The sequence below is a fragment of the Cypionkella sp. PAMC25878 genome, assembly GCF_058135695.1.
The window spans coordinates 2,880,102-2,934,993 of record NZ_CM176871.1; the positions used below are offsets into that span (position 1 = coordinate 2,880,102).

A 54,892-nucleotide genomic window follows, 5' to 3' on the forward strand; every position below is an offset into this window, starting at 1 on the left:
ACATGGATTCCGGCACACCCAGCAGGCGAGCGATGATGATAACCGGCAGTTTTTGGCCGAAATGTGCCAGCAGATCGAATGGGCCTTTCGGGAAGGCATCGATCAGCTGATGGGTGAGGGTTTCAATCTCGGGCTGCAAAGCTGCGATACGGCGCGAGGTGAAGGCGCGCAACACGAGGCCCCGCAGGCGGGTGTGGCGGGGCGGTTCCAGTTCCAGCATCGAATGGGCTTCGACCGCGTAGAACGGCTTCAGGTGATCGGGGATTTTCGGGGCAAGTTCAACTGGTGCCTCACGGCCAAAGCGACGGTCGCGGAAGATCGCACTGCAGGCTGCGGCATTGCCGGTGCAGGCCATGTCGTATTCGGCCCAGTGGAAGAACGGGCCTGCCGCGCGGGCTCGTTCGTAGAACGGATAGGGGTTTTGCACGAAAGCGGGGTCAAGCGGCGATTGGTGTAGGGTTTTTATGCCAGCCATTTTCAAACCCTCCGTCCCAGCGGAATGATGCCTTGGGCGATCAGCACGCCGATGGCGACAAGGCAAGCGGCGGCGGCTTGGCCCCAATCCCAGCGCCCGCCCAAGAGGAACAGGATGATCATGACGTAGAACGGGGCCGCGTTGATATGCAGACCGGACAGGCCGATGCCGAGTTTCTCCACTGACATAATCCACATCAGCTGGCTGATCCCAAGTGATCCGACCGAAAAGGCCAGCAGCGCAAGTGTTTCTTTCCAGCCCCAAGCGCTGAAATCGGGCGGCGGGGTGCCAAAGGCGACGCCCAAAGCCGCGACAGTGGACACCGCGATGGCTGCACCGGAAATCGTCAGCGCGGTGCGGCCGATCGGCGAGAGGCCGGGGAAGGCGGTGACGGTCAGGCGGGAGCCCAAGGTGAAAGACAGCACCGAGCAGAAGCACAAAAGCGCGCCCAAACCCATGGACATGCCACCCGCTTTGAAATCCAGCGCCATCATTCCCCCAGCCAGCGACAGCAACAGACCCAGCACCAGCGCGAAGCTCAGTTTGCGGCCATCCAGCACAACCTCCAGCGCGATGCCGACCATCGGCAGGGTAGCCGAGATCACGGCCGCTGTGACAGCGCCACCACGGGCTTGGCCCTGGATCAATAACCATGCGCCAAGCCCGATCAGGCTGCCGACGGCGATGCCTTTCAGCCAGTTGGCGCGCCGGAATGCCCCCGGCCCCTCCATCAGCGCCCAGACCGGTAAAAGGGCCAGGGCAGCGAGCGCCATCCGCAATGCGCTCAACTGATCAGCAGGCAGCAGCGGGATGATGAAATCGGCTGCAGGCAGGCCTGCGGCCCAGATCAGCATCGAAGCCATGCAGATCAGGTTTGCGCCCAGCAGGCTGGGGACAGGGGTGGCGGGGATGTTGGCTTGTGCGCTCATAGCATGGGTCTAACAGGGCGCGCCCGTCCGGGCTGATCCGTCCGCGACGCGCGCAGGTCAAGCTGCGGCGAGGGCGGCGACAATCGCGCCGAAATCAGCGGCTTTCAGACTGGCCCCGCCAACCAAAGCGCCATCGACATCCGGCACCGCGAAGATTTCGGCTGCATTGGAGGGCTTGACCGAGCCGCCGTAAAGCAAGCGAGTTTTCGCGGCCTCTGCACCGATATGCGCGGTCAGACGGGCGCGCAGGAAAGCGTGAACCTCGGCGATTTGTGCTAAAGTGGGGGTGCGGCCGGTGCCGATGGCCCAAACGGGCTCGTAAGCCAGCACGAGGTTTGCGGAGGTGGCGGTTGCTGGCACCGAACCATCCAGTTGCGCGCCGATCACCGCAAGGGTGTCGCCCGCATCCCGCTGCGCTTCGGTCTCGCCCAGACACACCACAGCGATCAGACCTGCTGCGATGGCGGCCTCAGTTTTCGCCAACACCAAAGCATCGCTTTCGCCATGATCTGCGCGGCGCTCGGAATGGCCCAGAATCACATGACTTGCGCCCGCATCGGCCAGCATCACGGCAGAAATATCGCCGGTATGGGCTCCCGAGGCTTTCGGATGGCAATCCTGACCACCGACCTGCAGCGCCGATCCAGCAGCCAAAGCCGCCATCTGAGAAAGCAGCGTCGTGGGCGGGCAAAGCAGCATCTCACAGGCGGGCGCGGGATGTGCGGCCAGAAGGGCAGCGACCTCGGCCAAAGCCGCCCGGTAGCCATTCATTTTCCAATTGCCTGCGGCCAGCTTTTTCATCGCATCCCCCCAATGTTCGCCAAAGGGTTAGCGAAGCGCAGCGCCAAGGGAAAGCCCTTGCATTTGCTCTTTTGAAAATACTCATTCTGATCGCAACCAAGCGGACAAAGCCAGGCATCAAATCCAGCCCGAACCCTGTATCCCGCGCCCACCGCGCGTCAGCGCTCAAGGGCCTTGCGGCGTCAGCCGCGCGATCAGATCGCCGCGATCAGGCGGAGTGCCGCCAGCAAAACAACCACGACGGATCAGGCGTCTTTGAACTTGATGCTTTCGCCGCAGCCGCAAGCTTCAGCCACGTTGGGGTTGTTGAACTTGAAGCCTGCGTGCAGCAGATCGACCTCATAATCAATCTGGGTGCCGAACAGAAACATCTGCGCCATCGGCGCGATCAGCACCCTAGCTCCGTCTTGCTCGACCACTTCGTCCATTGGATTGGCTTCAGCCACATAATCCATAGTGTATTCCATGCCCGCGCAGCCACCCTTCTTGATGCCGATGCGCAGGCCTTGCGAGCCTTGCTTTGCCATCAGCCGCGCGATTTGCTTGGCAGCGATCGGGGTCAGGGTAACTGCGGCTTTGCCGGGGATGCCGAACATGGATTTGGTCCTTTAAGCTATACAGCAAAGATAGGATTACAGCAGGTGTCCCGCAAGGGTGTTAGATTACGCCGCCCCGCGCAGGGGCTTACATGAAGCCCAATTCCAGCCGCGCCTCGTCTGACATCATCTCCATCCCCCAAGGCGGATCAAAGGTCATGCCGACCTTGACCTCTTTCACCCCTGCGACGGGTTCCACCGCATCTTGCACCCAACCGGGCATCTCGCCCGCCACCGGGCAGCCGGGCGCGGTCAGGGTCATCAGAATCTCGACCGCATTTTCCGGAGAAATATCAATGGTATAGACCAGGCCCAGATCATAGATATTCACCGGGATTTCCGGGTCATAGACCGTGCGGCAAGCTTCTACGATCTGCTCATAAAGCGGATGTTCGGTGGATGACGGGCGGATCAGGGGGGCACCCTCGATCTGGTCCAGCGGCTGGTTCATGACATTCTCACGCGGTTAGTTGAGTAATTATATAGGGAATGAGCAGCAAAGGTCCAGTGCGGCGAAGCGGTTTTCGAACTTGCGGGTTTGCATGTCAAATCTTGCGCCAGATCTTGCGTCAAATCCTAGGCTCAACCGAGACCTAAAGCAGCCGGCGCGCCAACCCGGCGCGCCGGATCGCCCATGTCAGCAGGATCGAGCCCGCAACCGCCAGCAGATAGATCGCAGGCCGGGGCAGCGCGCTGTAGCGAAACAGAACCGCGCAAAACGCGACATGGATGAAGTAAATCCCCGAGGCATAATCCCCCAAGCGGCGGTCAGCCACTATGGTGGAACCTTTCAGAGCCAGCAACATCAGCGCCGGGGCCGCAAGGCCAAGTGCGAGCAGCGTGTCATGCCCAACGCCCTTCGGGGCAAACCGCGCCAGAGCCAGCGATTCGAGCAGCACCAGCGCCACACCGATGCCCGCAGCCAGTTGCAGCCAACCGACGCGCAGGCGGGCCGCGATGCCCTCGCGCCGGATCAAGAACCCCACCAGCATGAAGGGCAAACACAGCAGCAAAGGATTGCGATTGGCCAGCAGCGGATCAGAAAAGATCAGCTTGTTGGGCGCGATCAGATTCCAAGCGATGCCATAGGTGACGGCAATGCCGGCAAAGAAAGTCAGGGCGGCCAACCAAGCCAGCACCCGACTTGACCATGCCGCAACCCCCACGATCAGCGCCGCCGCCATCACCATTCCAGCCAGATACCACAGATGCCAATAGCCAAACAACGCGCTGCGCAGGTTTTGCAATGCCGAATGGGCCAGCAGCATCGGCCAATAGATCGGCAGATACAGCAGCATCCACAACGCATAAAGCTGGCCCGCGCGCTGGACATAGGCCCAGCCGCGCGCCCGCTCGACCGCAGCTTGCAGGAAATAGCCGTTGAACAGCAGAAAGATCGGCACGCCCAGCCGGAACAACCCGTCTCCGGTCAAAAGAATCGCCGTTCGTCCCAGCGGGGCGAACGGGTTGGCGTGAATGCCGACGACCATGAAAGCCAGAGCAAGCTTCAACGCATCAATGGCGCGACTGCGGTCCGCGCTGGACATCAGGGGATATGGCCTTACTGAGAGTTAAACTGAGAACGTGGCGTTATGTTTAGAACGGGATTTCGTCGTCAATATCCGAGCGCCCACCACCCGAACCACTGCCAGAACCCCCGCCCGAGGACGAACCGCCGCCATAGCCGCCGCCGCTCGACCCACCCCGGCTGTAGCCGCCGCCAGACGCACCGCCACCCGAGCCACCGCCCTGATCTTCATAGCGGCCGCGATCATCGTCGCCGCCACCGCCCGAACCGCCGCCATCACGACCGCCAAGCAGGGTCAACTCGCCCCGGAACTGCCGCAGAACGACTTCGGTTGTGTAGCGATCCGCACCGGATTGGTCCTGCCATTTGCGGGTTTCCAACTGGCCTTCGATGTAAACCGTCGAGCCTTTTTTGAGATATTGTTCGGCAATTTTGCCGAGATTCTCATTGAAAATCGCGACCGAATGCCATTCGGTGCGCTCTTTACGCTCGCCGCTTTGCTTGTCGCGCCAAGTCTCCGAGGTGGCGATGCGCAGGTTCACCACTTTGCCGCCGTTCGGGAAGTTGCGCACTTCCGGGTCGCGGCCCAGATTTCCGACGATGATCACCTTGTTGACCGAGCCTGCCATCTTAGTCTCCCTGATTCCGTACATCCCCGCCAGCATCGCGACAGGTGGTTAATAATTTCTATAGACTGCCCCATCTGGCCCCGCAACCGGGCAGCGGCGGCGCGGATGGCAAGGTTTTGCCGAAGTGGTCCGGCTGGGTCCGATCACGGCGCTGGAACTTGGTGCAAACTTTGGTATAGTGCCGCCAGTTTTGGTCTGGGTTGAAGACAGGGTCTCCATGCGATTTTCGCCGATGGTGCTGACGATCATGATGGCCGCAGGGCTGGCACTGACTGCCCCTATGATGGCGCAGGCGGAGGCGTTGAAGCTGGGCGGCAAGAAAAACCGCGCTTCGATGCTGAAATCGCAGATGGCGCTGCTGGATGGGCGGTTGGCTGTCGAATATGAGGGCTCGTACCGGCTGAAGCCGAATTATAACAAGGCGGATGCGGGCGGCTCGGATGCGCCGGTGCGACGCTTTGCTGGCAAGTATAAGGGTGAGTATCTGGAGGTCGCCAAGGCCGCCGCCCGCAAGCATGGCGTGCCGGAGGATGTGTTCTTGCGGCTGGTGCAGCAGGAAAGCGGCTGGAACACCGGGGCAGTTTCGATCAAGGGCGCCACTGGCCTCGCGCAGCTGATGCCGGGGACGGCGGATCGGTTGGGGGTGGATATCAACGATCCGGGTGAGAACCTTGAGGGCGGCGCACGGTATCTGCGGATGATGTATGATCGCTTCGGGACCTGGAAGCTGGCTTTGGCCGCCTATAATGCCGGGCCGATGGCGGTAGAAAAGCACGGCGGGGTGCCGCCGTATGATGAGACCCAGAATTACGTTTTGGCGATTTTGGGCTAAGAGTTTTACAGGTCGTCCACGCGTGGACAGGGCTTTGATTTATATAAAATCAATGGGTTATACCAGCCCCGTTCATGTTTCATTAACATTTTAGCGCGGCTTTACATCGGCTGCCCGCATCGTTACACCGCGCGTTTTGCTGAAACGCGGGGGCTGCTATGACGCTGTTTTGTGGGATCGACTTTGGCACCTCGAACTCGACGGTATCGCTGGCGGATACTGACCGGGCTTGGCTGATCGCTTTGGAAGATCAGGCGGTGACTTTGCCCTCGGCGGTGTTTTGGGAGCAGGATGGCGGTGCGCCCGAATTTGGCCGCGCGGCGATTGCGGCTTACCTTCGCGGTGATGAGGGGCGGCTGATGCGGGGGCTGAAAAGCACGCTCGGCTCGGGGATGATTGACGAGCGCACGGCAGTTGGGTCGCGCGCGGTGTCGTTCCGTGAAGTTCTGACGCGGTTTATGCGGCATATGGTTGAGGTTCTTCGGGTCCATGCGCCGGGCGCGGACCGGGTGGTGCTGGGGCGTCCGGTGCATTTTGTCGATGGTGATACCGCGGGCGATGCCAAGGCGCAGACTGCGCTGGAGGAAATCGCGCGGGGCTTGGGCTTTCGGGAAGTGTCGTTTCAATATGAGCCGATTGCGGCGGCGTTGCAGTATGAGCAGGGCATCGCGCGCGAAGAACTGGTGCTGATTGTCGATATTGGCGGCGGTACGTCGGACTTTTCCATCGTGCGGGTATCGCCGGAGCGGGCGCGGGCGGCGGATCGGGCTGGGGACATTCTGGCCAATGACGGTATTCGCGTCGGCGGGACCGATTTTGACCGCTTTCTGAGTTTGGCCGAGGTGATGCCGCACTTGGGCTATAAGGCCACGACCAAGCACGGCAAGGGGTTGATGCCGAACCATTATTTCCTCGATCTGGCGACGTGGCACCGGATCAACATGCTGTATACGCAGCGCTGTCTGGCAGATTTGAAGGCGTTTCGGCGCGAGATTGATCGGCCCGAATTGCTGGATCGGTTGATGAAGGTGATCTCTGAGCGCCAAGGTCATGCGGTGGCAATGGCGGTGGAGGCAGCGAAAATCGCGTTGTCGGATCAAGAGGTTGTGCGGTTGCAGATTTCCGCTTTGACCGGGGGACCGAACCCTATGCTGCGGCGTGAGGGCTTTGAGGCGGCGGTTTTGCCGCTGGTGGAGCGGATTTCCGAGCGGTTGGGGGCGGTTTTGGCGCAGGCCGGTGTTGGCGTCGGCGATATTGGCACGGTGTTTATGACCGGGGGATCGTCTGGTTTGCCGATTTTGCGGGCTTGCGTGCAGGCGGCGCTGCCGGGGGTTGCGATTGCTACCGGGGATATGCTTGGCTCGGTCGGGACGGGGCTGGCGCTGGATGCGCGGCGGAAGTTTTCCTAAATGGGGTGAAGCATGATCGCGGCGATTGAAGCGTTTTTACCGGAAGCGGTGGCGTGGCGGCGCGATTTTCATGCGCATCCTGAGTTGAGTTTTGCCGAACATCGCACGGCGGCGCGGGTGGCGGCGTTACTGCGCGGCTTTGGTTGCGATGTGGTTGAGGCGGGCGTTGGCGGCACTGGGGTGGTGGCGGTGATCAACGGGCGGGCTCCGGGGCGGCGGATTGGGCTGCGGGCGGATATGGATGCTTTGCCGATTTTGGAAGCCTCGGGGGTGGCATTTGCCAGCACTGTGCCGGGGGTGATGCACGCGTGTGGCCACGATGGGCATACGGCGATGCTGCTGGCGGCGGCGAAATATCTGGCAGCGTCGCGGGATTTCTCGGGGCAAGCGGTGTTGATTTTTCAACCGGGTGAGGAAGCAGGCGGCGGGGCTAAAGCGATGATCGCCGATGGCTTGCTGGAGCGTTATCCCATTGATGAGATTTACGCTTTGCACAATATGCCCGGGCTGGCGGTGGGGGCATATGCGACAAGGCCGGGGCCGATTATGGCAGCGGCGGATATGTTTGAGATTGCGATTTCGGGGCGGGGTGGCCATGCGGCGCAACCTCATTTGGCTTTGGATCCGGTGATGATTGCGGGGCATGTACTGGTGGCGTTGCAGACGGTGGTGTCGCGCAATGTCGATCCGTTGAAGCCTGCGGTGTTGTCGGTGTCCACGGTGGTGAGTGAGGGGGCGGGGGCTTGTGTTGTGCCGGGGCGGGTGGTGCTGACCGGGACGGTGCGCAGCTTTGAAGTGGCGGTGCAGGATCTGCTGGAGGATCGGTTGCGCGCGGTGGTGACGGGGATTGCGCTCGCGCATGGCGGGGTGGCCTCGGTCGAGTATCTGCGCGATGCGCCTGCGACGGTGAATGATGCGGCTTGTGCGAAATATGCTTTGGCGGTGGCGCGGGGGATTTCGGATACGGTGGAGGCGGATGTTGCGCCGATGATGGTGTCGGAGGATTTCTCGGAGTTTCTCAACCTTGTGCCGGGGGCGTTCATGTTTGTCGGCAATGGCGCGGGGCCTTTGCTGCATCATCCGGGTTACGCGTTCAACGATGCGGGCCTGCCTTATGGGACGGCGTGGCTTGCGGGGATGGTCGAAGCGCGCGGCTGAGGGGTTGCGGCGCGGGCGGGATTGGCTCAGGCTGCACGCAAAAGGAGAGCCATTATGCCCGTGAAGAACCGATTTGCCGAGATGCTGCCCGAGATCGCCGGATGGCGGCAGGATTTCCATGAGAACCCCGAGTTGCTTTTTGAGGTGCATCGGACGGCGGGCCGCGTGGCGGAGTTGTGCCGCGAATTTGGCTGCGATGAGGTGACCGAGGGCATTGGGCGCACGGGCGTTGTGGTTGTTATCAAAGGCAAAACCGATACTGCGGGGCGGGTGATTGGCTTGCGGGCGGATATGGACGCTTTGCCGATCATTGAGCAGACCGGGGTGGCTTATGCCTCAAAAGTGCCGGGGAAGATGCATGCTTGTGGGCATGACGGCCATACCTCGATGCTGCTGGGGGCGGCGAAATATCTGGCGGAGACGCGGAATTTTGACGGCACGGCGGTGTTGATTTTTCAGCCGGCGGAAGAAGGCGGCGGCGGTGGGCGTGAGATGTGTGCCGAGGGCATGATGGACCGTTGGGGCATCCAAGAGGTTTACGGCATGCACAATATGCCGGGGATTCCGGTCGGGCATTTTGCGATCCGGCCGGGGGCGATGATGGCGGCGGCGGATCAGTTTGAAATCACGGTGACGGGCAAGGGCGGCCATGCGGCGAAGCCCCACGATTGCATTGATACCACGGTGGTGGCCGCGCATATTATCGTGGCTTTGCAGACGATTGCCTCGCGCGGGGTGGACCCGTTGAAGCAGGTGGTGGTGTCGGTTTGCACGGTGGCGACGGATTCGACGGCGCATAATGTGATCCCTCAGGTGGTGAAGATGAAGGGCACGGTGCGGACGATGGATTTCGGCGTGCAGGATTATGTCGAGGGCCGGGTGAAGGCGATTGCGGAGGGCACAGCGCAGGCCTTGGGGGCGGTGGCTGTTGTCGAGTATACGCGTGGCTATCCCGTGACGGTGAATGCGGTCGAGAATACGGGGTTTGCAGCGGAGGTGGCGCGGGCGGTGTCGGGGCAGGTCGATACCGACACGGCACCCTTGATGGGGGCCGAGGATTTCAGCTTCATGCTGCTGGAGCGGCCGGGGGCGTATATTTTCTTGGGCAATGGTGACACCGCGATGGTGCATCATCCGGCGTATAATTTTGACGATAATGCGATCCCGTTTGGGTCAAGCTGGTACGCCGGGATGGTGGAAGCACGGATGCCTGCGGCGTAAGGGACTGCCCCCCTCAGGCTGCACCCTCCCGCCATCGGGGGGCAGTTTGGGGCGGCGGGTGGGCTGGCGGCGGTTCTGACATCTGGGCGAAGGTTGCGTCGGGGGAGCCTCCGGCGGGGATATTTATCGCCAATGTGAAAGGGTTTGCAGATGATTGCGACGGGTCTGATCGCGCTGATTGCGGCGCTGCATGTCTATATCTTGGTGCTGGAGATGTTCCTGTGGCAGGCGCCACGGACGCGGGCGGTGTTTGGGACTTCGGCGGAGTTTGCGGCACAGACGAAGGTTCTGGCCGCCAATCAGGGGCTTTATAACGGGTTTCTGGCGGCGGGGCTGGTTTGGGCTTTGTGGCTGGGGGCGGAGGGGCGCGGGGTGGCGTTGTTTTTCCTTTGCTGTGTGCTGGTGGCGGGGATTTACGGCGCGGCGACGGCTTCGCAGCGGATTTTATTCGTGCAGGCTGTGCCTGCGGGTTTGGGGATTGTGGCGATTTTGCTGGGGATTTGAGGGTTGCGGACGTAGGAGCGCTCCGCGCGGGAGTATTTTGAAAAGAGCAATTTGGAGTGGAGTGCGTTTTATTAGATCGAGAATGGGGGGGGGGCGTATGTACGATTCCACGCAATCTTTTTTAGGCAAGCATGTCAGGTCTTGCGTGATGGTTTTGTTCTGGTTGATTGTGGGTTTTCTCGGTTTTCAGGTTCTGAAGGGCAATGGCCGATCAAAGAACGGGCTGGATGCATACGAGAGTTTCAGCACAAAAAGCCATTTTGCGATTGTCGAGGATTTGCCCAAGGGCGCGAGCCTGTTCTTTGGCACTGTGGATGGACAGGCATTGGTAGAGGTCAGAAGTTCAAAGCAGCTATCCTCACCCTTCATTGTTGATGGATCGAGGTTGTTGTTTGTAGAGGAAACTGCAACGCCGTCGCCAAGATTTGACCTTTTGGAACTTCATATATTTGGGCCTTCGATCTGGTGTAGCGTAACCGCCCGATAAGGACCGCCATTCAGGCTGCGGCGGCCTGATTTGCGAAGGGTTTCCAGTTCCATGGCAGCAACTCGCCGATGCGGTTGATCTTGTGATCATGGATACGGGCGAAGATGTCGGCGAGGTAGGCTTGGGGATCGAGGCCGTTGAACTTGGCGGTCTCAATAATGGTCATCGCACTGGCGAGGGTTTCGCCCCCGGCGTCTGAGCCTGCGAAGAGGAAGTTCTGGCGGCCGATCACGACCGGTTTGATGGCCCGTTCGGCGGCGTTATTGTCGATGGCGACGCGACCATCGTCGAGGAAGAGGGCGAAGCCTTCCCATCGGTTCAGGGCGTAGCGGAAAGCTTTGGCAAGGTCGCTTTTGCCGGGGATGCGGGTAAGTTGGGCTTCCGCCCATGCCTTGAAGGCGCAGACTTTCGGGCGGGTTTCTTCTTGACGGACAGCCCGCCGGGCATCGCGGGATTGGCCTCTGATCTGACGCTCGATGTCATATAGATCACCGATCCGGTCCAGCGCCTCGCGGGCGATCTCGGATTTGGTGGCGGTGTGGACGTCGAAGAAGTCGCGCCGCAGATGGGCCCAGCAGGCCGCCTCGCGGATGCGGGGTTTGCCTGAGGTATCCGGGGTGTAAAGTGCTTTGAAGCCGGAATAGGCGTCTGCTTGCAGGATTCCGGAGAACCTAGCCAGATGACGCTGCGGATGCTCGCCCTTGCGGTCAACCGAGAAGAAGTAGGCCGCCCCCGGCGGCGCTGTGCTGCCCCACGGTCTGTCATCGCGCACATAGGCCCAGATGCGGCCTTCCTTGACGCCTTTGCCGATCCCATCGATGCGTTTTGACGGGTCGAGCACCCGGACCGGGGTATCATCCGCGTGCAGGCGATCCGAGGCCAGGATCTTGGCGCGGATGCGTTCGACTAGCGGTTCCAGCACCCGAACGCCCTGGCCGCACCAATCGACCAGGGTCGAGGCCGGGATGTTTGCGCCCATCCGGGCAAGTATCTCGTTTTGGCGATAGAGCGGAAGGTGATCGTCGAACTTCGACACCAGAACATGTGCCAGCAGACCCGGGCCGACCATGCTGCGCGGAATGGGGCGCGAGGGTGCGGGCAGTTGGGTGATCTTCTCGCAGCGGCGGCAGGACTTCTTCAGCCGGGCTGTTTCGATCACTTTCAGCTTGGCCGAGATCAACTCGAGGATCTCGCTGACGTCCTCGCCGATCAGGCGCAGGGTGCCGCCGCATTCCGGGCAATCATCACCGGGGTCCAGCACGATGCGTTCGCGCGGCGTGCCCTCTGCCACCAAGGGCTTGCGGCGACGCGGAGTGCTGGGCATCGCAGCTTGTTCGTCTGCGCTGAGTTCGGCGTCGTCATCGGGTGCAATCGCGCTGATCGCCGCCGCCCCGGCAATCTCCAGATGCTCCAGCGCCAGTTCCAGCTGTTCCGCTGCCCGGCAGGGCATTGCGCCGCAATGGCCCGAGAGGGGAGCTCCCGCTCGATGCGTTCTGAGCTGGTGCCAAACTTCTGCTTCTTCAGCCGTGCGATCTGGATTTGAAGCGCCTGAACCAGCGCCTCATGGGCGCGCAGGGTGGCGGATATCTTCTCGATATCGGCTTGAACGCGCATGTTCTCGGCTGCAATTCGGGCGTTCTCGGCCCGCAAGCCCGCGATCATCGCCTTCAAGGCGGCGGGATCATCCGTTGCCCGGTAGGGCATTGCGCAGCAATGGCCCGAGAGGGAGGTAGGATTGCGGGCGTATCGGACATGGCAGTCCATACCATGAGCCTTGCAGAGGCACCATAAAAACAAGTAAAAACAGCGATTTATCTATCCAACTCGGGCGGGCGGCGCGCCCCAATCCGGACGCCGCCAATCGATCCCCTCCCATAGCATTGCAAGCTGCGCTGAGGTCAATCTCGCCGCCCCGTCCTTTGCGGCAGGTCACGGAAACCGCCCCCGCTCCAACACCTTGTAATAGAGGCAGAACCCCTGGCCGTCCCAGTGCAGCAGCTTCAGCCTGTCGCCTCGTTTGCCGCGGAACGCAAACACAGCCCCACCCGCCGCCTTCTGCCGCAACACGTCCTGAGCCAGGGCCGCCAACCCTTCGATGCCCTTGCGCATGTCGGTCGTCCCGCAGGCCAGATAAACCCGAACACCGGTGCCCGGCCCAATCATGCCGCCTCGACCAACCGGATCAGCCGCGCCAGATCATCGTCGCCAATGCCTCCCCGGCACCGGATCTGACGGCCATTCCGCAACACGATCTCCACCATCGGCGCGGCGGACTCCGCAGCCACCTCCGCCTCAGGAACCGGTGGCGGCGCAAAATCGACCGGCAAGAACAGTGCCGCGCCCTCTGGCTCGCAAAGCCCCTTCTTGCGCAGATCATGCCGCCAAGCATAAATCTGCTGCCGCCTGAGATCGTGGCGCTGAGCAACCTGCGTCACCGAAGCGCCGTGACGACCCACCTCGCACACCACAGCAAACTTCTCGGCATCCGTCCAACGACGCCGACGTTCAACCGCACCCAGAAGATCACCTCGCATGCCGCCCTCACATAAGTGACGTCCATAATGACGTCATTATGGACGTCTCTAAGACAAGGCAGACACCATCATAAGGCGACCAATGTCGGGCGGTTACGGTGTAGCAGATTGGTATCAAGTGACCAATATATTGGCGGGCCTGCGGTTATGGCCGGCAAACATGCATCCGAGGTTTTGTTCTTTTCGGGACGTTATAACTCTGAATCCTCTGGCAACACTGTCCCCCGTAGGCATTTGGCATCGTATCGAGATGGACAGGTTTCAGTTTTTTCTGGCCCAACATTCTCAACCATACACCGTTTGGCGCAAATGGATGAGGATCGGTTTCTGGGTGCATCCTATTCGTTTGATGTATGGAATAAGGATGGGACAAGGGAATTATCAGATACCGACTTGATGAACAATTCGTGGCTGGCCGAAGGACGCATTGTAGGCCAATCTTTGGAAGTTGAGGCAGCGGCGATAGGTCAGTTGAAAATAGAGAGTGTTTTGGATGTTGCTTCAAATCCCAAAGCTGACGCAGTTGTGGTGATGTCGACAGATTTTTCTGAGCCCGGGAGTCGGACAAAGTTTACGATTATTCAGAATTCGCAAATTGAATCGGCCAAGAGCTTTCTGCTTCCGAGGGAATTGGATGCCAGTACGGTATTCTTGGATCGAGATGCAGATGGAAAAATTCGAACTAGTATCATCACAGTGAATGGTGACACGGCTGATAGAAACAATAGCGCGTTCATTGTGGATTATGTGGACGGCATCCCCGAAAATTCGCGGTTGATCAAATTCGATGCGGCATCGGTTTTTGACACCAAGAACTGCCGTGCAAAGTGACGGTTTGTTTCTGCGGATTGAGCGGGCTCGACGCGTAACGGTGCGCGCCTACCCCCCCGTATGGCTCATATGCCGGGTCATCTGGCCTTTGACACCTTGCCGCGTGTAGTCGAAATCATGACCTTTCGGCTTGTGGCTGATCGCGCTGCGGATGGCTGCGCGCAGGGAGGCATCCTCGGGGCTGGCGCGCAGGGGGGCGCGGAGGTCGGCCATGTCTTCTTGACCGAGGCACATGTAAAGCTCGCCGGTGCAGGTCAGGCGGACGCGGTTGCAGCTTTCGCAGAAGTTATGGGTGAGTGGGGTGATGAAGCCTATGCGCTGGCCCGTCTCGGTCAGGCGGACGTAGCGGGCGGGGCCGCCGGTGCGATCGGGGAGGTCTTGCAGGGTGTAGCGGGTGGCGAGTTCTGCGCGCAGATCTTTCAGCGGCCAGTATTGGTCGATGCGTTGGGCCTCGCCCATGTCGCCCATTGGCATGACTTCGATGAAGGTGAGATCGTGATTTTCAGCGGCGCACCAAGCGGTTAGGCGGAACAGTTCATCCTCGTTGAAGCCCTTCAGGGCGACGGCGTTGATCTTGACTTGCAGGCCTGCGTCTTTCGCGGCCTCAATGCCGTCCAGCACTTGGGCGAGGCGGCCCCAGCGGGTGATTTCGGCAAATTTTTTCTCATCAAGGGTGTCGAGCGAGACGTTGATGCGTTTGACACCGCAGGCGGCGAGGTCTTGGGCATATTTGCGCAGTTGCGAGCCGTTGGTGGTGAGGGTGAGTTCTTTCAGCGCGCCAGTTTGCAGGTGGCGCGACATCGCCTCAAAAAACGTCATGATGCCTTTGCGCACCAAGGGTTCGCCGCCGGTGATGCGGAGTTTTTCGACGCCAAGGGCGATGAAGTTGGAGCAGAGACGGTCGAGTTCTTCCAGCGTCAGCAGCTCGGCTTTCGGCAGGAAGGTCATATGCTCGGTCATGCAATAGGCGCAGCGGAAATCGCAGCGGTCGGTGACCGAAACGCGCAGGTAGGAGATTGCGCGGGCGAAGGGGTCGATGAGGGGCATCTCTGACATGTTGCTAAAATAGGCGCGCGGGCGGCGGGCGGCAAGGTGGAATGCGACAGTTGCGCGCCGGGAGCCGCCACGGTATCCTGAAGCTATGATGTATAAAAGCTTGATCCTGATGAGCGTGGCGCTGGGGCTTTCCGGCTGCGCGATGATGAAACCATCCAAGCCGGATGCGGCGGTGGCACCGATGCAGCGCCCGGTCATTGGCGCGGGTGTTGCGGCGGCGGCGCTGGATCAGACCACGGCGGCCGAGCGGGCGGCGGCGGTTGCGGCGAAGCCTGCGGGCGGCGCGCGGGCTTTGGGGTCCGCCGTGGTGGCTTTGGGCAGCCCGGCTGAGCAGGGGCTTTGGGTGAAATCACCGCTGGTGGTGGCCAAGGGCAAGGGGCGGGTGGTGACGGAAAGCGGCGGTTCGGTGGCGGTGGATTTGTTGCCGGGAAGCGGGGCTGCATCGTTGTCGCTGGCGGCGTTCCGGGCTTTGGGGCTGGGGTTGACCGATCTGCCTGAGGTTACGATCTACGCGGAGTGAGGCGAAGGTGCGCAGAGTGAGGCGAAGGCAGGGGCACTCTGCCCCTCGGCGCGGCGCGGCTCACCCCTGAGGATATTTGCGCAGAGAGGGCGACCTGAAGCGGTCAGCCCAGATATTGCGCGGCTTCTTTGCGGGCGAAGCTTTTCATGCGTTCGCCGTGCTGATCGAGGAACGCGGCGGTGCGGGCGGGGTCATGTTTTGACAGATCGCGCAACCACCAAGCGACGGCTTTCTGGATGAACCAGTCTTTGTCGTCGATGTAGACGGCGGCCCAGCCGAGCACGCGGTCGCGGATGTCCAGTTCGAACTCTTTCGGGAAGTTCTGCTTGGTGAAGGGCAGGGTGGCGACGAGGGCGGCGCGGCGGGTCCACATGTTCTCGGATGTGGTCCAGGTCTCCACCGTGTCGATGCGGGATGGGTCGGCGGTGATGCGCTTTTGGGCGGCGATACAGACGTGATCGGCGATGGCCCAAGCGTCAAACTGCGGCACCCATTGGCAGATCAGATCCCACGCGGCGGTATCGTCGGGCTTGATACGGGCTTGGGTCAGCAGTTTGGCGGCAGCGACGCGAGCCTCGTGGATGTTGCTGTCCCACAGATCGCTTGCCAGTTGGATGCGGTCTTCAAGGCTGCACTCGGCGCGCCAGACGGTGGTGAGTTCCTCAATCTGCGGCACTTTCAGGCCGAGATAGGGGCGGTCGGCTTTGTGATAGGCTTGCGCCTCAATGGCTTTTTGTGGGTCAGCGAGGGCGTTGAGTTGTGACAGGGCCCGGTCAATATAGCTGGAGGCGATCATTCGACGGTTACCGATTTTGCGAGGTTGCGGGGTTGGTCGACATCGGTGCCTTTGGCGATGGCGGTGTGGTAGGCCAGAAGTTGCGCGGGGATCGCGTAGAGGATTGGGGCGAAGGCGTCGGACACCTCGGGCATGGTGATGGTTTTCCAGCAATCCATACCGGCCTCGGTGATGCCTTGGGCGTCAGAGATCAGCAGCACTTTGCCGTGGCGGGCCATGACCTCTTGCATGTTCGAGACGGTTTTCTCGAACAGGTGATCGCGGGGGGCGAGCACGATCACCGGGACTTGCGGCGAGATCAGCGCGATCGGGCCGTGTTTTAGTTCACCTGATGCATAACCTTCGGCGTGGATATAGCTGATTTCTTTCAGTTTTAGCGCGCCCTCGAGGGCGAGGGGGAACATCGCACCCCGGCCGAGGAACAGCACGTCTTGGGCTTCGGAGAGTTCTTCGGCGATGGCGGCGATTGTGGTGCTGAGGGCAAGGGCGTGGTTCATCAGGCCGGGCAGGGCTGCCAGATCATTTAGATGGGCACTGAGGGCTTCGGGCGTCAGGCGACCCCGGTCTTGGGCTGCTTTCAGCGCCAGCAGGGCGAGGGTGGTGAGCTGGCAGGTGAAGGCTTTGGTCGAGGCGACGCCAATCTCGATCCCCGCCATGATCGGCAGAGCCAGATCAGCTTCGCGGGCGATCGAGGAGGTGGGGACGTTGACCACGGCGACGATTTTCGCGACTTTTTCGCGGGTGTAGCGCAGGGCGGCGAGGGTATCGGCGGTCTCACCGGATTGGCTGACGAACAGCGCCCATGAGGTTGGCGACAATGGCGGTTCGCGGTAGCGGAATTCGGAGGCGACGTCGATCTCGCAAGGCAGGTCTGCGATTTGCTCGAACCAGTATTTTGCGACGTGGCAGGCATAGCTGGCGGTGCCGCAGGCGACCATGGTGATGCGGTCCACGGCGGTGAAATCAACCTCGGCGGGCAGTTGCAGCGCGCCGTTTTGAACGTAGCGCTTCAGGGCGTCGGCGATCACCACGGGTTGTTCGGCGATTTCTTTCGCCATGAAATGCTTATAGCCAGCCTTTTCGATCCTTGTGGCATCGACTTGAATCCGGGATTCGGCGCGGTTGGCGAGGCGATCCATTTCATCATAGATCACAGCGCCTTGGCGGGTGATCACCGCCCAGTCGCCTTCTTCGAGATAGGTTATGCGGTCGGTCATTGGCGCGAGGGCAATGGCGTCGGAGCCGACAAACATCTCACCATCGCCGTGGCCGATGGCGAGCGGAGAGCCTTTGCGGGCGGCGATGATCAGGTCTTCTTCGCCGTCAAACAGGAAGCACAAAGCGAAGGCACCGTGCAGGCGTTTCAGGGTTTGGCGGGCGGCCTCGGTCGGGGTGGCACCACGGCTGATGTACAGATGTGCGAGAAGGGCGACGGTCTCGGTGTCGGTCTCGGATTCTTGCGTCAGGCCTGCGGCGGCCAGTTCGGTGCGCAGTTCGCGGAAGTTTTCGATGATGCCGTTGTGGACCACGGCGACCGGGCCGGAGCGGTGGGGATGGGCGTTGGTGGTGGTGGCCGCACCATGCGTCGCCCAACGGGTGTGGCCGATGCCAGCCTTGCCCGCGAGGGGTTCATGCACCAGCAGGTCGGAGAGGTTGACCAGCTTGCCGACGGCGCGGCGGCGGTCGAGCTTGCCATTGTTGACGGTGGCGATGCCTGCAGAATCGTAGCCGCGATATTCGAGGCGTTTGAGGGATTCGACCAGCAGGGGGGCAACCTCGTTATTGCCAAGAACGCCAACGATACCACACATTTATGAGCTTCCTTTCGCGGCTTTGATGGATTTGAGGCGGGCCATCAGTTTGATGGCGAGGCCCGGTTTGTTGACCTGCTTGGCACGACCCAAGGCGAGGGCTGCATCGGGGACGTTTTCGGTGATGACGGAACCCGAGGCGGTGAGGGCGTCGTTGCCGATGCTGACGGGGGCGACCAGCATGGTGTCCGATCCGATGAAGGCGCGTTTGCCGATTTTGGTGCGGTGTTTCATCACGCCGTCGTAATTGCAGGTGACGGTGCCGGCGCCGATATTGGTGAATTCGCCAACGTCAGCGTCGCCGATATAGGTCAGATGGCCAACTTTGACGCCTTCGTCGAGGATGGCGTTTTTTATCTCAACAAAGTTGCCGACATGGACATCTTCGGCGAGTTCGGCACCGGGGCGGAGCCTTGCGAACGGGCCGACAGTTGCACCGCGGCTGACGTGGCAGCCTTCGAGGTGGCAGAAGCCTTTGATCTCGGCGCCGGATTCGATGGTGACAGCAGGACCAAAGATCACGTTGGGGCCGATGATGGCGTCGCGGCCGATATGGGTGTCGAGGGCGAAGAACACGGTTTCGGGGGCGGTGAGGGTGACGCCGTTTTCCAAGGCATCGCTGCGGGCGCGGGATTGGAAGGCGGCTTCGGCCTCGGCCAGTTGCGCGCGGGTGTTCACACCCAAGGTTTCGGATTCGTCGCAGATGACGACGCCTGCTGACAGGCCATCGGCGTGGGCGATTTCGACAATATCGGTCAGGTAGTATTCGGCGGCAGCGTTGATGTTGCCGACGCGAGCGATCAGATCAAACATGGTTTTGGCAGAGGCGCAGATCACACCGGAGTTACAAAGGGTTATGCTGCGTTCTTCATCCGTGGCCTCTTGGTATTCGACGATCTTTTCCAAGGTCTCGCCAGAGGTCACCAGCCGACCGTAGAGGCCGGGGTCTTTGGCTTCAAAGCCCAGAACCACCACCGAATGGCGGGCGCGGGCGTGCAGCATGGCCTCTAGGGTTTCGGGGCGGATGAACGGGGTGTCGCCGTAAAGTACGATAGCTTCGCCGCCCATCTCGGCCAGCAGGGGGGCTGCTTGGGCAACGGCATGGGCGGTGCCAAGTTGCGGGTCTTGCACGACGCATTGGACCGAGACATCGAAGGCTTCGGCGGATTTGGTGACGAGGGCGGCTTCATGCCCGGTGACGACGACGATGCGCGATGGCTCTAGGTTGCGGGCGGCGGTCAGGGCGTGATGCAACAGCGGGGCGGCGGCTATGTGATGCAGCACTTTCGGCAGGTCGGAGTTCATCCGGCTTCCCATGCCTGCCGCCAATATGATGAATGAAACCGACATCTTCCTCTTCCTTTTCTTTTACACCCGTTTTACCCCGGATCGGCGGGGCCGCAAGGGGTGGTTCTTCACGCAAGGTTACAGAATGAAAACGGTGGTCTTTGATCTGGATGGCACGTTGGCGGATACCAGTGCGGATTTGCTCAGCGCGGCCAATGCTTGTTTTGCGCAGTTGGGGCATGGGGTGGTGTTAGACGGGCGCGATACTTTGACAGCGTTTCATGGCGGGCGGGCGATGCTGCGGTTGGGGTTTGAGCGGTTGGGGCTGCGGTATTCTGAGGCGGATATCTCAGCGCAATATCCTGTGCTGCTGGCAGCTTATGCCGATGGGATTGATGTGCATACGCGGATGTATCCGGGGGCTGTGGCGGCGGTGGAGGCTTTGCTGAGTGCCGGGTATCGCACGGCGATTTGCACCAATAAGCCCGAGGGGCTGGCGGTGGAATTGGTGCGGCGCTTGGGGGTTTCGCATTTGTTTGGGGCGCTGGTCGGGGCGGATACGCTGCCGGTGCGCAAGCCTGATCCGGCGCCTTATGTTGAGGTGGTGCGGCGGGTTGGCGGGGCTATTGGGCGCTCGATGCTGATTGGCGATACCGAGACGGATCGGCTGACGGGGTTGGCGGCAGGGGTGCCGGTGGCGCTGGTGACGTTTGGGCCGGAGGGAGCGGGGGTGTCTCGGCTGCAGCCAGAGGCGCTGCTGCATAGGTTTGAAGATTTGCCGGAGTTGGTGGCAAGGGTGCTGGTTTGACCGTTCTTGGGCGGTTTGACAGTTTTGGGGCCGCGACTTAGGTTGCGCGAATGACAAAAGCCCCGTCCCGCCACGCGATAATCTTTGTGTTGCTGTGTGTTCTGTTGGACATGATCGGCTTTGGCTTGATCATCCCGGTGCTGCCGCAACTGATCGAGCAGGTCGGGCAGGTCAGTCTGTCTGAGGCCTCGATCATTGGCGGCTGGATGTTTTTCGCGTTCTCGATGGCGCAGTTCGCGTTCAGCCCGCTGATGGGTAACCTGTCGGATCGGTTTGGGCGCCGCCCGCTGTTGTTGCTGGCGATTGCGGGTCTTGGGCTGGACAATCTATTGCAGGGGCTTGCGCCAACGCTGATCTGGCTGTTCGTGGGGCGCGTTATTGCGGGGGTATGTGGCTCAAGCTGGGTGATTGCCAATGCGTTTATCACCGATGTGACCGAGCCTGCCGAGCGGGCGAAGTATTTCGGCATGATGGGCGGGGCGTTTGGGTTGGGCTTTGTGCTGGGGCCAGCTTTGGGCGGGGTGTTGGGCGAGTTCGGTCCGCGGGTGCCATTCTTTGTGGCGGCGGCGATTTCGGGGCTGAATTTCATTTACGGCTGGTTTGTGCTGCCCGAGACTTTGGCAGCGCAGAACCGCCGCGCTTTTAGTTTGGCGCGCTCGAACCCTTTGGGCGCGTTCAAGGTGTTTCGCAGCTATCAGGGCGTGATCCCGATGTGCGCGGTGATGTTCGCGTTCTTCTTTTTCACCAGTGTCTATCCCGCGATCTGGCCGTATTGGGGGATGGCGAAGTTTGGCTGGTCTTCGGCAATGGTCGGGGTGAGCCTCGCGGTGTTTGGCATTGTGATGGCGGGGTTTCAGGGCGGCTTGACTGGGCCGGGGGTGAGGTGGTTGGGCGAACGTAATCTGGCGTTGGTCGGGTTGGTCTCGGCCTTGATCGCGGCTTCGGGCTATGGGCTGGCGGGGTCTTTGACGGTGGTTGTGCTGTTGATGATCGTGCATGGGCCGGAGGGGTTTATTCATCCGATGCTGACGGCGATGATGACGCATCGGGTGCCGGATGATGCGCAGGGTGAATTGCAGGGTGGGATTTCGGCGATCATGAACGTGGCGATGTTGGCGGGGACGGTGTTTTTCAGCCAGATTTTCGGGTATTTTATGGCTCCGGGAGGCTGGCAATCGCCGGATGTGGCGTTCTTTGTGGCAGGTGCGGGGATGGCTTTGACCTTGGTGATGTTTGTGCTGATCGTGCCGGGTGAGGAGAAACGCCTGTGATTGAAGAACGGTTTGAAGGCAGTTTCACCCAGCAGGAACCTATTCCAGAGGCGGGGATCGAGGCGGCTGTGGCCGTGATGCGGCATGGGCGGCTGCATCGCTATAACACCGCTGCGGGCGAGGTCGCGGAGGCGGCTTTGCTGGAGGAGGAATTCGCGGGCCTGATGGGGGCGAAATACTGCCTTGCGGTGGCTTCGGGCGGTTATGCGTTGGGCTGTGCCTTGCGGGCGGTGGGGGTGCAGGCGGGCGAGCCTGTGTTGACCAATGCCTTCACCTTGGCCCCGGTGCCGGGGGCGATTGCGAGTGTCGGGGCGCGTCCGGTGTTTGTTGAGGTGACGGAACAGCTGGTGCTGGATTTTGGCGATCTGGAGGCGAAGGCGCGCGCTACAGGGGCGAAGGTGCTGATGCTCAGCCATATGCGCGGGCATCTGTGCGATATGGAGGCTTTGGTGGCGTTGTGTGCGCGGCTGGGTGTGCTGATCATTGAGGATTGCGCGCATACGATGGGGGCGGCTTGGAACGGCGTGGCCTCGGGGCGGTCGGGGTTGATCGGCTGCTATTCGATGCAGACCTATAAGCATATCAATTCCGGCGAGGGCGGGTTTTTGATCTCGGATGACGAGGCGGTGATGGCGCGGGCGGTGCTGCTGTCGGGGTCTTATATGCTGTATGGGCGGCACCGGGCGGCACCCAGTGCGGCGGCGTTTGAGGCGGTGCGGATGGAAACCCCAAACATCTCGGGCCGGATGGACAATCTGCGGGCGGCGATTTTGCGGCCGCAACTGGGGCTGTTGGTGGATCGGGTGGCACGCTGGGCCGAGCGCTATCAGGCGTTGGAGGCGGGGTTGCGCGGCGTGCCGGGGTTGCGGTTGGTGGAGCGGCCTGTCGAGGAAACCTATGTCGGGTCGTCGTTCCAGTTCCTGCTGCCGGATTGGTCTGCAGCGCGGGTGGGTGCGCTTCTGGGCCGGGTGTTGGCGCGGGGGGTCGAGTTGAAGTGGTTCGGTGCCGCCGATCCGGTGGCGTTTACCTCGCGTTATCAGCATTGGGGCTATGCCGAGGTGCAGAACCTGCCGCAGACCGACCGGATTTTGGCGGGGCTGGTGGATATGCGGGTGCCTTTGACGTTCTCGGTGGAGGATTGCGCGCAGATTGCGCGGATCATCAAGGCAGAGGCCTTGGTGGTGGGGCAGGGGCCGGAGCCTGAGGCTGTGGCGTTGCCGGTTATTCAGTAACGGGTGGTTTGCTAGGCTGATCGCTGGGGGTTTCACACCCCCAGACCCCTGTGGGATATTTGAGCACAGAGGATGATAATTTTAGATAAGTTTTAGCGGGTTTGTCCGCTGTTGGCGGGATTGCGCGGGTCGTTTGACGCGGACTTTGAGGAATCTACAGGGCTGTGGTAGGCTGCGGGCATTTGAAATGATCATCTGATTTTGGAGACAGTCATGGGCTTGCAGGCACAGCTTTATCCGTTTCATTATGTCAATCGGCTGCGGTCTTTGGTGGTGCCGGGCTACACTGGCTATCCCGGCGGGGTGGTGGCGATCACCCGCTATGTCTCGGCGAATACGTTGTTTGGCGGGGCGAATCTGGCCTCGGTGCTGCGGCAGGCTTTGGCTACGGCGGGGACGGCGGCGGATCGCAGCACTTTGGCGGGCGAGGGCGTCGGCCGGGTGTTCACCGGGCAGGGTATGCCGGATGATTTTGTCACCGTGCTGAGCATGGTCGACCGCTTGGCGGCACCACTGGCGAAGAACGCCACGCTCGCGCCGTTTTTCAAGCAGACCGATTACTTGCAGGCGCTGCTGGACGCGTCGGTGTTGGGCATGGATTGTATTGGGTTTGTTGGCACTTATCTCGCGACGGCGGGGATCGAGGCGGGTTATGTCGGGCGCAGGCCGCTGGATTATGCCGCCAAGTTCAAGCCGGTGGGCAAACTGGCCGATGTCGATGTGGGATCGGTGCTGATGCTGACCAACGGCATGCATATTCAGATCGTCGATTGGATCTGGGAGCGATCAGAACGCCAGTTGGTGATCGACATTTGCCAAGCGTCGAGCATGAAGGATCATGACGATTCCAAGGGGCCGCAATGCAATGCGCGGGTGACCTTGACGGCGGGCGGCGGGGATTTTCTGCCGATTGAGAAGTTCCGGGCGGCGAAGGACAGCAAGTCTGACTGGGCCGCCTATGCTGCCGAAGAGGCCAATCCGACCGACAATGGCTATGAGATGTATCTGCGCAAGAAGATGACCCAGCATGGGACGGCCACGGGCTATCTGAATGGCGCGATTTTTCAGCTGTCGGGTGGCGGTACGCCGGGCAATCCGGTCGCTGGATCGGTCTATGCGGGCACCCTGCCGGGGCTGACGATGGCGGCGGCGTTGGCTTAGGGTTTCGCCGGGTTATACAGCGGCACCGTCGAGATCGACATTTTCGCCGAACCATCGCTGAGTTCGGTGGCATGGGTCAGATAGACCAGCACTTGGTTTTTCTGATCGAAGATGCGGGTGACGTTCAGCGATTTGAACACCAACGAGCGGCTTTCGCTGAACACGGTCTCGCCAGACTCGGAGGTGTCTATGTCGCCAATGGTGATCGGGCCGGTTTGGCGACAGGCGATGGAGGCGTTCGACGGGTCTTCGAACCAGTTGCCTTTGGAAAGCCGGTCCCACATCGAGCGTTCGAAATAGCTGATGTGGCAGGTGACGCCTTGCACCTTCGGGTCGGGGATCGCCTCGATGATGATGTCATTGCCAACCCAATCGACACCGACTCGGCCGATTTCTTCGGCGTGGGCGGTGAGCGGCAACAGGCTGAGGGCGAGGAGGGCGAACAGGCGCATGAGGAGGGCTTTCGAGCGATTTCTGCCTGTTAGATGGGCAGTTTGCTGCGCTTGCACAAGAGGGGGGTGGCAGCGCAAATTCCTTAGTGAAATACTCATGAATTGGGCCGCAAAAACCAATGAGTTAGCGGGTCGAAGCGGCATCTTTTCCTGCGGGCTTTGGTTGACCCCGCCGAGGGGCCGGAGTAAACGGATCAGCAAGAGCGACGGGAGCCAAAGCGCTTGCGACGCGGTTTGCCAGCTGAAGGAGCGCTTCGCGTGGATCATCTTCTTCGTGAGTATCTGCCCATCCTTATTCTTCTTGCGATTGCTGTCGGGCTTGGCCTTGTGCTGATCCTCGCCGCCGCTTTGATCGCGGTGCGCAACCCGGACCCGGAAAAGGTCTCGGCCTATGAATGCGGGTTCAACGCCTTTGACGATGCGCGGATGAAGTTTGACGTGCGGTTCTATCTGGTGTCGATCCTGTTCATCATCTTCGATCTTGAGGTGGCGTTCCTGTTCCCTTGGGCAGTGGCCTTTGGGCAGATCAGCATGGTCGGGTTCTGGTCGATGATGGTGTTTCTGGGTGTGCTGACCGTGGGCTTTGCCTATGAGTGGAAAAAAGGGGCACTGGAATGGGCGTGATGACCGGGGCGAATACGGCGGGGCCGGACCGTGAGGTTGCCACCCAAGCCCTGAACCGCGAGTTGCAGGATAAGGGTTTTCTGCTGACCACGACCGAAGATATCATCAACTGGGCGCGCAACGGGTCTTTGCACTGGATGACCTTTGGTCTGGCCTGCTGCGCTGTGGAGATGATGCACACCTCGATGCCGCGTTATGATCTGGAGCGGTTTGGCACGGCGCCGCGCGCGTCGCCGCGGCAGTCGGATTTGATGATCGTGGCGGGCACCTTGACCAATAAGATGGCCCCGGCGCTGCGTAAGGTTTATGACCAGATGCCAGAGCCGCGCTATGTGATCTCGATGGGGTCCTGCGCGAACGGTGGCGGCTATTACCACTATTCCTATTCGGTGGTGCGCGGCTGTGATCGGATCGTTCCGGTCGATATCTATGTGCCGGGTTGCCCGCCGACAGCGGAAGCTTTGCTTTACGGTATTTTGCAGTTGCAGCGGAAAATCCGCCGCACTGGCACGCTTGTGCGTTAAGGGGGGCGATATGGCTGATTTGGTTGAACTCGCCGCCTATCTGACCGAGAAGCGCCCGGATGCGGTGCTGGGCACGGAACTGGCGTTTGGCGAATTGAATGTGACCGTGGCGCTGCCTGCGCTGGTGTCGTTCATTGGCTTTCTGACGGTCGATCCGGCCTGCAAGTTTTCCTCGCTTGTCGATATCACTGCGGTGGATCACCCCGAGCGGGTGGAGCGCTTTGACGTGATCTATCACTTCCTGTCGATGTATACCAATGCCCGCATCCGGCTGAAGGTGGCGGTGGGCGAGGATGATATGGTGCCGTCGATCCACCTCGTGCATCCGTCGGCGAATTGGTTTGAGCGTGAAGTGTTCGATATGTTCGGGATTTTGTTCTCGGGCCATCCCGATCTGCGGCGTATTTTGACCGATTACGGCTTTCGCGGTCATCCTTTGCGTAAGGATTTCCCGACCACGGGCTATACCGAAGTGCGCTACGACGAGGTGCAAAAGCGGGTGGTCTATGAGCCTGTCAATCTGGTGCAGGAATACCGTCAATTTGATTTCATGTCGCCGTGGGAGGGTGCCAAGTACATCCTGCCGGGTGATGAGAAAAAGGCCTGATCTGGTGAGCAAAGATCCGACATTGCTGTTTTGCGTGGGGGCGACGAAAGCGGGGACATCCTGGCTTTACGATCACCTGTCTAAGCATCCGCAATGTCATTTCCGCAGCATCAAAGAGTTGCATTATTTCTCGTTGAACAATGCAGCACAGTTTGACGGCGCTTTGCGTGGGGTGGATCGCAAGATTGCCGAAATGCAGGCACGTTTGGGCGTGGTGCCGGATGAGCGCAAGCCCATCGTGGCGCAGCGTTTGGCTGATCTGATCGAATGGCGGGCTGTTTTGGCCCATCGGGCGATTGATCTGCCGGCTTATCGCGCGTATCTGACCGCAAATGCGGGGCAGGCGCGGCTGGTGGGCGATGTGACCCCGGCCTATGGGCTGATGTCGCAGGCAGATTTGACGCGGCTTTCGCAGGTGGCGGCGGACACGCGTTTTGTCTATCTGATCCGCGATCCGTTGGCGCGACTTTGGAGCCACGTCCGGATGATTGCTGCGCGCGCGGCACCCGACCGCTTTGCGCAGGTCGCCGAAGCGCAGATGGCAGCGATTTTGGATGGTGATCTGTCGGGCGAGGGCAAGGGCATTGTGGTGCGCGGCGATTACGCCGCAATTTTGGAAAAGCTGGCGCGGGCGGTCCCGGTGAAATCTTTGCTGGTGCTGTTCCAGGAAGAATTGATGACGCTGCCGGGGATCGCAAAGCTGTCGGTGCATCTGGGGCTGACGCCTGTGGCGGCTGATCTGGGACGCCGGGTGCATGAGGGCAAATCTCTGGCCCTGCCCGAGGCTTTGCGGGCGCGGGCTTTGCTGTGGCTTAGACCGCAATATGAATATGTCGCTACGGTGTTTCCGGCTTTGCCGCAGGCATGGCTTAAGAATATGGAAAAGGGCTTCGCATGATGGACGGCGATATCCGCGTGAACAGCTATGATGACGGCACGGTTGACACCCTGCCGGGTGAGCAGCGCATCCGCAATTTCAACATTAACTTCGGCCCGCAACACCCTGCGGCGCATGGGGTTTTGCGTTTGGTGCTGGAGTTGGACGGCGAGATTGTTGAGCGTTGCGATCCGCATATTGGTCTGCTGCACCGTGGCACTGAAAAGCTGATGGAAAGCCGGACCTATCTGCAAAACCTGCCGTATTTCGACCGCCTCGACTATGTGGCGCCGATGAATCAGGAACATGCCTGGTGTCTGGCGATTGAGCGTCTGACGGGCACCGCCGTGCCGCGCCGCGCCTCGCTGATCCGGGTTTTGTATTCAGAAATTGGCCGGATTCTGAACCATTTGCTGAACACCACGACGCAAGCCATGGACGTGGGGGCTTTGACGCCGCCGCTGTGGGGCTTTGAAGAACGCGAAAAACTGATGGTGTTTTACGAGCGTGCTTCTGGCGCGCGTCTGCACGCGGCCTATTTCCGGCCCGGTGGCGTGCATCAGGATCTGACGCCCGATCTGATCAATGATATTGAGGCTTGGACCGAGACCTTCCCGCAGGTGCTGGAAGACCTGCACGGGCTTCTGACCGAAAACCGCATCTTCAAACAGCGCAATGCCGATATTGGCGTGGTGACGGAAGATGACATTCTGAAATACGGATTCTCGGGCGTGATGGTGCGCGGATCGGGTCTGGCTTGGGATTTGCGGCGCTCGCAACCCTATGAATGTTATGACGAGTTTGAGTTCAAAATCCCGGTCGGCAAGAACGGCGATTGCTATGATCGCTATCTGTGCCGGATGGAGGAGATGACTCAGTCGCTGCACATCATGCGGCAGTGCATTGTGAAGCTGCGGGCCGAGCCGGGCGAAGTTCTGACGCGTGGCAAGCTGTCGCCACCGAAACGCGGTGAGATGAAAACCTCGATGGAGGCTTTGATTCACCACTTCAAACTTTACACCGAGGGTTTCCATGTGCCCGCCGGCGAAGTTTACGCGGCGGTTGAAGCGCCGAAGGGCGAGTTTGGCGTGTATTTGAAGGCGGATGGCTCCAATAAGCCGTACCGCGCCAAGATCCGCGCGCCGGGGTTCCTGCATTTGCAGGCGATGGATTATATCTGCAAGGGCCATCAGCTGGCCGACGTTTCTGCAATCATCGGCACGATGGATATCGTGTTCGGGGAGGTCGACCGCTAATGCTTCGCCGTCTGCACAAAGAACAACCCGCGTCGTTTGCTTTTACCTCGGCCAATCTGGCTTGGGCGGAGGGGCAGATTGCGAAATATCCTGAGGGGCGTAAGGCCTCGGCGATCATTCCGCTGTTGTGGCGGGCTCAGGAACAGGAGGGGTGGTTGACCCGTCCGGCGATTGAGCATGTCGCGGATAAGCTGGGGATGGCTTATATCCGGGCGCTGGAAGTGGCGACGTTTTACTTCATGTTCCAGCTGCAACCTGTTGGAAGCGTTGCGCATATCCAGATTTGCGGCACCACGTCCTGTATGATTTGCGGGGCTGAGGAGTTGATCGCGGTTTGTAGGGAACTGGTCGCGGATAAGGCGCATGCTTTGTCGGCGGATGGCAAATTCAGCTGGGAAGAAGTCGAATGTCTGGGCGCTTGCACCAATGCGCCGATGGCGCAGATCGGTAAGGACTATTATGAGGATCTGACGGCGGACAAGCTGCGCGCGTTGATCGGGCGGTTCTCGAAAGGTGAGGTTCCGGTGCCGGGGCCGCAGAATGGCCGTTATGCGGCGGAGCCTTTGTCGGGGCTGACCTCGTTGAAATCGCATGAAGCGGGGCGGAAGCCGTATAATGCAAGCGTGCAGGCGGCGGTGGATATTGGCGATACAGTGAAGCGGATTGATGGCACCGAAGTGCCGTTGCTGACGCCGTGGATTGCGAAATCGGTGTCGGCTGATCCGAAACTGGCGGCGATGCCGGAGGCTGTGACGCCTGCGGTTGGCGTGGCAGTTGAACCGAAACCCGGTGCGGCAGCCGTTGCGGATAAGACCGGCGTGACTGTGCAGGAAGCGCCGGTGATTGCGAAGGGAAAGCCGGTGGCAGAGGGCAACGCGCCAGAGGCCACGCCACTTGCGACGCCAGAGGCGAAAGTACTGGCAGCGGGGCCGCAAAGCCAGCCCGTAGCGCTTGCGGCGCCGCGCAACGGTTTGGGCGATAATCTGCAACAGCTTGAAGGCATCGGTCCGGTGATCGAGAAGCTGTGTCATAGCTTGGGGATATTCCACTTTGAGCAGATCGCGGCTTTTGGACCTGCGGAAGTGGCGTGGATGGACAGCAATCTCAAGGGCTTCCGGGGCCGGGTCAGCCGCGATAAATGGGTGGCGCAGGCCAAGTTGATCGGTGAGATTGGGCTGGAAGCCTTCCTGATCCGCGCCAAGACCAATGAGTATTGAGGGTTATAATGGACCACGCACATGATCACGATGCAGTTGATGGGCCTTGGGCTGGCGGCTGGCTTGTTGCTGTTCTGGCCGCTTTGATGGCGGTTGGGCTGGCGCGCTGGCTGGGTGAGGTTGGCGGCTTTGCGGCGGTGATCGTGGGCCTTGTGGTGTTCGGGGTTTACGCCGTGCTTCTGGGCAATGGCGGTGTGGAATTGACCGAGGCGCATGGCCATGACGGCGATGATCACGGCCACGATCACGGGCATGGGCAGCACTGAGATGGCGGCTCCGGAGCCTCAGGATAAATCGGCGCGGCAGACCAGAGTTGTGGCTTTGGTGATTGCGGGCACGATGATCTTGTGGATGGCGGGTCAACAGATTGGCGCGGAGCTGGGCTTGCCGCTGAAATACACGTTTCTGCTCGATCTCGCGGCTTTGGCCGGGTTCATCTGGGCGATGATCGTGACGTATCAAATTTGGCGCGCGCGCCGCACGTAAGGAAGCAGCTATGCTCGACGATAAGGACCGCATCTTTACCAACCTTTACGGGATGCACGACCGTTCTTTGGCGGGCGCACGGGCGCGCGGCCATTGGGATGGAACGGCCGAGATTATTGCGCGCGGCAAGGATACGATTGTCGAGCAGATGAAAGCCTCGGGGCTGCGCGGGCGCGGTGGGGCAGGCTTTCCGACCGGGCTGAAATGGTCGTTCATGCCGAAGCAATCGGATGGCCGGCCGTCTTATCTGGTGATCAACGCCGATGAGTCCGAGCCGGGCACCTGTAAAGATCGCGAGATCATGCGGCATGACCCGCATACGCTGATTGAGGGCGCTTTGATTGCCTCGTTCGCCATGGGGGCGAATGCCTGCTATATCTATATTCGCGGCGAATATATCCGCGAGCGTGAGGCTTTGCAGGCGGCTTTGGACGAATGCTATGACGCTGGGCTGCTCGGCAAGAATGCCGCGAAATCCGGTTGGGATTTTGATTGCTACCTGCATCATGGCGCGGGCGCTTATATCTGCGGTGAAGAAACCGCTCTGTTGGAAAGCCTTGAGGGCAAAAAGGGGATGCCGCGGATGAAGCCGCCGTTCCCGGCAGGCTCGGGGCTGTATGGCTGCCCGACCACGGTGAACAACGTGGAGAGCATCGCGGTGGTGCCGACGATTTTGCGGCGCGGGGCGGCTTGGTTTGCGGGTTTTGGTCGGCCTAATAATGCGGGGACCAAGCTGTTCGGGATTTCCGGCCATGTGAACAACCCTTGTGTGGTTGAAGAAGCGATGTCGATTACTCTGCGCGAGTTGTTGGATGTGCATTGCGGTGGCGTTCGGGGCGGCTGGAAGAACATCAAGGCGGTGATCCCCGGCGGGTCTTCGGTGCCGATGCTGAATGCGGCGCAATGCGAAGATGCGATCATGGATTTCGACTGGCTGCGTGAGCAAAGGTCCGGTCTGGGCACGGCGGCGGTGATCGTGATGGATCAATCGACGGACGTGATCAAGGCGATCTGGCGGCTGTCAAAGTTCTACAAGCACGAGAGCTGTGGCCAATGCACGCCTTGCCGCGAAGGCACTGGCTGGATGATGCGGGTGATGGACCGTCTGGTGCGCGGCGAGGCTGAGGTTGAGGAAATCGACATGCTGTTGTCGGTGACCAAACAGGTCGAAGGCCACACGATTTGCGCTTTGGGCGATGCGGCGGCTTGGCCGATCCAAGGTCTGGTGCGGCATTTCCGTGAGGAAATTGAGGACCGGATCAAGGCGAAAAAGACCGGGCGCATGGGCGCGCTGGCGGCGGAGTAAGTGATGCGGTTTGGGCTGGCATTGGTGATCGGGATGGGCTTGGCCCCGCTTGTGGCGGGTGCTGAGGCTTATCCGGGGTTGAACGTGCCTGCCGAGCATAAGGGCATCAAATATATGGTAGAAATCACGGCTGAGAGTAAAGCTGGACCGTTCGACGCGCGGGTGTGGCGGATCGACGGCAGCTCGATGTCTTATGAGCGCAAGATTGGCCGGGCGCTGGTGAAGGAAGCTTGCGCGGGCGAGGGATATTCGTTTCGCGCGGTGCAGCCGAAACTTGTCAAAGGCCAGTTGATGTTCACGGGGGCTTGCGCATGATGCGGGCTGTTGCGGTGATCAGTTTTGCTGGGCTGAGCGCTTGCGTCAGTGGTGCGCGCCCGATGGCTTTGGCGGAAAGCGGCCCGGTTGCGGTGGAATTGGCGGGGCGGTCTTACATTGCTGATCTGCAGCCCAGTGAAAGCGGTGCGGTTTTGGCGATGACGCGGGATGGCGCCGGGTTTGGCAATTTTGAGGGGGCTGAGGCGAAACGCGCGGCAGAGGCGTTTTGTGCCTCGCGTGGGGCATCGGTGAACCGTGCGGCTTACGGCCATTACGCCGGCGGCGCTTGGCTGTTCAAAGGGGGCTGCGCATGATCTGGGCGGCTTTGATGGGCGATAACCTGCACAAGACACGGTCTTGTCATGGGATATCAGGGGCTTCGCGGGATATGGTCCGGGCAGTTGATGCCAAGGAGGCCAAAATGACGAAGATTTTCCGCAGTTTGACGCTGGTTGCTGTGATGGCGGCAAGCCCCGCGCTGGCGCTGGAGCCGTTGAATAAAGATGCGCATGTGACCGAATCTTTGGTGGCGGTCCGGGTTGGCGACACCATTCGCAACACCTGCCCCTCGATCAGCGCCAAAATGTTCACGGTTCTGGCAAAGTGGAACGAGCTGAAAACCTATCTGCGCGGCAAAGGCTACACCGAGGACGAGGTGGAAGCTTTCCGCAAGGATAAGACCGAAAAGGCCCGCATCAAAGGCTTGGCGGCGGATTATCTGAAGCAGGCCGGCGTGGTTGAGGGCGATGTCGAAAGCTACTGCAAAGTTGGCCGCGATGAGATCGCCAAGGGCACGCTCGCGGGCAGTTTGCTGAGGTCGTACAAATGACCAACATGCCCGGATATCATCTCGCCGAATTGAACGTGGGGCGCCTGTTGGCCCCCACCGACGATCCGCGCGTGGCGGAGTTCATGGGCGCTTTGGACCGGGTGAACGGGCTTGGCAAACGCATGCCGGGGTTCGTTTGGATGATGGAAGGTTCGGGCGAGCCGGGAACCGGCAATACCGAAGCCAAGATCGGCGGCGATCCGCAGTTTGTCTCAAACCTGACGGTTTGGGAAACGGCGGAAACGCTGGAGAATTTCGTGTTTGGCACCGTGCATCGGGTGTTCTACGAGCGCCGGGCGGAATGGTTTGAAGTTTTGGGCAAGATGCATTTCGTGATGTGGTGGGTGCCGATTGGGCATAAACCCTCACTGGAAGAAGCCCTTGCACGGCTTGCAGAATTGCAGGCAAACGGCGATACGGACCGGGCGTTTGGCTGGTCTTATTTGAAAGAAGCGCAGGGGATGCAGATCCGGTCCTGTGCCCCAATGGCGGCGGAGTAAGCGGATGTCGAACCTAAAGAAAATCAGCATCGACGGGATCGAAGTTGAAGTCGATGGCGCGATGACGATCATTCAGGCGGCGGAAGTTGCCGGGGTGGCTATTCCGCGGTTCTGCTATCACGAGCGCCTCACGATTGCGGGCAACTGCCGGATGTGTCTGGTTGAGGTCGTCGGCGGTCCGCCGAAACCTGCGGCGTCTTGTGCGATGCAGGTGCGCGATCTGCGGCCCGGCCCGAATGGCGAAGCGCCTTTGGTAAAGACCACTTCGCCGATGGTGAAGAAAGCCCGTGAGGGCGTGATGGAATTTCTGCTGATCAACCATCCGCTCGATTGCCCGATCTGCGATCAGGGCGGCGAGTGCGATCTGCAAGATCAAGCGATGGCGTTTGGCGTCGACTTCTCGCGCTATCGCGAGCCGAAGCGCGCGTCAGAGGATTTGAACCTGGGGCCGTTGGTGGAAACCAAGATGACGCGGTGTATCTCTTGCACCCGTTGCGTGCGGTTTACCTCGGAGGTGGCGGGCATCTTGCAGATGGGTCAGACTGGGCGCGGTGAGGATGCCGAGATTACCTCGTATCTGAACGCGACGTTGGATAGCAACCTGCAAGGCAATATCATTGATCTTTGCCCGGTGGGTGCGCTGACCTCTAAGCCTTACGCCTTCACCGCGCGGCCTTGGGAGTTGACCAAGACCGAAAGCATCGACGTGATGGATGCTTTGGGCAGTAACATCCGCATTGATACCAAAGGCCGCGAAGTGATGCGGATTTTGCCGCGCAACCATGATGGCGTGAACGAGGAATGGATTTCCGACAAGACCCGTTTCATCTGGGACGGTTTGCGTCGTCAGCGTCTTGACACGCCTTACATCCGTGAAAATGGCCGTCTGCGCAAAGCGGGCTGGGGAGAGGCTTTGGCCTTGGCCGCCGCTGCCGTGAAGGGCAAAAAGGTTGCCGGTTTGGTGGGCGATCTGGCTTCGGTTGAGGCGGCTTATTCATTGAAAGCTTTGATTGAATCGCTGGGTGGCAAGGTCGAAAGCCGCACCGATGGCGCGCGGTTGCCGATGGGCAATCGTTCGGCTTATGTCGGCACGGCAAAGATCGAGGATATCGACAGCGCCAAGACGATTTTGCTGATTGGCACCAATCCGCGGGTAGAGTCTCCGGTGCTGAACGCGCGGATCCGCAAGGCTTGGTCGGCGGGTGCGAATGTCGGGCTGATCGGTGAAGCCATTGATCTGACTTACGATTACAAGCATATGGGCACGGATCGGGCGGCTTTGGCTGATCTGGTCGGCAAGGTGACTGAAAAGCCGAATACGATTGTGATCGTTGGCCAAGGCGCACTGAACGAGGCGGATGGCGAGGCGGTTCTGGCGCATGCGATGGCTTATGCGCAGGGCGCGGGCGGCAAGTTGTTGGTTCTGCACACGGCGGCTGGCCGGGTTGGTGCAATGGACGTGGGTGCTGTGACCGAGGGCGGGCTGACTGCGGCGACCGATGGGGCAGAGGTGATCTATAACCTCGGCGCGGATGAGGTTGAGATCGCGGCCCGAACTGAAAATGGCGGTCCGTTCGTGATCTATCAGGGCAGCCACGGCGACCGGGGTGCGAACCGCGCCGATATCATCTTCCCGGCGGCGGCTTATACCGAAGAAAGTGGGCTGTTCGTCAACACGGAAGGTCGGCCACAACTGGCGCAGCGCGCGGGGTTTGCTCCGGGTGAGGCGAAAGAGGGCTGGGCGATCTTGCGGGCGTTCTCGGCGGAAGTCGGCAAAACCCTGCCGTGGGATAGTTTGGCGGCTTTGCGTCGGGCATTGATTGCACAGCATCCGCATCTGGGCATGGTTGATCATGTGCCGATGAATGATTGGCAGCCAGTGGCTTTGCGCGATATGGGCCGCGCCACGTTCCGCAATGCCTTCAAAGGCTTCTATCTGACCAATCCGATTGCCCGCGCCAGCAAAGTCATGGGCGAACTCGCGGCCATGGAAGCGGATCGCGCCAAAACCCCGATGGCGGCGGAGTAAGAGATGCGGCTTCTCGCCCCCTTTGTGATCGGATTGGCAGCCTTTGGCGGTCTGTTCGCTTGTGCGGGTGAGAAACCAAGCGCGGATTCGGTGTTCACCCCCGCCTACAAGGGGATTGAGACGATCCTGCTTGACGGCGATCTGGTGAATTTCCGGGTGGCGATGACCGGCGCGCGGGATGACAAGGATGTGGCGGCTTACGCGGCTTGTGCGGCTGCGCAATATGCGCTGATCCGGGGCTTTGGATTTGCGCGTCATGTGCGCACCAACGTGGCGATAAAGGGTGGCGTTTGGCGCGGGGATGCAGTTTACACCATCTCGGCGTCGCTGCCCCGCGGTGTGAAAACGATAGATGCCGAAGTGACCGTGCGCGATTGTGGTGCGCAAGGAATACCGACGGTTTAAGGCCCAAGATAGGGCCGCGTAAGTTAAGGGCCATAAAGGCTAAAGGGAACGTGAGGGATCATGGCTGACTTTCTGCAAACCGGGCTGGGGATCGCGCTGTTGATCGCGCTGCAAAGCCTTGCCATCGTTGCTTTTGTGATGCTGAGCTTGCTGTTCCTCGTCTACGGCGACCGTAAGATCTGGGCGGCGGTGCAGATGCGCAAGGGGCCAAACGTTGTGGGGCCGTTTGGCCTGCTGCAATCGGTGGCCGATGCGCTGAAATATGTGGTGAAGGAAATCGTGGTGCCCGCGGGCGCCGACCGCGCGGTGTTCTTCCTTGCGCCGATCCTGAGCTTCGTGCTGGCGATCCTCGCTTGGGCGGTGATCCCGTTTGATAGCGGCTGGGTGCTGGCCGATATCAACGTCGCTATCCTGTTCGTGTTCGCAGCGTCCTCGCTGGAGGTTTATGGCGTGATCATGGGCGGGTGGGCGTCGAACTCGAAATACCCGTTCCTTGGGTCGTTGCGCTCTGCGGCGCAGATGATTTCCTATGAAGTCTCACTGGGTCTGATTATCATCGGCATCATCATCTCGACGGGTTCGATGAGTTTCTCGGCGATTGTCCATGCCCAATCCGGCAACCTTGGCCTGCTGAACTGGTATTGGTTGCCGCACTTCCCGATGGTGTTCCTGTTCTTCATCTCTGCCTTGGCGGAAACCAACCGCCCGCCGTTCGACTTGCCCGAAGCGGAATCGGAACTGGTTGCGGGGTTCATGGTGGAATACTCATCAACCCCTTACCTTCTGTTCATGGCGGGTGAATACATCGCGATCTTCCTGATGTGCGCGCTGATCTCGCTGTTGTTCTTCGGCGGTTGGCTGTCGCCCATTCCGGGGTTGGCCGATGGCTGGTGGTGGATGGTCGCCAAAATGTGGGTGTTCTTCTTCATGTTCGCCATGGTGAAGGCCATCGTGCCGCGCTACCGCTATGACCAGTTGATGCGGATCGGTTGGAAAGTGTTCCTGCCGCTGTCGCTGGCTTGGGTGGTGGTGGTGTCGTTCTTGGCAAAATATGAAGTGTTCGGCGGCTTTTGGGCGCGCTGGACGATGGGAGGCTGATCATGGGTCCGGCACGCACAACCGATTACCGCCGCGCAGCGAAGTATTTCCTGCTGTTTGACTTCATTAAGGGCTTTGGCCTTGGCTTCAAATATTTCTTCGCGCCGAAAAGCACGCTGAATTACCCGCATGAAAAGGGGCCGCTGTCGCCCCGGTTCCGCGGTGAGCATGCGTTGCGCCGCTATCCGAATGGCGAGGAACGTTGCATTGCCTGCAAGCTATGCGAGGCGATTTGCCCGGCGCAGGCGATCACAATTGATGCGGAACCGCGGGAAGATGGCTCGCGCCGCACCACGCGCTATGACATCGACATGACCAAATGCATCTATTGCGGTTTCTGTCAGGAAGCCTGCCCGGTGGATGCGATTGTCGAAGGCCCGAATTTCGAATTTTCCACCGAAACCCGCGAGGAGCTTTTCTACAACAAAGATAAGCTGCTCGCGAATGGCGAACGTTGGGAAGCCGAGATTGCCCGCAATCTTGAACTCGACGCGCCGTACCGGTGAATGGCATGACAGACGCATTCAACCAGATCTTCAAGCAGATGATGGAGCAGGGCCAGAAGATGGCGCAGGCTTTCACACCGGGTTTGGAGGGCGTCGATGTGAAGGCGTTCGAAAAGCTGTTCCCGGCGATGCCGAAGGAAATGCTGGAGGCGTTCTTTGGCAAGACCTTCAACCCTGAGGGCTTGGATGCCCGTACCCGGTTTCTGGTCACCATTGCGGCGCTGACGGTGCAGGGGCCAATCGGTGAGCCGAAAATGCGGGTGACGGTGAAGAACGCTTTGGCCGCCGGGGCCACCAAACGCGAGATCGCCGAGGTGATCTGGCAAATGTCGATGTTCGGCGGCGTGCCCGCCATGCAAAAAGCACTGGAAACCGCTCAGGCGGTCTTTGCTGAAACCGAGGAGAAAGCGCCATGAGCGTTGCAGATCTGGCCTTTTACGCGTTTTCCACCGTCACCATTGCAGCGGGTTTGCTGGTGACGCTCAGCAAAAATCCGGTGCATTCGGTGCTGTGGTTGATCTTGGCCTTCCTGTCCTCGGCGGGGCTGTTCGTGCTGCTGGGCGCGGAATTCGTCGCGATGCTGCTGATCATCGTCTATGTCGGCGCGGTCGCGGTGCTGTTCCTGTTCGTGGTGATGATGCTGGACATCGACTTTGCCGAGTTGAAGGGCGAGATGTCGCGCTACATGCCGCTCGGCCTGCTGGTCGGCGTGATCATCATCATGCAACTGGTGCTGGGCGTTGGCGCTTGGGTGCAGGCCGATGGCGCGATGGGCCTGCGCGCGGCGGTCACACCCGACCTCGCGCAGATGGAAAACACCCGCGCGTTGGGCCTGCTGATCTATGACAAATACCTGATTTTGTTCCAGCTTTCGGCACTGGTGCTGCTCGTCGCGATGATCGGTGCGATCCTTTTGACTCTGCGCCACCGCAAGGATGTGAAACGCCAGAACGTGCTGCACCAGATGTGGCGCGACCCGGCGAAAGCGATGGAGTTGATGGACCCGAAACCGGGGCGGGGGCTGTAAAGCGATTTCTGCGCGGAAATCGTGCACGAAATTCGCGCGAATTTCGAGAAGTTATCGCGGGGCGACCTGCACCAAGAGAGTAACGGGCAACGACCCGGAGGGACGAAAATGGTAGGACTGGAACATTACCTCGTGGTGGCGGCGGCTTTGTTCGTCATCGGGATCTTTGGCATCTTCCTGAACCGGAAGAACGTCATCGTCATTCTGATGTCGATCGAGTTGATGCTGCTGGCGGTCAACATCAACTTCGTCGCCTTCTCATCGCAGCTTGGCGATCTGGTCGGGCAGGTGTTCACCATGTTCATCCTGACGGTGGCGGCGGCAGAGGCTGCGATTGGCCTTGCGATCTTGGTGGTGTTCTTCCGCAACCGCGGCACCATTGATGTCGAAGATGTTAACGTAATGAAGGGCTGAGATCATGGATATGCAACTCAGCGCGCAGATTATTCTGTTTGCACCTTTGGTGGGCGCAATCCTTTGCGGTTTCGGCTGGCGGCTGATCGGCGAGAAGGCGGCGACCTGGCTGACGACACTGCTGCTGTTCATCGCGGCCATCCTGTCGTGGTATATTTTCCTGACCTTTCAGGGCGATACCCAGCACATCACCGTGCTGCGCTTCATCGAAAGCGGCACGCTGTCGACCGAATGGGGCATCCGGTTGGACCGGATGTCGGCGATCATGCTGGTGGTGGTGAACTCGGTGTCCGCGCTCGTGCATCTCTATTCGCAAGGCTACATGGCGCATGATGAGAATTGGGCGCCGGGCGAAAGCTATCGCCCGCGTTTCTTTGCGTATCTGTCGTTCTTCACGTTTTCGATGCTGGCGCTGATCACCTCTGACAATCTGGTGCAGATGTTCTTCGGCTGGGAGGGCGTTGGCGTTGCCTCGTATCTGCTGATCGGTTTCTACTACCGCAAGCCAAGCGCCAATGCCGCCGCGATCAAGGCGTTTGTGTTCAACCGGGTCGGCGACTTTGGTTTTGCGCTGGGAATTTTCGCGCTGTTTTACCTCACTGACAGCATCAAACTGGATGAGGTTTTCGCCGCAGCGCCGCAGCTGGCGCAAACGCAGCTGCACTTCCTCTGGGCTGACTGGAACGCTGCCAATCTGATCGGCGTGCTGCTGTTCATCGGTGCTTGCGGCAAGTCGGCGCAGCTGTTCCTGCACACGTGGTTGCCCGACGCGATGGAGGGCCCGACCCCGGTGTCGGCGCTGATCCATGCCGCGACGATGGTGACGGCGGGGGTGTTCCTCGTCTGCCGGATGTCGCCTTTGTATGAATATGCGCCGGATGCCAAGGCGATGATCGTGGTGATTGGGGCTTCGACCGCGTTCTTTGCGGCGACGGTGGGTCTGGTGCAGAACGACATCAAACGGGTGATCGCCTATTCGACCTGTTCGCAGCTGGGCTATATGTTCGTGGCCGCGGGCGTTGGCATGTATCCGGTGGCGATGTTCCACCTGTTCACCCATGCGTTCTTCAAAGCGATGCTGTTCCTCGGCGCAGGCTCGGTGATCACCGCGATGCATCATGAGCAGGATATGCGCAATTACGGTGGCCTCAGGAAGAAGATCCCGCTGACGTTCTGGGCGATGATGATCGGCACTTTGGCGATCACCGGGGTTGGGATTCCGCTGACGCATTACGGTTTTGCTGGTTTCCTGTCGAAAGATGCAGTGATTGAAAGCGCTTGGGTCGGCTCGAACTATGCCTTCACTCTGCTGGTGATCGCGGCGTTCATGACCTCGTTCTACTCGTGGCGGCTGATGTTCATGACCTTCTACGGCAAGCCAAAGGGCGATACGCATGCCTATGATCATGCGCATGAAAGCCCGGCGACGATGCTGATCCCGTTGGGGGTGCTGGCTTTGGGTGCCGTGTTCGCTGGCATGGTCTGGTACAACAGCTTCTTCGGCGATGAGGCGAAGATGCGGGCGTGGTTCAACATGGAACCGGCGCATGAGGAGATGGCCGAGGCGGCAGAGGCCCCGGCAGCCGCGGCTGACGCGACTGCGGCAACCGAGACGGCACCTGTTGCAACCGAGGTAGCTCCGGCTGCCACCACTGAAGCTGCAACGACAGAGACGGCTCCGGCTGCGACAGCCGAGGTGGCTTCGACCACGGAGCCTGCTGCCTCCGTTTCTCTGGAGCCGGGCATTGCTCCGAAAGGCGCGATTTATCTTGGCGCGGATAACCACGTTCTGCACCACGCGCATGAGGCCCCGAACTGGGTCAAGGTTTCGCCTTTCGTCGCTATGGTGTTGGGCTTCCTGCTGGCGTGGAAATTCTACATCCGCAGCCCGGAATTGCCCGGCAAACTCGCGGCACAACAGCGCCCTCTGTATCTGTTCCTGCTGAACAAGTGGTACTTTGACGAGCTGTACAATGTGATCTTCGTGAAGCCCGCATTCTGGCTTGGCAATTTTCTGTGGAAGAAGGGCGACGGTGTGGTGATTGACGGCGCGCTGAATGGTGTGGCGATGGGGATTATCCCGTTCTTCACCAAACTCGCCGGGCGCTGGCAATCGGGCTACGTCTTTACATATGCCTTCGCGATGGTGCTGGGGATTGCTGCCCTGTTGACCTGGATGACGCTTACGGTGGGGCACTAAGAGCATGACTTACCTTCTTTCCATCATCATCTTCCTGCCCGCAGTCGCGGCCGCCGTCTTGGCGCTGTTCCTGCGTGGCTCGAATGAGGCCACCGCCAACAACGCGAAATGGCTGGCTTTGATCGCCACCACGGCGACCTTCATCGTCTCGCTGTTCGTGCTGAAAGGCTTTGATGCGTCCAACCCCGGCTTTCAGTTTGTCGAAGAGGCCAGTTGGATCCTTGGGCTGAAATACAAGCTGGGCGTCGATGGCATCTCGATCCTGTTCGTGATGCTGACCACCTTCCTGATGCCGATCACCATTCTGTCGTGCTGGGGGGTGACGGATCGCGTCAAGGAATACATGATCGCCTTCCTGCTCTTGGAAACGCTGATGCTCGGCGTGTTCTTGGCGCTGGACCTCGTGCTGTTCTACCTGTTCTTCGAGGCCGGTCTGATCCCGATGTTCCTGATCATCGGCATCTGGGGCGGCAAGGACCGCATTTATGCGGCGTTCAAGTTCTTCCTCTATACCTTCCTCGGCTCGGTGCTGATGCTGGTTGCGATGATCGCGATGTATTGGGCGGCGAAGACCACCGATATTCCGACGCTGATGGCGTTTAAGTTCGACTCTGCGCCGATGGTGGTGCTGGGGATGAGCATTACCGGCGGATTGCAAACCCTGCTGTTCCTTGCGTTCTTCGCCAGTTTTGCGGTGAAAATGCCGATGTGGCCGGTGCATACTTGGCTTCCCGACGCCCACGTTCAGGCCCCGACGGCGGGTTCTGTGGTGCTGGCGGCGATCCTGTTGAAAATGGGCGGCTACGGCTTTTTGCGCTTCAGCCTGCCGATGTTCCCGGTGGGGTCAGAGGTGCTGTCGGGTCTGGTGTTCTGGATGTCGGCGGCGGCCATCGTCTATACCTCGCTGGTGGCGCTGGCGCAGTCGGATATGAAAAAGCTGATCGCCTATTCCTCGGTGGCGCACATGGGCTATGTGACGATGGGGATTTTCACGGCCAACCAACAAGGCGTGGATGGCGCGATTTTCCAGATGATCAGCCACGGCTTTATCTCGGGCGCGATGTTCCTGTGTGTTGGCGTGATTTATGACCGGATGCACACCCGCGAGATTGACGCCTATGGTGGCTTGGTGAACCGGATGCCCGCCTATGCTTTGGTGTTCATGTTCTTCACCATGGCCAATGTCGGTCTGCCGGGCACCAGTGGTTTCGTCGGTGAATTCTTGGTGCTGGCCGGGATCTTCCAAGTCAACACTTGGGTTGCTGCTGTCGCCACCTCCGGCGTGATCTTCTCGGCGGCTTACGGGCTTTACCTCTACCGCCGCGTTGCTTTCGGCGCGCTGGTGAAAGAAGCCCTCGCGACCATCCAAGACATGAGCCGCCGTGAGCGCGCGATCTTCGCGCCGCTGATCGTGATGACCTTGCTGCTCGGCGTCTATCCGGCGCTGGTGACCGATATCATCGGACCATCGGTGAAGGCGCTTGTTGAAAACTACCAAATGGCCGTGACGGCCTTTGCTGCGAACTAAGGGACAGACCAGATGAACGCTTTAGACTTTCATATCGTCCTGCCCGAGGTTTTGCTGGCGCTTTACGCGATGGCAGCGCTGCTGGGTTGTGTTTACGCGAGCAAAGATGCGCTGACAGGCGCTGTGACTTGGGCCACCGCAGGGGTGTTCGTGGCGCTGGCCGCCTATATCGGCTTTGCGGGTGACGGCGCGAATGTGGCCTTCGGTGGCATGTTCATTGACGACGCCTTCGCGCGCTTTGCCAAAGTGGTGATCCTGCTGTCGGCGGCGGGTGTGCTGGTGATGTCGCAAGACTACCTTGCGCGCAACGACATGGGGCGGTTTGAATATCCGATCCTTGTGGCGCTGGCGGTGATCGGCATGATGTTCATGGTGTCGGCGGGCGATCTGATGCTGCTGTATCTTGGGCTGGAACTGCAATCCTTGGCGCTTTACGTCGTGGCTGCGATGCGTCGCGATGATGCGAAATCGACCGAAGCCGGGTTGAAGTATTTCGTGCTCGGCTCGTTGTCGTCGGGCCTGCTGCTGTATGGCGCCTCGCTCGTCTATGGCTTTGCGGGCACCACTCTGTTCAGCGGCATCCTGTCCACCCTGGGCGGAGAGGTGCAACTTGGTCTGGTGATCGGTCTGGTGTTCCTGATCGCAGGCATGGCGTTCAAGGTTTCGGCCGCGCCGTTCCACATGTGGACGCCGGACGTTTACGAAGGCGCACCGACCCCGGTCACAGCCTTCTTCGCCACCGCGCCGAAAGCCGCCGCAATGGCGATGATCGCCCGCGTGGTGTTCGATGCTTTCGGTGCCATCCCGGCGCAGTGGGGGCAGGTTCTGGCAGCGCTCGCCGTGCTGTCGATGTTCCTCGGCGCAATTGCCGCGATTGGGCAGCGCGACATCAAGCGGCTGATGGCCTATTCCTCGATCGCCCATATGGGGTATGCGCTGGTCGGTCTGGCCTCCGGCACCGTTGAGGGCGTTCAGGCGATGCTGATCTACATGGCGATTTACGTCACCATGAACCTCGGTACCTTCGCCTTCATCATGTCGCTGGAGAAGGACGGCAAGTCGATCAGCGATATCGACAGCCTGAACATGTTCTCGAAACGTGAGCCTTTGAAGGCGCTTGCCGTGCTGATCCTGATGTTCAGTTTGGCGGGCGTGCCGCCGATGCTGGGCTTTTTCGGGAAGTTCTATGTGCTGAAAGCTGCCGTCGATGCGGGCATGACATGGCTGGCGCTGGCGGGAGCCGTCGCCTCAGTGATCGGCGCGTTCTACTACCTGCGCATCGTGTTCTTCATGTATTTCGGTCGTGACACCGAGGGTGCTTCCAGCCGGATGGTCCCGGTGCAATGGCTGATGCTGGTGGCGGTGGCGGCGGTGATGCTGCTGGGTGTCGTCAACCTGTTCGGCATCGAAGCGGTGGCGCAGGCAGCGGCGCAAGCGCTTGTCGGCTAAACCGGCATGGCCCGCAGGTGTGGCGCGTCACGTCCTGCAAACGGTCGATAGCACCAATGCTTTTGCCCTGCGCATGGCCCCGGAGATACCGGGGCCTGCGTGGTTTTTGGGGCTGGAGCAAACCGCTGGCCGGGGCAGGCGGGCGCGGCCTTGGGCCTCTCCACGGGGTAATTTCTACGGAACGCTCCTGCTGCACCCGAGTGAGCCGCCCGAGCAGATTGCCCTGCGCAGCTTTGCCGCCAGCCTCGCGCTGCGCGATGCTTTTGTCAGCCTGACCGGCTTGCCCGGCGCTTTCGCGCTGAAATGGCCGAATGACGTGCTGCTGAACGGCGGCAAAGTGGCGGGGATTTTGCTGGAAAGCTCTGCCAACAAACACGGCGGCTTCGATCTCGCCATCGGCATCGGCGTTAATCTGATCGGCGCGCCGGATGTGTCGGCGGTGGAGCCGGGGGCGGTGATCCCGGTCAGCCTGCTGAATGAGACCGGACTGCGCATTACGCCCGAGGCGTTCCTTGATGCCCTCGCCCCGGCCTATGCGGCGTGGGAGGCGGCTTTTGTTAACCAAGGTTTCACCGCCTTGCGTCAGGAATGGTTAAGCCATGCCGCGCGTCTGGGCGACACCATCCGCGCCCGTACCGGCACCCAAACCCGCGAGGGTGTGTTCGAGACCATTGATCCTGCGGGAAATCTGATTCTGCGGATGTCCTCCGGCCCTGTCGCAATCCCTGCGGCAGAGGTGTTCTTCTAAGGGGCGCGCCATGCTTCTGGCTATCGACTGCGGCAACACCAACACCGTGTTTTCCATCTGGAACGGCGAAAAGTTCATCGCCACCTGGCGCATCGCCACCGATCACAAGCGCACGGCGGATGAGTATTTCGTCTGGCTCTCCAGCCTGCTGATGCTGACCAAAACCGAAGCGCAGATCACCGAGGCCATCATCAGCAGCACGGTGCCGCGCGTGGTGTTTAACCTGCGCGTGCTGTGCAGCCGTTATTTCGACTGTCGCCCGCTGGTGGTGGGCAAGCCGGAATGTAACCTGCCGGTGCCGCCTCGGGTGGATCAGGGAACGACCGTTGGCCCCGACCGTTTGGTCAATACGGTGGCGGGGTTTGACCGCCACGGCGGCAACCTGATCGTGGTCGATTTCGGCACCGCCACCACCTTCGATGTGGTGGATTTTGACGGCGCTTACGTTGGCGGTGTGATTGCGCCCGGCGTTAACCTCAGCCTTGAGGCGCTGCACATGGCCGCGGCCGCCCTGCCGCACATTGACATCGCCAAGCCCGCAAGGGTGATCGGCACGAATACGGTGGCTTGTATGCAGTCGGGCGTGTATTGGGGCTACATTGGCTTGATCGAAGGCATCGTCCGGGAAGTGCGCCGCGAGCGTGATCTTGGGATGAAAGTAATTGCCACCGGCGGCCTGGCATCATTGTTTGCTCAGGGAACTGAGCTATTTCACAAGGTTGAGGACGATCTGACCATGCATGGCCTTGTCCTCATCAACAACCACAACAAGGAAACGGCATGAGCGGTGAGCGGCTGATCTATCTACCATTGGGCGGGGCCGGCGAAATCGGCATGAACGCCTATGTCTACGGTTATGGCCCAAAGGGGCGCGAGCGGCTGATTTTGGTCGATCTCGGCGTGGCTTTTTCGGATATGGATACCTCGCCCGGCGTCGATCTGATCATGCCGGATATCTCGTGGTTGGCCGATAAACTGGACCGGCTTGAGGCGATTTTCATCACCCACGCGCATGAAGACCACATCGGCGCTTTGGCGCATCTGTGGCCGTCGTTGCGCAAACCGATCTATGCGCGGAAATTTACCGCCACCATTGGCCGGTTGAAGTTTGAAGAATACGGCTTGCCGAAAGACGCCATCACCACGGTTGAGTCGCGTCCGCATACGGTTGAGGCTGGCCCGTTCAAGGTGCAGTTCGTGCCTGTGGCGCATTCGATCCCGGAATCCGGTGGCCTTGTGATTGACACGCCTGCGGGTCGGATTTTCCACTCCGGCGATTTCAAACGCGATGCCACGCCGATTGTCGGCGAAGGCTGGGATGATGCGGTGATGGAGGCGATTGCTGCCGAGCGCCCGATCAAGGCGCTGATGTGCGACAGCACCAACGTATTTTCGCTGCATGAAGGTCGCTCGGAAAGCACGCTGAAAGCCCCGATTGCCGAGCTGATCAAATCGGCGGGCGGCATGGTTGTAGCGACCACGTTTGCATCTAACGTCGCCCGCCTGAAAACCTTGGCCGAAGCGGGCCGGATGGCGGATCGCTCGGTCTGCCTTTTGGGCCGGGCGATGAAACGGATGGTGTCGGCGGCGGAAGAATCTGGCGTGCTGAAAGATTTCCCGCCGGTGATCACGCCAGAACAAGCGCTGGAAGTGCCGCGCAAGAACCTGATGTTGATCGTGACCGGATCGCAGGGCGAACGCCGCGCGGCCTCGGCACAGCTAAGCCGTGGCAAGTATCTGGGGATCGAGCTGAAAGAGGGCGATACCTTCTTGTTCTCGTCGAAAATCATCCCCGGCAATGAACGCGGCGTCTATGCGATTGTGAACGCGCTTTCTGAAAAAGGCGTAGATATCGTTGATGATAACAACGGTCTTTATCATGTGTCCGGCCACGCCAACCGCCCGGACCTAGAGCACGTGCACCGCTTGTTCCTGCCCGATATGCTGATCCCGATGCATGGCGAGCACCGCCACCTGCGCGAACATGCCCGCATTGGGCTTGAGGCTGGCATCGCCTCGGCGGTCGTCACCAACGGCATGATGATGGACATTACTGGCGATGTGCCGAAACTGGCCGAGCATATCGAGGCTGGCCGCACCTACCTAGACGGTTCCGTGTTGATCGGCGCGCTGGACGGCGTGGTGCGCAACCGTATTCGCATGGCGTTGAATGGTCTCGCGATGGTGACGGTGATCATGGACGAGCAGGATCAACCCTTGGGCGAGGCTTGGGTCGAGTTGATGGGCCTGCCGGAAACTGGCAAAGGCGGGCGGAACTTGGCGGAGGTGCTGGAAACCGAGCTGACCGAATTCCTTGATGGCGCGGGCCGCAAGCTACTGTCGAACGATGACAAGATGGACGAGGCTTTGCGCAAGATCGTCCGTCAAGTCTCGATGGAAGAGATTGGCAAAAAGCCTGAGGTGATCGTGGTAGTCAGCCGTCTCGCCGCTGAATAAAGCCAGTAAGGCGCTGAAATGCAAAGGGCCTCGCAGATTGCGAGGCCCTTTTTTATTCTGGAGAAGGCCTTAGCCTTCGGTGCCGGTCGCCGGAGCGTCTTCGGGTTCATCCGCCGTGCTGGTGGTGATCGCAAAGCTGCGCAGCAGGAAATCGGGCATATGATCACCCATGCCCACCACACGCTCGCCATTGTCGCGGCCACCACGATAGTCGCGACGATCATCGCGGCGGGGTTCATTGCGGGTATCGGCGCGGGGTTCGTGGCGCTGTTCAGAACGGCCCTCGGAAGATCGGCTGTCCGGGCGACCTTCTGCGCGTTGCTCGCCACGCGGCTCGGAACGGCGATCATCTTCACGACGAGGGCGCTCTGTGCGCTCGGGGCGGGCGGTTTGTTCAACGCGGACAGGTTGCTCTGCCGCCGCTTCCACAACCGGTGCCGCAACAGAAACGGCCTCCACTGGCTTGTCCTCACGCGAGCTACGCTCGCGCGGACCACGACCGCTGCGGCTGCGCGGCGATGCGGAAGACCGGTCTTCGCGGGCGCGCTCAGGCGCATCCGACGCGCCTTCCAGCGCACCTTCTGGCACTTCGCCACGCGGAATCGGCTGTTTCACCAGCGCTTCAATCGCGTTGATATATTTGTCATCCGATGGCACCGCGATCGAATAGGCTTTGCCCAAACGCCCAGCCCGACCGGTGCGGCCAATGCGGTGAACGTAATCTTCCGGATGCGACGGCACGTCAAAGTTGAACACATGGCTGACGGCGGGGATATCAAGGCCTCTCGCTGCCACATCCGACGCTACCAGCAAATGCACCGAGCCGTCGCGGAAGCCGTCCAAAGTCTTGGTGCGCACCGATTGATCAAGATCACCATGGATCGGTGAGGCATTAAAGCCATGCTGTTTCAATGACTTCGAGACCACATCGACATCCATCTTGCGATTGCAGAAGATGATCGCGTTGGTGCAGGTCTCACCCTCGGCCTTGATCAGCGCCCGCAGCACAGCGCGCTTTTCGGCGAAGCTCTTATCCTTGCGCGACGGCGTGAACTGGATCAGCTTTTGTTCAATCGTCAGCGAAGCGGTGGCCTGCCGCGCCACTTCGATCTTCACCGCATTGGACAGGAAGGTGTTGGTGATCCGCTCAATTTCCGGTGCCATCGTCGCCGAATAGAAGAAGGTCTGCCGGGTGAACGGGGTCAGGCTGAAGATGCGCTCGATATCCGGGATGAAGCCCATGTCGAGCATCCGGTCGGCCTCATCCACCACCATGATCTGCACGCCGGTCAGCAACAGCTTGCCGCGTTCGTGGTGATCCAGCAGGCGGCCAGGGGTGGCGATCAGCACATCAACGCCACGGTCGATCAGCTTGTCTTGCTCGCCAAACGACACGCCACCAATCAGCAAAGCCTTCGTCAGCTTGGTGTATTTGGCATAGGTTTCAAAGTTTTCCGCCACTTGCGCCGCCAATTCGCGGGTAGGGCACAGCACGAGACTGCGCGGCATCCGGGCTTTGGCACGGCCTTGGCCCAGCAAAGTGACCATCGGCAGCACGAAGCTGGCGGTCTTGCCGGTACCGGTTTGGGCGATGCCCAGCACGTCTTTGCCTTGCAACGCGTGCGGGATCGCTTGCGCCTGAATCGGGGTAGGGGTTTCGTAGCCGGCTTCCGCCACGGCCTTGAGCACGCGGGGGTCCAGCGCGAGATCTGAGAATTTGGTCATCTGCGTCCTAATGATGCGGGTTCGGCCCGCATGAAATGAAGGGACGCTGCTTTTCCGGGCGCCCCGGCGTCTGGGCGCGAGGCCCTTCCGCGCGCATAGCGCACTGCGCGCGGAAGGTCAAGGATTGTGGACAAAACGGCGGTTTCCGCGCCAATCTTAGCCGATATCGAAGCTCACACCCTGCGCCAACGGCAGTGTCGTGCCATAGTTGATGGTGTTGGTGGCACGGCGCATATAGGCCTTCCATGCATCAGAACCACTTTCCCGCCCGCCGCCGGTTTCCTTTTCACCGCCAAACGCGCCGCCGATTTCGGCGCCAGAGGGGCCGATGTTGACATTGGCAATGCCACAATCGGAACCGCGCGCGCAGAGAAACGCCTCGGTTTCGCGCAAATCATTGGTGAAGATGGACGAGGATAGACCCTGCGGTACTTCATTGTGTTTCTCAAGAACCTCGTCGAAGTCTTTGTAACGCATCACATAAAGGATCGGCGCAAAGGTTTCATGCACCACGGGGCCAACCTGCGCGGGCATCTCAACCAGTGCCGGATGCGCGTAGGCTCCGCCCAGCCCCGTGACGGGTGCGCCGCCATGTACAGTGCCACCCGCAGCACGGGCCTCAACCAGCGCCTTTGCCATGCCTTCAGCCGCACCTTCGTCGATCAGCGGGCCGATCAGCACGCCAGTTTCCAAGGGGTTGCCGACCTTAACGCTGGCATAGGCGGCTTTCAAGCGGGGCAGGAAAGCGTCGTAGATGCTGTCATGCAGGAACAGGCGGCGCAGGGTGGTGCAGCGCTGGCCCGCTGTGCCCATCGCGGAAAACGCCACGCCGCGCAGGGTCAGGTCAAGATCGGCCGAGGGGGTGACAATAGCGGCGTTGTTGCCGCCAAGTTCCAAAAGAGAGCGGCCAAAGCGGGCGGCGACTTTCGGGCCAACCTCGCGGCCCATCCGGGTCGATCCGGTGGCCGAAACCAGTGCGACCTTGGGGCTATCAACCAAAGCCTCACCCAAAGCGCGGCCACCGATCAGCAGGCTCGACAGGCCCTCGGGGGCGTGATGGCCCGCATCCGCGAAGCGTTTCAGCGCGCGTTCCAGCAGGGCGTGGGCGGCGAGGGCCGAGAGCGAGGCCTTCTCGGACGGCTTCCAAACCACCGCATTGCCGCAGACCAAAGCCAGCGCCGTATTCCACGACCACACCGCGACCGGGAAGTTGAACGCCGAAATAACCCCAATGACACCAATGGGATGCCAAGTTTCCATCATGCGGTGGCTGGGGCGCTCGGACGCAATCGTATAGCCGTAAAGTTGCCGCGACAGACCCACGGCGAAGTCGCAGATGTCGATCATCTCCTGCACTTCGCCCAAACCCTCGGACACCACCTTGCCGACTTCTATCGACACCAGACGGCCCAGAGCGGCCTTGTTGGCGCGCAACTCGTCCCCCAACAGCCGCACCAATTCGCCACGCTGCGGCGCGGGCACATTGCGCCACTCGCGGTAAGCAAGATGGGCGGCTTGGATGGCGGCTTCGGCCTCGGCGGCGGAGTGTTCGGCAATTGGGCCCAGCGACTCGCCACTGATCGGAGTGCGCGTGGGCATGGACCCAGCGGTTGCGGTGACGCCAAGCTGAGCCAGCAGGGTTTGCACTTCGGTAGTCAGCGACATCATGGCCTCATTTTGCAGGAATTTGCCGCAATAAGCAGGCCCACGCGAGCGCGCGCAAGGGGGCTGCTGAGCGGGGGCATTGCAAGTGTGCTGCGAATTTCGAGCATATCGTCGGAATCATCCGGCATTATGTAGGGCAATCCCCTGCGGATCGCCCAAGGTTTCCGGCGAAAAACAGCAAGCTGTCCGGTGGAAAAATTTAACCCAAACGCGAAAAGATAAGGCCAAGCCCCAGCACCGCCAAAGCAGCCCCTGCCCAACTGAGGGCGGTCGGGCGCTGACCCGTGCGCAGCCACAGCAAGGGCAGTATGATCACTGGAGAGGTCGCCGAAAGCGTCGCGATGATGCCAGTTTGCGAGCCTTGCAGCGCATAAAGGAACAACGTCATGCCAACCAGCAAGCCGATAAAGGCGGTGGCAGCGGTCCATAGCAGCGGCTTGCGGCTGAATTCTGGCGTCGGTGGGGCCAATGGGGTGGCGGCGAGGGCACCCATCGCAAGACCCGAAGCGCCGACGCGAAACAGCGAGGCGAGGTAGGGATCCATCCCCGCTATCATCACCGGCCGGGCGATCAGTGAACCCGCGGCTTGGCCGAAAGCGGCGCCAAGGCCGAACAGGACGCCAATGATTGCAGTGCCTTGCAGGGTTTCCAGCCGATGCGCATTAGCGCTAGGGCGGCCGAGGATGGCCAAGGCCACGCCACTGGCAGTCAGGCCGATGCCGACGATGGCACGCCACGGCAGCGCCTCGCCCAACAGCGCCCAGCCCATCAGCGCGGCCATCGGGGCGTTCAGCGCGAACACCGCACCCGCACGACGGGGGCCGATGCGGCCGACGGCTGCGAAGTTCAGCGTGTCGCCAAGCAGAATGCCGATCACGCCCGAGACCGCGAGGGTCAGCAGCGCTGCGCTATCCGGCACGCCGAAGCCGCCTGTCGCCAGCACGATCAGCCCCAGCAGCAGGGTGACGAACACCTGCCGGATCAGGTTGAAGTGAAACGCGCCAAGGCTGCGCACCGCATCGGCGGCAAACAGCCCCGTGGTGGCCCAGCAGGTCGCGGTGCCAAGGGCTGCGAGTTCATGCAGGGGCAGGGCCATTGTGATCTCCGAATTTTGCCGGAGTTTTAGGCAGATATCGGGAACATTGCAAGAACGGCGGCGCCTAAACCATCATTTCTTTCGTCGCCGTTAACTTCACTTCGGGATAATCGCGCTCAATGCGGTCGATGTCCCATTTCAGGCGGGTCAGGAAAACCGTGTCGCCGTCATTGTCCAAGGCGATATGACCCTTGTTGACGTTGACGAATTTTTCCACCTCGGCCTTGGCCCCCGACACCCAGCGTGCGGAGGTGAATTGACTGGGCTCGAACCGCACGGGCAGGGAGTATTCTTGCTCGATCCGGCTGGCCAAAACCTCAAACTGCAACGGCCCGACCACGCCGACGATAAAGCCCGAGCCGATCATCGGTTTGAACACTTTCGCAGCGCCTTCTTCGGCGAATTGCATCAGCGCCTTTTCCAGATGCTTGGCCTTCATCGGATCGCCCGCGCGCACCACTTGCAACAGCTCCGGCGCAAACGACGGGATGCCTGTAAAGCGCAGGGCCTCACCCTCGGTCAGCGCATCGCCAATCCGGAGCTGGCCGTGGTTCGGGATGCCGATGATGTCGCCGGCCCAAGCCTCTTCGGCCAGTTCGCGGTCAGCAGCGAGGAACATCACCGGGTTGGCGATGGCCATTTGCTTTTTGCTGCGCACATGCAGCAGTTTCATGCCGCGCTGAAAATGCCCCGAGGCCATCCGCACGAAGGCGACGCGGTCACGGTGCTTGGGGTCCATATTGGCCTGCACCTTGAACACAAAGCCGGTAACCGTTTCTTCTTCTGGGTCAATCCGGCGTTCTTTGGCCTTTTGCGGCTGCGGTTCCGGGCCATATTCGCCCATGCCATCCATCAATTCCTTCACGCCAAACGAGTTGATCGCCGAGCCAAACCAGATCGGCGTCATCGAGCCGTTCAGGAAAGCCGCGCGGTCAAAGGCGGGCAGCAATTCCTTCGCCATTTCAAGCTCTTCGCGCAGTTTCTTCAACTGCTCGGGCGCGATGTGATCCGCCAGTTTCGGGTCATCAAGGCCAGAGATCTGGATGGTTTCCGCGACCTTATTGCGGTCGGCGCGGTCCATGATTTCCAATCGGTCGTGTAGCAGGTCATAAGCGCCGACGAAATCGCGACCCATGCCGATGGGCCAAGAGGCGGGCGTCACATCAATCGCCAGATTCTCTTGGATTTCATCAATGATATCAAAAGTATCCCGCGATTCCCGGTCCATCTTGTTACAGAAGGTCAGGATCGGCAGGTCGCGCATCCGGCAGACCTCGAACAGCTTTTGCGTCTGACTTTCGACGCCTTTCGCACCGTCAATCACCATGATCGCGGCGTCAACAGCGGTCAAAGTGCGGTAGGTGTCTTCGGAAAAATCCGAGTGGCCGGGGGTATCGACCAGATTGAAGCGATACTGCCGGAAATCGAACGACATAGCCGAGGCCGACACAGAAATCCCGCGCTCTTGCTCCATCTTCATGAAATCCGAGCGGGTGCGGCGGGCTTCGCCCTTGGCGCGCACTTGGCCCGCCATCTGAATGGCCCCCCCAAACAGCAGGAATTTTTCGGTGAGCGTGGTTTTGCCAGCGTCGGGGTGCGAAATGATCGCAAAGGTCCGGCGGCGGGCGATTTCGGGCGGAAGGGGGGCGCGATTGTCAAGCATGCGCGGGCTTTAGCCGAAAGCAACCGTAACGTCTACCGTTGCCGCGCAGGCACGGTGCGGGGTGTTTTGAACAAAGCCTCTGGCCCGATGGAATCGAGAAATTGCCGACCCGCTTCGGTGCCGAAATGTTGGTTCTGGCTGAGGCCGGGGAAGCGCGCCTTCACATCCTCGGCCAGTTCCACCGGCAGGCGGTTCACGGTGGCATCATTGACCATCAGGCTTTCGGCAGGCACGCCTTCCGCATAGATGATTTCGTGGTGATCAAACACGATGCTGAAGAAATCGACAACGCCGCCTTCCTGAATGAAAACCGATTTATGATCAACCAGATAGCGGGCCTGCACCAGCAGCTCGGATGTGGGCAGCCCTGCGCTGCGTTGGCGTTGATAGAGAAACATCCGGTGGTGCTGGCTGACCAAAAGATCGCTGGAATTGCCCAATGTGCCTGCGGTGATCACCACCGGGGCAAAGGCCCCCACCGCGCGCAGGGTGGTCGAGCCGATCCAACGAATCTCTTGCCCGCCATGATCGCGGCTCAGCACCTTATCGCCGATTTTCAGCGACTCAATCGCACGCTGCTGACCCGAAGCGAGGGTGATCATGGTGCCGCGCGCGAAGGATACGCACAAAAGGTCAGCCAGCCCGGTGTCTTGCGGCGCGTCGTCAATTTTCAGCAAAGTGTAATCGTTTAAGCCCGCCATTGGCGACAGTGGCAGCACGAAACGCGCGCCACCCGGCAGTGAGATCAGCACCAGATCGACCTGATCGCCGTCGCTGCTCATCATCGTATAGCGCGCCTCAAAGCGCAGAGCATCGCCTACTTGGCCCACGGCCGAGCCCGCGCCCACCCGCTGTTGGCCCTCGGCGCGCGTCACCACAAGCCGCAAGGGCTTTTGGCTTTCATCCAGCGCGTAAAGATCGCCGGGGCAGACCTCCTCCGGGCCCATCAAGCCGTCACCCATATTCACCCCGTTGATCACATAAATCGCATCGGCTGCCAGAACTTGGCAGGCGTGGCCGGGTGCGGTTTGGGTTTGTTTGGCTGTCATGCTGTGAAGGCTACCGAATAATGGTTAAGTCTGCATATGAACCGCGCTGGGGCGGCGGCTCAAGCCAGTAGAGACCAAAATTAGGGTTAAATTTTGGCTGGGCACTGGATTTGATGTGATTGCTTTGGCTTACACCCCGCTGCATCGGCTGCTAGGCTGGCGCAAATGAAGGAGATGTGGCGATGGATTTGGGGATCAAAGGCAAACGGGCACTGGTCTGTGCGGCGTCAAAGGGCTTGGGTCGTGGCTGTGCGATGGCTTTGGCGGAAGCCGGGGTCAATCTGGTGATCAACGCGCGCGGGGCTGAGGCGCTGGAGGCGACGGCAGCCGAGTTGCGCAAATTTGGCGTGAATGTGGTGGCGGTAGCGGCTGACATTACCTCGGATGAGGGGCGTGCGGCTGTGCTGTCGGCGGCGGGGTCGGTGGATATTCTGGTGACGAATGCGGGCGGGCCGCCCCCCGGCATCTGGTCGGATTGGGAGCGTGCGGATTTCATCAAAGCGCTGGACGCCAATATGCTGACGCCGATTGCGCTGATGAAAGCGCTGCTGCCTGGGATGATTTCCAAAGGCTGGGGGCGGGTGGTCAACATCACCTCGCAATCGGTGAAATCGCCGATCCCGCAGCTGGGCCTGTCGAATGCGGCGCGGGCGGGGTTGACGGGGTATGTGGGGGGTACTTCGCGGCAGGTTGCGCCATTTGGTGTTATTATCAATAACTTGCTGCCCGGTATTCATGCAACCGATCGCGCGGTGTCGCTGGATGCCGGCGTGATGAAAGCGCGCGGCATCACCATGGAGCAAGCGCAGGCGGAGCGTGCGGCAGAGATCCCGGCGCGGCGCTACGGCACGGCGACAGAGTTCGGCGCAACCTGTGCGTTTATGTGCAGCCAGTATGCGGGCTATATGGTCGGGCAGAACATCTTGCTCGATGGCGGCGCGATGAACGCGACGATGTGAACTTG

At 60.4% G+C, this 54,892-nt stretch carries 58 protein-coding genes and 1 pseudogene (1 of these 59 running past the window's edge); 39 read left to right on the forward strand and 20 right to left on the reverse strand.

Translation table 11 applies throughout. The features are described 5' to 3' along the window. From ACS5RD_RS14025 to ssb, 7 genes are all read right to left on the reverse strand, one after another. Positions 1-466 carry the 5' portion of a cytochrome P450 gene (locus ACS5RD_RS14025; protein WP_489931380.1) on the reverse strand. It extends 710 nt beyond the left edge of the window, so the window shows 466 of its 1,176 coding nt (coding positions 1-466); it begins with the start codon at positions 464-466; the stop codon falls past the left edge of the window. Between the two features lie 11 nt (positions 467-477). Further along, positions 478-1,404: an EamA family transporter gene (locus ACS5RD_RS14030; RefSeq protein WP_054004844.1), complete on the reverse strand. Its 927-nt coding sequence runs from the start codon at positions 1,402-1,404 to the stop codon at positions 478-480. Positions 1,405-1,461: 57 nt separating this feature from the next. Next, entirely contained in the window at positions 1,462-2,205 is a 744-nt protein-coding gene (gene tpiA / locus ACS5RD_RS14035; RefSeq protein ID WP_489927935.1) for a triose-phosphate isomerase, read from the reverse strand. Positions 2,206-2,450: 245 nt separating this feature from the next. Next, positions 2,451-2,801, reverse strand: a complete 351-nt coding sequence (locus ACS5RD_RS14040; RefSeq protein ID WP_489927936.1) for a HesB/IscA family protein — start codon at positions 2,799-2,801, stop codon at positions 2,451-2,453. 88 nt (positions 2,802-2,889) lie between these two features. Next, positions 2,890-3,252 carry an SUF system Fe-S cluster assembly protein gene (locus tag ACS5RD_RS14045; protein WP_322320201.1) on the reverse strand — a complete coding sequence of 121 codons (363 nt, stop codon included), beginning with the start codon at positions 3,250-3,252 and terminating at the stop codon, positions 2,890-2,892. Between the two features lie 142 nt (positions 3,253-3,394). Continuing rightward, a complete protein-coding gene (locus tag ACS5RD_RS14050) occupies positions 3,395-4,348 on the reverse strand; it encodes an acyltransferase family protein (protein ID WP_489927937.1) in 954 nt (317 codons plus the stop codon). Positions 4,349-4,397: 49 nt separating this feature from the next. Next, a complete protein-coding gene (gene ssb, locus ACS5RD_RS14055; protein WP_489927938.1) occupies positions 4,398-4,958 on the reverse strand; it encodes a single-stranded DNA-binding protein in 561 nt (186 codons plus the stop codon). Positions 4,959-5,175: 217 nt separating this feature from the next. On the opposite strand from ssb, the gene ACS5RD_RS14060 reads away from it, so the two are divergent. From ACS5RD_RS14060 to ACS5RD_RS14085, 6 genes are all read left to right on the forward strand, one after another. Further along, positions 5,176-5,790: a lytic transglycosylase domain-containing protein gene (locus tag ACS5RD_RS14060; protein ID WP_489927939.1), complete on the forward strand. Its 615-nt coding sequence runs from the start codon at positions 5,176-5,178 to the stop codon at positions 5,788-5,790. 158 nt (positions 5,791-5,948) lie between these two features. Further along, positions 5,949-7,199, forward strand: coding sequence for an Hsp70 family protein (locus tag ACS5RD_RS14065; RefSeq protein WP_489927940.1), 1,251 nt, complete (start codon positions 5,949-5,951; stop codon positions 7,197-7,199). Positions 7,200-7,211: 12 nt separating this feature from the next. Continuing rightward, positions 7,212-8,357: an amidohydrolase gene (locus tag ACS5RD_RS14070; RefSeq protein WP_489927941.1), complete on the forward strand. Its 1,146-nt coding sequence runs from the start codon at positions 7,212-7,214 to the stop codon at positions 8,355-8,357. 54 nt (positions 8,358-8,411) lie between these two features. Then, complete coding sequence (locus ACS5RD_RS14075; protein ID WP_489927942.1) at positions 8,412-9,578, forward strand: M20 aminoacylase family protein; 1,167 nt, start codon at positions 8,412-8,414, stop codon at positions 9,576-9,578. 150 nt (positions 9,579-9,728) lie between these two features. After that, positions 9,729-10,082 carry a DUF1304 domain-containing protein gene (locus ACS5RD_RS14080; protein WP_489927943.1) on the forward strand — a complete coding sequence of 118 codons (354 nt, stop codon included), beginning with the start codon at positions 9,729-9,731 and terminating at the stop codon, positions 10,080-10,082. 97 nt (positions 10,083-10,179) lie between these two features. Then, positions 10,180-10,569: a hypothetical protein gene (locus ACS5RD_RS14085; protein ID WP_489927944.1), complete on the forward strand. Its 390-nt coding sequence runs from the start codon at positions 10,180-10,182 to the stop codon at positions 10,567-10,569. 10 nt (positions 10,570-10,579) lie between these two features. On the opposite strand, the pseudogene tnpC reads toward ACS5RD_RS14085, so the two are convergent. The 3 genes and pseudogenes from tnpC to tnpA all read right to left on the reverse strand — a co-directional run bounded on the left by tnpC (position 10,580) and on the right by tnpA (position 13,103). After that, positions 10,580-12,273: pseudogene (gene tnpC, locus ACS5RD_RS14090) on the reverse strand (IS66 family transposase). 225 nt (positions 12,274-12,498) lie between these two features. Next, positions 12,499-12,732: an IS66 family insertion sequence element accessory protein TnpB gene (tnpB, locus tag ACS5RD_RS14095; RefSeq protein ID WP_489927842.1), complete on the reverse strand. Its 234-nt coding sequence runs from the start codon at positions 12,730-12,732 to the stop codon at positions 12,499-12,501. After that, complete coding sequence (gene tnpA, locus ACS5RD_RS14100; protein WP_489927843.1) at positions 12,729-13,103, reverse strand: IS66-like element accessory protein TnpA; 375 nt, start codon at positions 13,101-13,103, stop codon at positions 12,729-12,731. The genes tnpB and tnpA overlap by 4 nt, the downstream gene beginning before the upstream one ends. Positions 13,104-13,250: 147 nt before the next feature. Here tnpA and ACS5RD_RS14105 point away from each other — a divergent pair, with 147 nt between their 5' ends. Next, complete coding sequence (locus ACS5RD_RS14105) at positions 13,251-13,934, forward strand: hypothetical protein (protein ID WP_489927945.1); 684 nt, start codon at positions 13,251-13,253, stop codon at positions 13,932-13,934. Between the two features lie 48 nt (positions 13,935-13,982). Here ACS5RD_RS14105 and moaA read toward each other — a convergent pair whose 3' ends face one another. Beyond that, complete coding sequence (gene moaA / locus ACS5RD_RS14110) at positions 13,983-14,981, reverse strand: GTP 3',8-cyclase MoaA (protein WP_489927946.1); 999 nt, start codon at positions 14,979-14,981, stop codon at positions 13,983-13,985. A 97-nt stretch (positions 14,982-15,078) separates the two neighbouring features. Here moaA and ACS5RD_RS14115 point away from each other — a divergent pair, with 97 nt between their 5' ends. After that, complete coding sequence (locus ACS5RD_RS14115) at positions 15,079-15,510, forward strand: hypothetical protein (protein ID WP_489927947.1); 432 nt, start codon at positions 15,079-15,081, stop codon at positions 15,508-15,510. 103 nt (positions 15,511-15,613) lie between these two features. Here ACS5RD_RS14115 and ACS5RD_RS14120 read toward each other — a convergent pair whose 3' ends face one another. From ACS5RD_RS14120 to glmU, 3 genes are read right to left on the reverse strand one after another with little or no spacing between them, the layout of a single operon-like run. Then, positions 15,614-16,306 carry a DNA alkylation repair protein gene (locus tag ACS5RD_RS14120; protein WP_489927948.1) on the reverse strand — a complete coding sequence of 231 codons (693 nt, stop codon included), beginning with the start codon at positions 16,304-16,306 and terminating at the stop codon, positions 15,614-15,616. Next, entirely contained in the window at positions 16,303-18,117 is a 1,815-nt protein-coding gene (gene glmS, locus ACS5RD_RS14125; RefSeq protein WP_489927949.1) for a glutamine--fructose-6-phosphate transaminase (isomerizing), read from the reverse strand. Before glmS ends, ACS5RD_RS14120 begins: the two co-directional genes overlap by 4 nt. Beyond that, entirely contained in the window at positions 18,118-19,467 is a 1,350-nt protein-coding gene (glmU, locus tag ACS5RD_RS14130; RefSeq protein WP_489927950.1) for a bifunctional UDP-N-acetylglucosamine diphosphorylase/glucosamine-1-phosphate N-acetyltransferase GlmU, read from the reverse strand. Between the two features lie 82 nt (positions 19,468-19,549). Here glmU and ACS5RD_RS14135 point away from each other — a divergent pair, with 82 nt between their 5' ends. The 4 genes from ACS5RD_RS14135 to ACS5RD_RS14150 all read left to right on the forward strand — a co-directional run bounded on the left by ACS5RD_RS14135 (position 19,550) and on the right by ACS5RD_RS14150 (position 23,876). Then, complete coding sequence (locus ACS5RD_RS14135) at positions 19,550-20,212, forward strand: HAD family hydrolase (RefSeq protein WP_489927951.1); 663 nt, start codon at positions 19,550-19,552, stop codon at positions 20,210-20,212. Positions 20,213-20,262: 50 nt separating this feature from the next. After that, positions 20,263-21,483, forward strand: coding sequence for an MFS transporter (locus ACS5RD_RS14140; protein WP_489927952.1), 1,221 nt, complete (start codon positions 20,263-20,265; stop codon positions 21,481-21,483). Further along, positions 21,483-22,715: a DegT/DnrJ/EryC1/StrS family aminotransferase gene (locus ACS5RD_RS14145; protein WP_489931381.1), complete on the forward strand. Its 1,233-nt coding sequence runs from the start codon at positions 21,483-21,485 to the stop codon at positions 22,713-22,715. The genes ACS5RD_RS14140 and ACS5RD_RS14145 overlap by 1 nt, the downstream gene beginning before the upstream one ends. A gap of 213 nt (positions 22,716-22,928) precedes the next feature. After that, on the forward strand, positions 22,929-23,876 hold the full coding sequence (locus ACS5RD_RS14150) for a hypothetical protein (RefSeq protein ID WP_489927953.1): 948 nt from the start codon (positions 22,929-22,931) through the stop codon (positions 23,874-23,876). Here the strand turns inward: ACS5RD_RS14150 and ACS5RD_RS14155 are convergent. Further along, positions 23,873-24,328, reverse strand: a complete 456-nt coding sequence (locus tag ACS5RD_RS14155; RefSeq protein ID WP_054004861.1) for a CreA family protein — start codon at positions 24,326-24,328, stop codon at positions 23,873-23,875. The two genes, ACS5RD_RS14150 and ACS5RD_RS14155, sit on opposite strands and share 4 nt — an antisense overlap. A 258-nt stretch (positions 24,329-24,586) precedes the next feature. Here ACS5RD_RS14155 and ACS5RD_RS14160 point away from each other — a divergent pair, with 258 nt between their 5' ends. The 26 genes from ACS5RD_RS14160 to ACS5RD_RS14285 all read left to right on the forward strand — a co-directional run bounded on the left by ACS5RD_RS14160 (position 24,587) and on the right by ACS5RD_RS14285 (position 46,730). Then, positions 24,587-24,952, forward strand: coding sequence for an NADH-quinone oxidoreductase subunit A (locus ACS5RD_RS14160; RefSeq protein ID WP_054004862.1), 366 nt, complete (start codon positions 24,587-24,589; stop codon positions 24,950-24,952). Then, on the forward strand, positions 24,943-25,476 hold the full coding sequence (locus ACS5RD_RS14165) for a NuoB/complex I 20 kDa subunit family protein (RefSeq protein WP_202905545.1): 534 nt from the start codon (positions 24,943-24,945) through the stop codon (positions 25,474-25,476). The genes ACS5RD_RS14160 and ACS5RD_RS14165 overlap by 10 nt, the downstream gene beginning before the upstream one ends. Positions 25,477-25,486: 10 nt before the next feature. After that, entirely contained in the window at positions 25,487-26,083 is a 597-nt protein-coding gene (locus ACS5RD_RS14170) for an NADH-quinone oxidoreductase subunit C (protein ID WP_489927954.1), read from the forward strand. A gap of 4 nt (positions 26,084-26,087) precedes the next feature. After that, complete coding sequence (locus tag ACS5RD_RS14175; RefSeq protein WP_489927955.1) at positions 26,088-26,981, forward strand: sulfotransferase; 894 nt, start codon at positions 26,088-26,090, stop codon at positions 26,979-26,981. Beyond that, complete coding sequence (locus ACS5RD_RS14180) at positions 26,978-28,216, forward strand: NADH-quinone oxidoreductase subunit D (protein ID WP_489927956.1); 1,239 nt, start codon at positions 26,978-26,980, stop codon at positions 28,214-28,216. The genes ACS5RD_RS14175 and ACS5RD_RS14180 overlap by 4 nt, the downstream gene beginning before the upstream one ends. Then, positions 28,216-29,433 carry an NADH-quinone oxidoreductase subunit E gene (locus ACS5RD_RS14185; protein WP_489927957.1) on the forward strand — a complete coding sequence of 406 codons (1,218 nt, stop codon included), beginning with the start codon at positions 28,216-28,218 and terminating at the stop codon, positions 29,431-29,433. Before ACS5RD_RS14180 ends, ACS5RD_RS14185 begins: the two co-directional genes overlap by 1 nt. A gap of 8 nt (positions 29,434-29,441) precedes the next feature. Continuing rightward, the gene (locus tag ACS5RD_RS14190) at positions 29,442-29,699 is read left to right on the forward strand and encodes a hypothetical protein (protein WP_054004867.1); all 258 of its coding nucleotides are present in this window, start codon (positions 29,442-29,444) and stop codon (positions 29,697-29,699) included. Next, the gene (locus tag ACS5RD_RS14195) at positions 29,653-29,919 is read left to right on the forward strand and encodes a DUF5337 domain-containing protein (RefSeq protein WP_489927958.1); all 267 of its coding nucleotides are present in this window, start codon (positions 29,653-29,655) and stop codon (positions 29,917-29,919) included. The genes ACS5RD_RS14190 and ACS5RD_RS14195 overlap by 47 nt, the downstream gene beginning before the upstream one ends. Positions 29,920-29,929: 10 nt before the next feature. Next, positions 29,930-31,225 carry an NADH-quinone oxidoreductase subunit NuoF gene (nuoF, locus tag ACS5RD_RS14200; RefSeq protein WP_489927959.1) on the forward strand — a complete coding sequence of 432 codons (1,296 nt, stop codon included), beginning with the start codon at positions 29,930-29,932 and terminating at the stop codon, positions 31,223-31,225. 3 nt (positions 31,226-31,228) lie between these two features. Further along, a complete protein-coding gene (locus tag ACS5RD_RS14205; protein WP_489927960.1) occupies positions 31,229-31,540 on the forward strand; it encodes a hypothetical protein in 312 nt (103 codons plus the stop codon). After that, a complete protein-coding gene (locus tag ACS5RD_RS14210; RefSeq protein ID WP_489927961.1) occupies positions 31,537-31,854 on the forward strand; it encodes a hypothetical protein in 318 nt (105 codons plus the stop codon). Before ACS5RD_RS14205 ends, ACS5RD_RS14210 begins: the two co-directional genes overlap by 4 nt. Before the next feature lie 107 nt (positions 31,855-31,961). Further along, positions 31,962-32,369: a DUF5333 domain-containing protein gene (locus tag ACS5RD_RS14215; RefSeq protein WP_489927962.1), complete on the forward strand. Its 408-nt coding sequence runs from the start codon at positions 31,962-31,964 to the stop codon at positions 32,367-32,369. Beyond that, positions 32,366-32,869, forward strand: coding sequence for a DUF3291 domain-containing protein (locus ACS5RD_RS14220; protein ID WP_489927963.1), 504 nt, complete (start codon positions 32,366-32,368; stop codon positions 32,867-32,869). Before ACS5RD_RS14215 ends, ACS5RD_RS14220 begins: the two co-directional genes overlap by 4 nt. Before the next feature lie 4 nt (positions 32,870-32,873). Beyond that, on the forward strand, positions 32,874-34,898 hold the full coding sequence (gene nuoG / locus ACS5RD_RS14225) for an NADH-quinone oxidoreductase subunit NuoG (RefSeq protein ID WP_489927964.1): 2,025 nt from the start codon (positions 32,874-32,876) through the stop codon (positions 34,896-34,898). Between the two features lie 3 nt (positions 34,899-34,901). Next, positions 34,902-35,303 (forward strand): hypothetical protein, encoded by a 402-nt coding sequence (locus ACS5RD_RS14230; protein WP_489927965.1) that lies wholly within the window; start codon positions 34,902-34,904, stop codon positions 35,301-35,303. A gap of 60 nt (positions 35,304-35,363) precedes the next feature. Beyond that, positions 35,364-36,401 (forward strand): NADH-quinone oxidoreductase subunit NuoH, encoded by a 1,038-nt coding sequence (gene nuoH / locus ACS5RD_RS14235; RefSeq protein ID WP_489927966.1) that lies wholly within the window; start codon positions 35,364-35,366, stop codon positions 36,399-36,401. A gap of 2 nt (positions 36,402-36,403) precedes the next feature. Then, a complete protein-coding gene (gene nuoI / locus ACS5RD_RS14240; RefSeq protein WP_054004936.1) occupies positions 36,404-36,907 on the forward strand; it encodes an NADH-quinone oxidoreductase subunit NuoI in 504 nt (167 codons plus the stop codon). A 5-nt stretch (positions 36,908-36,912) separates the two neighbouring features. Further along, on the forward strand, positions 36,913-37,323 hold the full coding sequence (locus ACS5RD_RS14245; protein WP_489927967.1) for a carboxymuconolactone decarboxylase family protein: 411 nt from the start codon (positions 36,913-36,915) through the stop codon (positions 37,321-37,323). Further along, positions 37,320-37,934, forward strand: a complete 615-nt coding sequence (locus ACS5RD_RS14250; RefSeq protein ID WP_489927968.1) for an NADH-quinone oxidoreductase subunit J — start codon at positions 37,320-37,322, stop codon at positions 37,932-37,934. Before ACS5RD_RS14245 ends, ACS5RD_RS14250 begins: the two co-directional genes overlap by 4 nt. A 108-nt stretch (positions 37,935-38,042) precedes the next feature. Continuing rightward, on the forward strand, positions 38,043-38,348 hold the full coding sequence (gene nuoK / locus ACS5RD_RS14255; protein WP_299474701.1) for an NADH-quinone oxidoreductase subunit NuoK: 306 nt from the start codon (positions 38,043-38,045) through the stop codon (positions 38,346-38,348). A 4-nt stretch (positions 38,349-38,352) separates the two neighbouring features. Beyond that, a complete protein-coding gene (nuoL, locus tag ACS5RD_RS14260) occupies positions 38,353-40,548 on the forward strand; it encodes an NADH-quinone oxidoreductase subunit L (RefSeq protein ID WP_489927969.1) in 2,196 nt (731 codons plus the stop codon). A 4-nt stretch (positions 40,549-40,552) separates the two neighbouring features. Continuing rightward, on the forward strand, positions 40,553-42,076 hold the full coding sequence (locus ACS5RD_RS14265) for an NADH-quinone oxidoreductase subunit M (protein ID WP_489927970.1): 1,524 nt from the start codon (positions 40,553-40,555) through the stop codon (positions 42,074-42,076). Between the two features lie 12 nt (positions 42,077-42,088). Next, positions 42,089-43,525, forward strand: a complete 1,437-nt coding sequence (gene nuoN, locus ACS5RD_RS14270; protein ID WP_489927971.1) for an NADH-quinone oxidoreductase subunit NuoN — start codon at positions 42,089-42,091, stop codon at positions 43,523-43,525. Further along, entirely contained in the window at positions 43,515-44,273 is a 759-nt protein-coding gene (locus ACS5RD_RS14275; protein ID WP_489927972.1) for a biotin--[acetyl-CoA-carboxylase] ligase, read from the forward strand. The genes nuoN and ACS5RD_RS14275 overlap by 11 nt, the downstream gene beginning before the upstream one ends. Positions 44,274-44,283: 10 nt before the next feature. Further along, complete coding sequence (locus ACS5RD_RS14280) at positions 44,284-45,057, forward strand: type III pantothenate kinase (protein WP_489927973.1); 774 nt, start codon at positions 44,284-44,286, stop codon at positions 45,055-45,057. Next, positions 45,054-46,730, forward strand: coding sequence for a ribonuclease J (locus tag ACS5RD_RS14285; RefSeq protein ID WP_054004883.1), 1,677 nt, complete (start codon positions 45,054-45,056; stop codon positions 46,728-46,730). Before ACS5RD_RS14280 ends, ACS5RD_RS14285 begins: the two co-directional genes overlap by 4 nt. 69 nt (positions 46,731-46,799) lie before the next feature. Here ACS5RD_RS14285 and ACS5RD_RS14290 read toward each other — a convergent pair whose 3' ends face one another. From ACS5RD_RS14290 to ACS5RD_RS14310, 5 genes are all read right to left on the reverse strand, one after another. Further along, positions 46,800-48,455 (reverse strand): DEAD/DEAH box helicase, encoded by a 1,656-nt coding sequence (locus tag ACS5RD_RS14290; protein ID WP_489927974.1) that lies wholly within the window; start codon positions 48,453-48,455, stop codon positions 46,800-46,802. A 156-nt stretch (positions 48,456-48,611) separates the two neighbouring features. Then, entirely contained in the window at positions 48,612-50,120 is a 1,509-nt protein-coding gene (gene amaB / locus ACS5RD_RS14295; RefSeq protein ID WP_489927975.1) for an L-piperidine-6-carboxylate dehydrogenase, read from the reverse strand. Between the two features lie 199 nt (positions 50,121-50,319). Beyond that, positions 50,320-51,216 carry a DMT family transporter gene (locus ACS5RD_RS14300; RefSeq protein WP_489927976.1) on the reverse strand — a complete coding sequence of 299 codons (897 nt, stop codon included), beginning with the start codon at positions 51,214-51,216 and terminating at the stop codon, positions 50,320-50,322. Between the two features lie 64 nt (positions 51,217-51,280). Further along, positions 51,281-52,879: a peptide chain release factor 3 gene (locus tag ACS5RD_RS14305; protein WP_489927977.1), complete on the reverse strand. Its 1,599-nt coding sequence runs from the start codon at positions 52,877-52,879 to the stop codon at positions 51,281-51,283. Positions 52,880-52,911: 32 nt separating this feature from the next. Continuing rightward, on the reverse strand, positions 52,912-53,928 hold the full coding sequence (locus tag ACS5RD_RS14310; protein ID WP_489927978.1) for a Hint domain-containing protein: 1,017 nt from the start codon (positions 53,926-53,928) through the stop codon (positions 52,912-52,914). A gap of 182 nt (positions 53,929-54,110) precedes the next feature. Here ACS5RD_RS14310 and ACS5RD_RS14315 point away from each other — a divergent pair, with 182 nt between their 5' ends. Further along, positions 54,111-54,887 carry an SDR family oxidoreductase gene (locus tag ACS5RD_RS14315; RefSeq protein WP_489927979.1) on the forward strand — a complete coding sequence of 259 codons (777 nt, stop codon included), beginning with the start codon at positions 54,111-54,113 and terminating at the stop codon, positions 54,885-54,887. The last annotated feature ends 5 nt before the right edge of the window (positions 54,888-54,892 follow it).

Excerpts from the sequence above, each read along its gene's own strand:
- ACS5RD_RS14205 (WP_489927960.1), top strand. The coding sequence starts at position 31,229 with ATGCGGTTTGGGCTGGCATTGGTGATCGGGATGGGCTTGGCCCCGCTT.
- ACS5RD_RS14305 (WP_489927977.1), bottom strand. The coding sequence starts at position 52,879 with ATGCTTGACAATCGCGCCCCCCTTCCGCCCGAAATCGCCCGCCGCCGG.
- ACS5RD_RS14315 (WP_489927979.1), top strand. The coding sequence starts at position 54,111 with ATGGATTTGGGGATCAAAGGCAAACGGGCACTGGTCTGTGCGGCGTCA.
- tnpA (WP_489927843.1), bottom strand. The coding sequence starts at position 13,103 with ATGCGAGGTGATCTTCTGGGTGCGGTTGAACGTCGGCGTCGTTGGACG.
- amaB (WP_489927975.1), bottom strand. The coding sequence starts at position 50,120 with ATGTCGCTGACTACCGAAGTGCAAACCCTGCTGGCTCAGCTTGGCGTC.
- ACS5RD_RS14070 (WP_489927941.1), top strand. The coding sequence starts at position 7,212 with ATGATCGCGGCGATTGAAGCGTTTTTACCGGAAGCGGTGGCGTGGCGG.
- ACS5RD_RS14250 (WP_489927968.1), top strand. The coding sequence starts at position 37,320 with ATGAGCGTTGCAGATCTGGCCTTTTACGCGTTTTCCACCGTCACCATT.
- ACS5RD_RS14170 (WP_489927954.1), top strand. The coding sequence starts at position 25,487 with ATGGCTGATTTGGTTGAACTCGCCGCCTATCTGACCGAGAAGCGCCCG.
- ACS5RD_RS14135 (WP_489927951.1), top strand. The coding sequence starts at position 19,550 with ATGAAAACGGTGGTCTTTGATCTGGATGGCACGTTGGCGGATACCAGT.
- ACS5RD_RS14105 (WP_489927945.1), top strand. The coding sequence starts at position 13,251 with ATGGCCGGCAAACATGCATCCGAGGTTTTGTTCTTTTCGGGACGTTAT.
- nuoL (WP_489927969.1), top strand. The coding sequence starts at position 38,353 with ATGGATATGCAACTCAGCGCGCAGATTATTCTGTTTGCACCTTTGGTG.
- ACS5RD_RS14185 (WP_489927957.1), top strand. The coding sequence starts at position 28,216 with ATGCTTCGCCGTCTGCACAAAGAACAACCCGCGTCGTTTGCTTTTACC.
- ACS5RD_RS14060 (WP_489927939.1), top strand. The coding sequence starts at position 5,176 with ATGCGATTTTCGCCGATGGTGCTGACGATCATGATGGCCGCAGGGCTG.
- ACS5RD_RS14300 (WP_489927976.1), bottom strand. The coding sequence starts at position 51,216 with ATGGCCCTGCCCCTGCATGAACTCGCAGCCCTTGGCACCGCGACCTGC.
- ACS5RD_RS14065 (WP_489927940.1), top strand. The coding sequence starts at position 5,949 with ATGACGCTGTTTTGTGGGATCGACTTTGGCACCTCGAACTCGACGGTA.
- tpiA (WP_489927935.1), bottom strand. The coding sequence starts at position 2,205 with ATGAAAAAGCTGGCCGCAGGCAATTGGAAAATGAATGGCTACCGGGCG.
- nuoG (WP_489927964.1), top strand. The coding sequence starts at position 32,874 with ATGTCGAACCTAAAGAAAATCAGCATCGACGGGATCGAAGTTGAAGTC.
- glmU (WP_489927950.1), bottom strand. The coding sequence starts at position 19,467 with ATGTCGGTTTCATTCATCATATTGGCGGCAGGCATGGGAAGCCGGATG.
- moaA (WP_489927946.1), bottom strand. The coding sequence starts at position 14,981 with ATGCCCCTCATCGACCCCTTCGCCCGCGCAATCTCCTACCTGCGCGTT.
- ACS5RD_RS14180 (WP_489927956.1), top strand. The coding sequence starts at position 26,978 with ATGATGGACGGCGATATCCGCGTGAACAGCTATGATGACGGCACGGTT.
- ACS5RD_RS14075 (WP_489927942.1), top strand. The coding sequence starts at position 8,412 with ATGCCCGTGAAGAACCGATTTGCCGAGATGCTGCCCGAGATCGCCGGA.
- ACS5RD_RS14115 (WP_489927947.1), top strand. The coding sequence starts at position 15,079 with ATGTATAAAAGCTTGATCCTGATGAGCGTGGCGCTGGGGCTTTCCGGC.
- ACS5RD_RS14155 (WP_054004861.1), bottom strand. The coding sequence starts at position 24,328 with ATGCGCCTGTTCGCCCTCCTCGCCCTCAGCCTGTTGCCGCTCACCGCC.
- ACS5RD_RS14215 (WP_489927962.1), top strand. The coding sequence starts at position 31,962 with ATGACGAAGATTTTCCGCAGTTTGACGCTGGTTGCTGTGATGGCGGCA.
- nuoH (WP_489927966.1), top strand. The coding sequence starts at position 35,364 with ATGGCTGACTTTCTGCAAACCGGGCTGGGGATCGCGCTGTTGATCGCG.
- glmS (WP_489927949.1), bottom strand. The coding sequence starts at position 18,117 with ATGTGTGGTATCGTTGGCGTTCTTGGCAATAACGAGGTTGCCCCCCTG.
- nuoI (WP_054004936.1), top strand. The coding sequence starts at position 36,404 with ATGGGTCCGGCACGCACAACCGATTACCGCCGCGCAGCGAAGTATTTC.
- ACS5RD_RS14080 (WP_489927943.1), top strand. The coding sequence starts at position 9,729 with ATGATTGCGACGGGTCTGATCGCGCTGATTGCGGCGCTGCATGTCTAT.
- ACS5RD_RS14050 (WP_489927937.1), bottom strand. The coding sequence starts at position 4,348 with ATGTCCAGCGCGGACCGCAGTCGCGCCATTGATGCGTTGAAGCTTGCT.
- ACS5RD_RS14085 (WP_489927944.1), top strand. The coding sequence starts at position 10,180 with ATGTACGATTCCACGCAATCTTTTTTAGGCAAGCATGTCAGGTCTTGC.
- ssb (WP_489927938.1), bottom strand. The coding sequence starts at position 4,958 with ATGGCAGGCTCGGTCAACAAGGTGATCATCGTCGGAAATCTGGGCCGC.
- ACS5RD_RS14280 (WP_489927973.1), top strand. The coding sequence starts at position 44,284 with ATGCTTCTGGCTATCGACTGCGGCAACACCAACACCGTGTTTTCCATC.
- tnpB (WP_489927842.1), bottom strand. The coding sequence starts at position 12,732 with ATGATTGGGCCGGGCACCGGTGTTCGGGTTTATCTGGCCTGCGGGACG.
- ACS5RD_RS14120 (WP_489927948.1), bottom strand. The coding sequence starts at position 16,306 with ATGATCGCCTCCAGCTATATTGACCGGGCCCTGTCACAACTCAACGCC.
- ACS5RD_RS14285 (WP_054004883.1), top strand. The coding sequence starts at position 45,054 with ATGAGCGGTGAGCGGCTGATCTATCTACCATTGGGCGGGGCCGGCGAA.
- ACS5RD_RS14230 (WP_489927965.1), top strand. The coding sequence starts at position 34,902 with ATGCGGCTTCTCGCCCCCTTTGTGATCGGATTGGCAGCCTTTGGCGGT.
- ACS5RD_RS14265 (WP_489927970.1), top strand. The coding sequence starts at position 40,553 with ATGACTTACCTTCTTTCCATCATCATCTTCCTGCCCGCAGTCGCGGCC.
- nuoN (WP_489927971.1), top strand. The coding sequence starts at position 42,089 with ATGAACGCTTTAGACTTTCATATCGTCCTGCCCGAGGTTTTGCTGGCG.
- ACS5RD_RS14210 (WP_489927961.1), top strand. The coding sequence starts at position 31,537 with ATGATGCGGGCTGTTGCGGTGATCAGTTTTGCTGGGCTGAGCGCTTGC.
- ACS5RD_RS14190 (WP_054004867.1), top strand. The coding sequence starts at position 29,442 with ATGGACCACGCACATGATCACGATGCAGTTGATGGGCCTTGGGCTGGC.
- ACS5RD_RS14040 (WP_489927936.1), bottom strand. The coding sequence starts at position 2,801 with ATGTTCGGCATCCCCGGCAAAGCCGCAGTTACCCTGACCCCGATCGCT.
- ACS5RD_RS14150 (WP_489927953.1), top strand. The coding sequence starts at position 22,929 with ATGGGCTTGCAGGCACAGCTTTATCCGTTTCATTATGTCAATCGGCTG.
- ACS5RD_RS14195 (WP_489927958.1), top strand. The coding sequence starts at position 29,653 with ATGACGGCGATGATCACGGCCACGATCACGGGCATGGGCAGCACTGAG.
- nuoK (WP_299474701.1), top strand. The coding sequence starts at position 38,043 with ATGGTAGGACTGGAACATTACCTCGTGGTGGCGGCGGCTTTGTTCGTC.
- ACS5RD_RS14290 (WP_489927974.1), bottom strand. The coding sequence starts at position 48,455 with ATGACCAAATTCTCAGATCTCGCGCTGGACCCCCGCGTGCTCAAGGCC.
- ACS5RD_RS14220 (WP_489927963.1), top strand. The coding sequence starts at position 32,366 with ATGACCAACATGCCCGGATATCATCTCGCCGAATTGAACGTGGGGCGC.
- ACS5RD_RS14245 (WP_489927967.1), top strand. The coding sequence starts at position 36,913 with ATGACAGACGCATTCAACCAGATCTTCAAGCAGATGATGGAGCAGGGC.
- ACS5RD_RS14140 (WP_489927952.1), top strand. The coding sequence starts at position 20,263 with ATGACAAAAGCCCCGTCCCGCCACGCGATAATCTTTGTGTTGCTGTGT.
- ACS5RD_RS14045 (WP_322320201.1), bottom strand. The coding sequence starts at position 3,252 with ATGAACCAGCCGCTGGACCAGATCGAGGGTGCCCCCCTGATCCGCCCG.
- ACS5RD_RS14030 (WP_054004844.1), bottom strand. The coding sequence starts at position 1,404 with ATGAGCGCACAAGCCAACATCCCCGCCACCCCTGTCCCCAGCCTGCTG.
- ACS5RD_RS14165 (WP_202905545.1), top strand. The coding sequence starts at position 24,943 with ATGGGCGTGATGACCGGGGCGAATACGGCGGGGCCGGACCGTGAGGTT.
- ACS5RD_RS14310 (WP_489927978.1), bottom strand. The coding sequence starts at position 53,928 with ATGACAGCCAAACAAACCCAAACCGCACCCGGCCACGCCTGCCAAGTT.
- nuoF (WP_489927959.1), top strand. The coding sequence starts at position 29,930 with ATGCTCGACGATAAGGACCGCATCTTTACCAACCTTTACGGGATGCAC.